At 37.6% G+C, this 57,671-nt stretch carries 37 protein-coding genes, 6 tRNA genes, 3 rRNA genes, 1 pseudogene and 2 riboswitches (1 of these 49 running past the window's edge); of the genes and pseudogenes, 9 read left to right on the plus strand and 38 right to left on the minus strand.

What is annotated here, in order from left to right:
- Positions 1-127: 127 nt before the first annotated feature.
- The 5 genes from MHH87_RS17030 to queF form a co-directional block, all read right to left on the minus strand.
- Positions 128-667 (minus strand): VUT family protein, encoded by a 540-nt coding sequence (locus MHH87_RS17030; protein WP_340750525.1) that lies wholly within the window; start codon positions 665-667, stop codon positions 128-130.
- A gap of 46 nt (positions 668-713) precedes the next feature.
- Complete coding sequence (gene queE, locus MHH87_RS17035) at positions 714-1,442, minus strand: 7-carboxy-7-deazaguanine synthase QueE (protein ID WP_340750527.1); 729 nt, start codon at positions 1,440-1,442, stop codon at positions 714-716.
- Positions 1,435-1,908, minus strand: coding sequence for a 6-carboxytetrahydropterin synthase QueD (gene queD, locus MHH87_RS17040; RefSeq protein WP_340750529.1), 474 nt, complete (start codon positions 1,906-1,908; stop codon positions 1,435-1,437). Before queD ends, queE begins: the two co-directional genes overlap by 8 nt.
- A gap of 3 nt (positions 1,909-1,911) precedes the next feature.
- A complete protein-coding gene (gene queC / locus MHH87_RS17045; RefSeq protein ID WP_340750531.1) occupies positions 1,912-2,571 on the minus strand; it encodes a 7-cyano-7-deazaguanine synthase QueC in 660 nt (219 codons plus the stop codon).
- 50 nt (positions 2,572-2,621) lie between these two features.
- Positions 2,622-2,665, minus strand: a riboswitch (PreQ1 riboswitch).
- Positions 2,666-2,681: 16 nt separating this feature from the next.
- Positions 2,682-3,182: a preQ(1) synthase gene (gene queF / locus MHH87_RS17050; protein ID WP_340750533.1), complete on the minus strand. Its 501-nt coding sequence runs from the start codon at positions 3,180-3,182 to the stop codon at positions 2,682-2,684.
- A gap of 121 nt (positions 3,183-3,303) precedes the next feature.
- Positions 3,304-3,350: riboswitch (PreQ1 riboswitch) on the minus strand.
- A gap of 231 nt (positions 3,351-3,581) precedes the next feature.
- On the opposite strand from queF, the gene MHH87_RS17055 reads away from it, so the two are divergent.
- Complete coding sequence (locus tag MHH87_RS17055) at positions 3,582-3,935, plus strand: YbgA family protein (protein ID WP_340750535.1); 354 nt, start codon at positions 3,582-3,584, stop codon at positions 3,933-3,935.
- Positions 3,936-4,054: 119 nt separating this feature from the next.
- Positions 4,055-4,372 (plus strand): BRCT domain-containing protein, encoded by a 318-nt coding sequence (locus tag MHH87_RS17060; RefSeq protein WP_340750537.1) that lies wholly within the window; start codon positions 4,055-4,057, stop codon positions 4,370-4,372.
- Positions 4,373-4,729: 357 nt separating this feature from the next.
- Here the strand turns inward: MHH87_RS17060 and MHH87_RS17065 are convergent, their stop codons facing one another.
- Positions 4,730-5,158: a PhoU family transcriptional regulator gene (locus tag MHH87_RS17065; protein ID WP_340750539.1), complete on the minus strand. Its 429-nt coding sequence runs from the start codon at positions 5,156-5,158 to the stop codon at positions 4,730-4,732.
- Positions 5,159-6,339: 1,181 nt separating this feature from the next.
- Here MHH87_RS17065 and MHH87_RS17070 point away from each other — a divergent pair.
- From MHH87_RS17070 to MHH87_RS17085, 4 genes are all read left to right on the plus strand, one after another.
- Positions 6,340-7,641: a polysaccharide deacetylase family protein gene (locus MHH87_RS17070; RefSeq protein WP_340750541.1), complete on the plus strand. Its 1,302-nt coding sequence runs from the start codon at positions 6,340-6,342 to the stop codon at positions 7,639-7,641.
- A gap of 66 nt (positions 7,642-7,707) precedes the next feature.
- Positions 7,708-8,214 carry a sigma-70 family RNA polymerase sigma factor gene (locus tag MHH87_RS17075; RefSeq protein ID WP_340750543.1) on the plus strand — a complete coding sequence of 169 codons (507 nt, stop codon included), beginning with the start codon at positions 7,708-7,710 and terminating at the stop codon, positions 8,212-8,214.
- Positions 8,207-9,301: a S26 family signal peptidase gene (locus tag MHH87_RS17080; protein WP_340750545.1), complete on the plus strand. Its 1,095-nt coding sequence runs from the start codon at positions 8,207-8,209 to the stop codon at positions 9,299-9,301. The genes MHH87_RS17075 and MHH87_RS17080 overlap by 8 nt, the downstream gene beginning before the upstream one ends.
- 771 nt (positions 9,302-10,072) lie before the next feature.
- Positions 10,073-10,783: a Dph6-related ATP pyrophosphatase gene (locus tag MHH87_RS17085; RefSeq protein WP_340750547.1), complete on the plus strand. Its 711-nt coding sequence runs from the start codon at positions 10,073-10,075 to the stop codon at positions 10,781-10,783.
- Between the two features lie 315 nt (positions 10,784-11,098).
- On the opposite strand, the gene MHH87_RS17090 is transcribed toward MHH87_RS17085, so the two are convergent.
- Positions 11,099-11,821 carry an amino acid ABC transporter ATP-binding protein gene (locus MHH87_RS17090; RefSeq protein WP_340750550.1) on the minus strand — a complete coding sequence of 241 codons (723 nt, stop codon included), beginning with the start codon at positions 11,819-11,821 and terminating at the stop codon, positions 11,099-11,101.
- 476 nt (positions 11,822-12,297) lie between these two features.
- The gene (locus MHH87_RS17100; protein ID WP_340750552.1) at positions 12,298-13,998 is read right to left on the minus strand and encodes a methyl-accepting chemotaxis protein; all 1,701 of its coding nucleotides are present in this window, start codon (positions 13,996-13,998) and stop codon (positions 12,298-12,300) included.
- A gap of 690 nt (positions 13,999-14,688) precedes the next feature.
- On the opposite strand from MHH87_RS17100, the pseudogene MHH87_RS17105 reads away from it, so the two are divergent.
- Both MHH87_RS17105 and MHH87_RS17110 read left to right on the plus strand, forming a co-directional pair.
- Positions 14,689-15,962, plus strand: a pseudogene (locus tag MHH87_RS17105) (IS3 family transposase).
- A gap of 399 nt (positions 15,963-16,361) precedes the next feature.
- The gene (locus MHH87_RS17110; protein WP_340750555.1) at positions 16,362-17,012 is read left to right on the plus strand and encodes a hypothetical protein; all 651 of its coding nucleotides are present in this window, start codon (positions 16,362-16,364) and stop codon (positions 17,010-17,012) included.
- A gap of 60 nt (positions 17,013-17,072) precedes the next feature.
- On the opposite strand, the gene MHH87_RS17115 is transcribed toward MHH87_RS17110, so the two are convergent.
- The 29 genes from MHH87_RS17115 to MHH87_RS17255 form a co-directional block, all read right to left on the minus strand.
- Positions 17,073-20,192, minus strand: coding sequence for an NACHT domain-containing protein (locus MHH87_RS17115; RefSeq protein ID WP_340750557.1), 3,120 nt, complete (start codon positions 20,190-20,192; stop codon positions 17,073-17,075).
- Between the two features lie 12 nt (positions 20,193-20,204).
- Positions 20,205-21,407, minus strand: a complete 1,203-nt coding sequence (locus tag MHH87_RS17120) for an MBL fold metallo-hydrolase (RefSeq protein WP_340750558.1) — start codon at positions 21,405-21,407, stop codon at positions 20,205-20,207.
- A 14-nt stretch (positions 21,408-21,421) separates the two neighbouring features.
- Positions 21,422-22,978: a Tn7-like element transposition protein TnsE gene (locus MHH87_RS17125; RefSeq protein WP_340750560.1), complete on the minus strand. Its 1,557-nt coding sequence runs from the start codon at positions 22,976-22,978 to the stop codon at positions 21,422-21,424.
- Positions 22,953-24,842, minus strand: coding sequence for a TnsD family transposase (locus tag MHH87_RS17130; protein ID WP_340750562.1), 1,890 nt, complete (start codon positions 24,840-24,842; stop codon positions 22,953-22,955). Before MHH87_RS17130 ends, MHH87_RS17125 begins: the two co-directional genes overlap by 26 nt.
- 11 nt (positions 24,843-24,853) lie before the next feature.
- Complete coding sequence (locus MHH87_RS17135; protein ID WP_340750564.1) at positions 24,854-26,425, minus strand: AAA family ATPase; 1,572 nt, start codon at positions 26,423-26,425, stop codon at positions 24,854-24,856.
- A complete protein-coding gene (locus MHH87_RS17140) occupies positions 26,418-28,556 on the minus strand; it encodes a Mu transposase C-terminal domain-containing protein (RefSeq protein ID WP_340750566.1) in 2,139 nt (712 codons plus the stop codon). The genes MHH87_RS17135 and MHH87_RS17140 overlap by 8 nt, the downstream gene beginning before the upstream one ends.
- The gene (locus MHH87_RS17145; protein ID WP_340750568.1) at positions 28,556-29,365 is read right to left on the minus strand and encodes a TnsA endonuclease N-terminal domain-containing protein; all 810 of its coding nucleotides are present in this window, start codon (positions 29,363-29,365) and stop codon (positions 28,556-28,558) included. Before MHH87_RS17145 ends, MHH87_RS17140 begins: the two co-directional genes overlap by 1 nt.
- Before the next feature lie 27 nt (positions 29,366-29,392).
- On the minus strand, positions 29,393-30,196 hold the full coding sequence (locus MHH87_RS17150; RefSeq protein WP_340750570.1) for a DUF5677 domain-containing protein: 804 nt from the start codon (positions 30,194-30,196) through the stop codon (positions 29,393-29,395).
- A 175-nt stretch (positions 30,197-30,371) separates the two neighbouring features.
- Complete coding sequence (glmS, locus tag MHH87_RS17155) at positions 30,372-32,174, minus strand: glutamine--fructose-6-phosphate transaminase (isomerizing) (RefSeq protein WP_340750572.1); 1,803 nt, start codon at positions 32,172-32,174, stop codon at positions 30,372-30,374.
- An 883-nt stretch (positions 32,175-33,057) separates the two neighbouring features.
- Positions 33,058-34,410 carry a phosphoglucosamine mutase gene (gene glmM / locus MHH87_RS17160; protein ID WP_340750574.1) on the minus strand — a complete coding sequence of 451 codons (1,353 nt, stop codon included), beginning with the start codon at positions 34,408-34,410 and terminating at the stop codon, positions 33,058-33,060.
- Positions 34,411-34,519: 109 nt separating this feature from the next.
- On the minus strand, positions 34,520-35,527 hold the full coding sequence (locus MHH87_RS17165; RefSeq protein ID WP_340750575.1) for a CdaR family protein: 1,008 nt from the start codon (positions 35,525-35,527) through the stop codon (positions 34,520-34,522).
- On the minus strand, positions 35,520-36,359 hold the full coding sequence (gene cdaA / locus MHH87_RS17170; protein ID WP_340750577.1) for a diadenylate cyclase CdaA: 840 nt from the start codon (positions 36,357-36,359) through the stop codon (positions 35,520-35,522). The genes MHH87_RS17165 and cdaA overlap by 8 nt, the downstream gene beginning before the upstream one ends.
- Positions 36,360-36,592: 233 nt before the next feature.
- Positions 36,593-37,204 carry a zf-HC2 domain-containing protein gene (locus MHH87_RS17175; RefSeq protein ID WP_340750579.1) on the minus strand — a complete coding sequence of 204 codons (612 nt, stop codon included), beginning with the start codon at positions 37,202-37,204 and terminating at the stop codon, positions 36,593-36,595.
- A gap of 13 nt (positions 37,205-37,217) precedes the next feature.
- Positions 37,218-37,781, minus strand: a complete 564-nt coding sequence (gene sigW / locus MHH87_RS17180; protein WP_340750580.1) for an RNA polymerase sigma factor SigW — start codon at positions 37,779-37,781, stop codon at positions 37,218-37,220.
- 123 nt (positions 37,782-37,904) lie between these two features.
- Positions 37,905-38,810 (minus strand): arginase, encoded by a 906-nt coding sequence (gene rocF, locus MHH87_RS17185; protein WP_340751041.1) that lies wholly within the window; start codon positions 38,808-38,810, stop codon positions 37,905-37,907.
- Positions 38,811-39,034: 224 nt separating this feature from the next.
- Positions 39,035-40,498 carry a hypothetical protein gene (locus tag MHH87_RS17190; RefSeq protein WP_340750582.1) on the minus strand — a complete coding sequence of 488 codons (1,464 nt, stop codon included), beginning with the start codon at positions 40,496-40,498 and terminating at the stop codon, positions 39,035-39,037.
- Positions 40,499-40,549: 51 nt separating this feature from the next.
- On the minus strand, positions 40,550-42,259 hold the full coding sequence (locus MHH87_RS17195; RefSeq protein ID WP_340750584.1) for a HEAT repeat domain-containing protein: 1,710 nt from the start codon (positions 42,257-42,259) through the stop codon (positions 40,550-40,552).
- A 1-nt stretch (position 42,260) separates the two neighbouring features.
- On the minus strand, positions 42,261-44,060 hold the full coding sequence (locus MHH87_RS17200) for an Hsp70 family protein (protein ID WP_340750586.1): 1,800 nt from the start codon (positions 44,058-44,060) through the stop codon (positions 42,261-42,263).
- Between the two features lies 1 nt (position 44,061).
- Positions 44,062-45,558 carry a hypothetical protein gene (locus MHH87_RS17205; RefSeq protein ID WP_340750588.1) on the minus strand — a complete coding sequence of 499 codons (1,497 nt, stop codon included), beginning with the start codon at positions 45,556-45,558 and terminating at the stop codon, positions 44,062-44,064.
- A gap of 16 nt (positions 45,559-45,574) precedes the next feature.
- The gene (locus tag MHH87_RS17210) at positions 45,575-47,977 is read right to left on the minus strand and encodes an MBL fold metallo-hydrolase (RefSeq protein ID WP_340750590.1); all 2,403 of its coding nucleotides are present in this window, start codon (positions 47,975-47,977) and stop codon (positions 45,575-45,577) included.
- A 751-nt stretch (positions 47,978-48,728) separates the two neighbouring features.
- Positions 48,729-48,801 (minus strand) — tRNA-Lys (locus tag MHH87_RS17215).
- Positions 48,802-48,817: 16 nt separating this feature from the next.
- Positions 48,818-48,892, minus strand: a tRNA-Gln gene (locus tag MHH87_RS17220).
- Positions 48,893-48,906: 14 nt separating this feature from the next.
- Positions 48,907-48,990: transfer RNA gene (locus MHH87_RS17225), tRNA-Tyr, on the minus strand.
- Between the two features lie 28 nt (positions 48,991-49,018).
- A tRNA-Val gene (locus tag MHH87_RS17230) sits at positions 49,019-49,094 on the minus strand.
- Positions 49,095-49,142: 48 nt separating this feature from the next.
- A tRNA-Glu gene (locus MHH87_RS17235) sits at positions 49,143-49,217 on the minus strand.
- Positions 49,218-49,443: 226 nt separating this feature from the next.
- Positions 49,444-49,518: transfer RNA gene (locus MHH87_RS17240), tRNA-Asn, on the minus strand.
- 1,655 nt (positions 49,519-51,173) lie between these two features.
- Positions 51,174-51,289: ribosomal RNA gene (rrf, locus tag MHH87_RS17245) — 5S ribosomal RNA — on the minus strand.
- 87 nt (positions 51,290-51,376) lie between these two features.
- Positions 51,377-54,306, minus strand: a 23S ribosomal RNA gene (locus MHH87_RS17250).
- Between the two features lie 212 nt (positions 54,307-54,518).
- Positions 54,519-56,071: ribosomal RNA gene (locus MHH87_RS17255) — 16S ribosomal RNA — on the minus strand.
- Together the 16S, 23S and 5S rRNA genes form the textbook arrangement of a ribosomal RNA operon.
- A 285-nt stretch (positions 56,072-56,356) precedes the next feature.
- Here MHH87_RS17255 and MHH87_RS17260 point away from each other — a divergent pair.
- Positions 56,357-57,007 (plus strand): hypothetical protein, encoded by a 651-nt coding sequence (locus tag MHH87_RS17260; protein WP_340750591.1) that lies wholly within the window; start codon positions 56,357-56,359, stop codon positions 57,005-57,007.
- 34 nt (positions 57,008-57,041) lie between these two features.
- On the opposite strand, the gene MHH87_RS17265 is transcribed toward MHH87_RS17260, so the two are convergent.
- Positions 57,042-57,671, minus strand: partial view of a KinB-signaling pathway activation protein gene (locus MHH87_RS17265; protein ID WP_340750593.1) — the 3' portion only. 57 nt of this gene lie beyond the right edge of the window; the window shows 630 of its 687 coding nt (coding positions 58-687); its start codon lies beyond the right edge, outside the window; its stop codon occupies positions 57,042-57,044.

Consider the following 57,671-nt stretch of genomic DNA (forward strand, 5'->3'; position numbering starts at 1 on the left):
TTTTAGCGATGTATTCTCCGTAGTCTTTTGATTTAGTACATACGAGAAGCACACCGATTATTCCTAACAAAGGGTAATATATCAAAAAAGACCTATTCACCAATGTGAATAGGTCTAATTAAAAGATTTATTCTGATATAGGACGTTTTTCTTTCATTACATGTACTTGATTCAAAATCAGTGCACCGAACATTTGAATAGTCGTCTTCACAATAATTTGCCCCAAAACGGCAGCCGGTACAGCTTCCCAAGGCAGTATGTTGGCGCCAAGTGGACTCAAGCCAATTACTACGAAAATAACCGAATCCAAAAATCCTCCAACAATTCCGCTGTAGAACACACGCCAAGCCATTGGAAGTTTTAATCGAGTATAAATCTCTGTATCAGCTGTTTCAGCGACAACAAATGAAATTGCCGATGCAACAACAATCAATAGTGTATCTCCGAGTAGGAAGGAAACCACAGCGGATAAGATTAACGCTATTAAAATAAATAAATACGTCTTTGCTCTACCATATTTATTTTGCACAAGGTCCCGGAAAATGAAGGTCGCCCCAATCATAAGAGTCCCCATTGGAACGATAAACATTCCAAACTGTAATGGCGCAAATCTTGCCGTTATTACATTAGCGATGACAATAGATAATAAATAAAATAATATTCTCATGATGTTACTCCTCTAGTAAATTTAGAGACAGTTTTATAACTGCTCCCTATACGCCTCTTTTATTTCCCCACACAAGGGCATGCAGCTGCGGCAGTACTTTGACATCTCTTAATTCCTCATCCAAAATCACTTTATTAATGAGCGCTTCATATTGCTCTAATAAATGGCTGATGAGACGTGAATTATCCATCGTCGTGATATCATCATTACCGACTTGGAGATAAAAAGGAATGGTTGGATATCGAAGGTGAATTTGTTTAGCATAATCATAATCCTCTTGGTTAAAAACGACTATTTTAAGGGATATATGCTGCGCGCTGTTTCGATTTTGAAGTTTTTCTAAGATATCAGTGAGCACCGAATAGTCTGTCGTCATTCCGGAACTAGGCGGCTTTGGTGAAAGTGTCAGTTCATCAACCTCATACAGCCACTCTTGCCATCTGCTTCCCTGCGTCTCCACTCCGACCTTGATCTCATTTTCTTTTAAAATACCAATGAGCGCGTCTAAATTTCGCAGGAGCGCAGGATTGCCGCCCGAAATCGTGACAAATGAAAAACCGCTGCCACCAAGGCGTTTCAATTCAGCCCAAATCTCTTGTGCTGTCATTTGCACAATAAGATGCTTGCCACTGCCATCCCACGTAAATGAGGAATCACACCATGAACAGGCATAATCACAACCAGCAGTCCGGACAAACATTGTCTTTTGACCCACGACCATTCCCTCACCTTGAATCGTCGGCCCAAAAATCTCTATAACGGGTACCTTACTCAACTTCCATCCACTCCCGTCTCGCTTCAGCATAGCTAGTCGGAGTTTCATACAGCCTGATAAATTCGACACGCGCCCCCGTATATCGCTGTTCCTCAAGCAAGGCTTCAGCTAACTTTTCGTACATCCATACAACAATGTTCTCTGCTGTCGTATTCATCAGGGGAAGCGTTTCATTTAAATAACGATGATCCAAATAAATCTCTATTTTTTGTTTCCAAATTTCTTTTATATCGCCAAAATCAATCATCAAGCCGCGCTCATCCGTGTACCCACTTAGTCCTAATACAGCACGATACGTATGGCCGTGCAGATTTTTACATTTCCCCTCATAATTATGTAAATGATGGGCAGCATCGAAGGTAAATTCCTTGCTCACAAGCACACGCTTTGCATGATAGTTCAATTGATCCCTATGAATATCTTCATCTATTTTTTGGAGCTTATCGACAATTCTAAAATTCGTCATGCCTTAAGACTCCTTTCTAGAACTTCTATACTCTTCAAGCCCTTTGTTTCGCAGTTTACACGCCGGGCATTCACCACAACCATCTGCAATTACACCGTTATAACAAGTTAACGTTCTTTCCCGAACAAACTCAAGCGCCCCAAGCTGATCCGCTAGCTCCCATGTCTGTGCCTTGTTCAGCCACATGAGTGGAGTATCAATCACAAAGGTATCGTCCATCGATAAATTTAACGTGACGTTCAAGGATTTAATAAAAATATCTCGGCAATCTGGATATCCGCTAAAATCCGTTTCACAAACTCCGGTCACGATATGCTTAGCTCCTACTTGGCTCGCTAAAACACCTGCAAAGGAAAGAAAGAGCAGATTCCTCCCAGGCACAAAAGTTGATGGAAGCTCGCCATCTTTTCCGTCTTCAACCTTTATGTCATCTCGTGTTAATGCATTCGGAGCGAGCTGGTTTAGGAGTGACATATCAAGAATATGATGTTTGACACCTAGCTCGGCTGCTATACTCTTCGCACATTCAATTTCAAGAACATGCCTTTGCCCATAATCAAATGTCACTGCCTCAACTTCTCTAAAACGTTCCTTTGCCCAAAACAGACAAGTCGTACTGTCCTGACCTCCACTAAACACAACGATTGCTTTTTCCTGCTTCATCTGTGAAAACTCCCTTATAACGAAAAAACAGCATTCTAAGAAAAATGCTGTTCTTCTTAGTTTTTTAAAGAGGGTAGCTAAAAACCTCTTTCTAGATTGACCTCTTTAATTTATCGATTATCTATCTTTTCTGGATTCAGATCGTGGTTCATTAAACGGTAATTCGCTATTTCTTCGTATTTCGTTCCCGGCTTCCCGTAATTGCACCAAGGATCAATCGAAATACCCCCGCGTGGAGTAAATTTCCCCCAAACCTCAATATATCTTGGATCAAGTAAGTTAATTAAATCGTTCATAATAATATTCACGCAATCTTCATGGAAATCCCCATGATTTCTAAAACTGAATAAATATAATTTCAGTGATTTACTCTCAACAATTTTTTGATTTGGAATATATGAAATGTACATCGTTGCAAAATCGGGTTGATTTGTAAGTGGGCATAAACTCGTGAACTCTGGACAATTAAACTTGACAAAATAATCCCGATTCGAATGTAGATTATCCACTGACTCCAATACCTCGGGTGCATAATCATATGAATATTTAGTACCTTGATTACCTAATAGTGTTAAATCTTTTAAACCTTCTTCATGGCTACGGCCAGACATAAAAAAACCTCCTTGTAAAATGTTTCCCAACACTTTTCAAGAGAGGCTTCACCAATCATTCTATAAAAAATATACAAAAACAGAAAAAGCCACGTCCGATATGGACATGGCGAATAGTCATGTTTCCATAGTTTTTTATAGAGGGTATCAGCTATGAACCTCTCCCGTTCTAGTCCGGGCATTCTTTTCTTCCATATAATATAGAATATGAAGGAAAACGTCAAATGAATCTTTTTAAATACAACCTTCCGACAAATGCTTCTCTAGAAAAAACCGCTGTTATACCGACATTTAGATACATTATAAAAAAATATATACTCGATTAATCCAAATTGATGTTTTATATTAAAATTAACTAGCAATAGATTTAAAATGGGTATTTTTTGAGAGGTGGATTGTATGAAACGTCAACTAACAGATAAATTTTGGCGTGAAGAAAAATACCGTGTTATGTTCCATAGCCAAAAGCATTATAACCTAATTCGGCAGGCAATGCGTGAACAGCTGGCCCATGAACAAATTGAACAATTGATCCATGCTGCGCTACAACAAACGCCAACAGAAGGCAGCATGCGCAATGCCTGCCAGCACATGTGGGGCTATTTCCGTAAAGTAGCCACACCCGAAGAAAAGCAAACATACGAACAACTGCTCAACACTTGTGATATGCCAACATTTCTTTGCTTTTTACAACAATTGGCCATTCAATATAACGTTACTTATTTACGAGAAAGTACGATTTTGCAGCCGTGAGTCTACGTCGTGAGGGATCTTCCTTTGTATACCACCTTCTGTTACTAAAATCCTCTCGAATCAATCAATCTCGCCTATAATTAGGTAGAAATCTTTCCATTCAATCAAGGAGAATCAATATGAACAAAAATAAAAACAACACAGACGTCATCTTGCTCTCTGACCCAACCGAACGCTTAATACACCCATTTAATAATAAACAACTCGTCTTTACTGGGGCCCTTTCCACTATGACACGTTCAGAAGCTGCGAAAAAAGTGCGGGCCTGTGGAGGGATTATGCAGGGGGCTGTTACAAAGGAGACCGATTTTCTTATTCTAGGAAAAAAACGTCCTAGTATAAGTACGAAACAATTAAAAGCTGAACAGTTAATTAACCTTGGCCAGGATATCCAAATGGTTGCTGAGGATGATTTTATTTGGCTCATTTCTATATAAAAGGATATTTAACATCATCTTTTAAAGTGGGGCTGCCTCTTAATTTAACAGCTTTGTGGAACCCCTCTCCTCTAAAAAGGTATGCAAAACAACTCTGTTCACATACCTTTTCTCCTATTAGTTTTTGGGAAAATCAGACTTACTTATGAGCTGGTTCTTGCTTGCTATCACAAATAGCAGCTAACCGATTTACCAAGCACGCTCTTTTAAAGCCATCCAAAAACAAAAAACTCCCTAAGTTAGAAATACCTCAAGGAGCGGGTTATTTCGATATATTATTCCTGCAGCCATTGAACAAAGTTTGATAAAAAGAACTTTTAAAGTCATATTTTATAACAAACGAAGGCACCCGTTAGTTTAATTACTGACAGGATTATTTAAAGTTTTATTATCAGGAGTTACTTGATATTGCCATACTTTTCCGTCTCCCCCTAAATAAAAGTAAGAGTACATAAAGGCTTCTTCTTCAATAAAGTTAATATATAATTGATATTCAAGATTACCAGATTTAATTTCTTCAGAAGCGATACTTTTTAAACTTTGATTATATTCAAAATCGCTATATTGCGTTGAATCGTATAGCCAAGTTTCCGCATTATCAACTTCATCGGCAAGTACCTCTGTTCCAAATCTCTCTCTTACTTCACTATAAGTTAAACCAACCTCTGCATTTTCTTCTACAAACGCTTTCGTAATATCAACTTCCTTTGTTGAGTTGTCTCCATTTTCGTTTGAACAAGCAACAAGAATAAACATAAAACTTAAGCAAACTAGTATTCTTTTCATTTAATACTCCAACCTCCAAAATTAAATATAATCCTCTTCTTCTTTCACTAACCTGCTTACGTTAATTGAACAAGAAAGATGCACAGTTTGTCCCTTATACATTTCGATATTAAACAGTTTACAATTACTCTTCACCATGCTTAATTCGAACAATTAAATAAAACCCCCGTTACTTTAATTGTAGTATTTCACGAACTTTCATCTTCAATTATCATTATCCTCTAATCTATTCAGAAGTTTGTTTAATTTTATTGAAATTCTTATAAGTAATATGAAGATATGAATAAAAAATCCAACTACTATTCCAACTAATGGTGCATAAAACTCAACGAAAAATTTCTATTATAGTTGGTACTATGTATCTAAAAGCTACCATAATATTTCAATCTATTTAATTGCTTTAACCTGTACCTTTAACTTGAGGAGTGACTGCTTTTAATTTCTTTTAAATATTCTTTTGATAGCTCTGTATGGGCTGTGTTTAATATTTCAATAGAAACCTTGGTACATAATTTTTGCAATATGAAGGAGTAAAGAATGTCTTCACTTTTAAACTCAATATTTCCAAGAACACTACGCATCAAAAGTCTTAAAGTTAATGCCGTCTACCGTAATCAAATTTCACTTCCGGAAACTCTCTATCGAACATCAATATTACTCCGTCATGTTTATTCTTGGATTTTGCATATCTTATTACTGAAATGCCGACGATGATTGATTCAATAATATTAATTTGCCTAAATTCTAATTTTTTTTCTTTACTCCACTCATGAAACTGTAGCATATTTTTGCTGTTGGTCATTAAGTTAATTCCCTTCCACTAACCCAAGCAGAAAAGGCAACCTCACTTCTCTACTTAAATTCTCTAATTGATTCACTCGTTCTAAGTCATGCATAATTCGTGGTAGAAATTCAGTGTAATAATTCATTTTTCACTTCTAAGTTTCCTTGTGAGTCATCCAACTTTTTTTAGGACAAAATACCTCCCAATGCTCCATAAATAAATGAAGTCTATTAGAAAGACACAACTCGCCCAAAATGAGGCGAGTTGATGCCCTTACTTATGTAGATGGGAAAGTTATACTTTCTTATCCACTAAAAAAATTAATAAATTTTGAAACTTATTTTGTAATTTTCCGTCGGTACGTTGCTTAAATTCAAGAAGCAATGTGGAGGACAAAATGAAAAAATACGTTTATATTACAATCTTAATCCTTTTTATAGGAAGTGTATTAATTGAAAGCTTAGGTTTACTAGATAATTTGGAAAGAGTAGAAGCAAATGAAAAAGAGTTCGAACAAGTTAAACATATGGAAATCGTGAAATCGATAAATATAATTCCTCAAACAAAGGAATTTGAACAAGTTGTGATTTTTAATGATCCTCAGCCGTTTTATATTAAAGAAGATTCACTCATAAAAATCGGACAACTTGAGCCGAATGTAGAATTTACGATTGTACAAGAAAAAGAGAATTTTTATGAACTACTATTTGGACATGTAACGGTCTATGTAGAAAAAATAGGCACAGTATTTCAAAAGAAATCACTAAAATCGATGATCAATACGGAAGTTAGTGGCGCAATTAAAACGACAGCTCAAACAATGGTCTATGAAGCACCAAACAACAAAAGTCCTCAACTATTACAACTTGATGTAGGCTTTCGTTATCCGATAGTGGGTCAAGTGGATGACTGGTTTCTTATAAAAGTGGGAGAACGATCGGGCTATATACATAAACAAACGGTTCAACTAGATGAAGGAATACCCGTGCTTGTGTACCATCACATTTTACCGAAAGCATTAATGAAGAAAACGACAAGTACGATATCTGCGGAATCTTTTGAACAGCAAATGGATTATTTAGCAGCCCATCAATTTAAGACGATTGGTTCACATGAAATGTATGAATACAAAGAAGGGCGAAAAATTTTACCTATCAATACGGTGTTAATTACATTTGACGACGGATTATTATCGACAAAAGAATATGCCTATCCGCTATTAAAAAAGCATCAATTTAGAGCAATTCAACATATTATTTCGTCCAGAACGCATCGCACAGAAGGCATTCAAACGTTTGATTCAGAAGGTAAATTACAATTTTTCACGGAAGAAGAGATGGCAATCATGTCAGATGTCTTTATTTATGAGGCGCATACATTTGATTTGCACATTTTAAATGAAGAAACAAAGGTCGGTAAGCTAATGGAAGTATCTGCGGAAGAGTTAGAAGTAGACTTACGCAAAAACCTTGAAGAAATCCCAAACGCTATTTCTTTAGCTTATCCTTTTGGGCATTATAAAGAAGAGACAATTGAAGTGATGAAAGACCTTGGTTTTTTACTCGGCTTTACTACGAAAACAGGATATGCGAATATGGAAGATCCCAACTATGAAATCAAACGCTTTGGTGTGACAGAGGTCGTAATGATGGAAGAATTCATTAATTATGTACAAGGTGAGATGCTGTTTCCTGAATGAAGAAAAAAAGAAAACACCTAAATGTTATACTAATCAAATCAATATGTAAGAAGGTGTTATAGGCAAATGAAACATTTAGACACCATAATGAATGAGCATAGTCGTTACCTTGTCAGAATTTCGTATCTGTATGTGAAAAATTGGGCGACCGCAGAGGATATTGTCCAAGAAGTGTTTGTGACCTATTTTCAAAAAAGCGAGCAGTTTAGACATGAATCATCGTTAAGAACCTATTTAACAACGATGACAGCCAATCGCTCGAAAGATTATTTGCGTTCATGGAAACATAAAAAAGATGTATTATTTGAAACGATTTTCGCCAATTCAAACGGTGTAGAGCAATCTATTTTAGAGAAAGAACAGCTTGCAGAGTTAGAAAAAAAGATATTCCAACTACCCTTGAAATATCGAGAACCATTAATTCTTTATTATTATGATGAACAATCAATTGCCGATATTGCATCCTATTTACAGCTCAATGAAAACACAGTGAAAACAAGGCTGCGTCGTGCAAAACACCAGATGAAGGAATTTTTCAATGAAGAGGAAATGGAGGGATGGCAGAGTGAATAAATTTAAAAATCAATTAGATAAAATGATGGGCGATACCGATTTGCAGGAAAAACAAATAAAACAACGTGTTCATGAAAGGATGGATTCATCTATTAAAAAGCGTTCATGGAGCATACCACTAGTGACGGCTGCTATGGTTGCACTGTCCTTCTTTCTCTTTATTACAATGAATCCATTCGAACAAGTTACATCAGATGAAGGACGATATATACCTTATGATCCACTTGATGATATGGTGGCTATTTCGACACTTCATAAGAAGAAGCTACTATCTATGATTGATTACGAGCAATTAGCAACACTACCATTGCTCGATTCATTATCAAGCTTGCAGTATGTTGACCCCGAGTCGTTCACAATTAATAATGCTGATTATCACACAGTTATTGAACGACAGCCGAATTTATTTGATGAGGTTGTATATGAGCCTGGCGATGTTGTTCGTACACTGACAAATACGAGTAGTCATCTTCCTATTTTTAACGATATTTATTATGAAGTCGCCGCTGTACCAGGAGACCGAGTCATGTTACGTGACGGAAAATTAACAGTTAATGGTAAACGGCTAAATTCATCATTAATTCAGCAATATAAACAAAATGGAAATACGATTTTAGGAAGCTACGAACAAACATTAAACGCCCGGGAATATTTTCTTCTAAATCATTTTCCAGCAGAGCAAACTCTGCAGGCAGGGACGATAACACCTGTGCATAAAATTTTCGGAGAAGTCGTCGCGCTTGCTAATGAAAATTATACAGATACGATTTATTTTGAGAAAAAGGAAATTGCAAACAATGGCCTAGTTGGTGATTATGCGCCTGAAGAATATTTTGACCTGTATTTATACGATGCTATTTTTGGTGAAGGTGAAATAGCACAGAACTTAACAGTAGAAAATGCGATCTTCCCTCATTCGAATAGACAAAGTGAATTATTCTTAGAGGCTGCTTATCGAACAGTAACGTATTTATCAAATGAGGAAGTCGAAATTCGTTATCAATATGGACGCGAGGGTGTAACCGAATATACATTCTATATGTATAAAATGCCTAATTCAACAACTTGGAAATGGGGACTTAATTAGGGAGGCTGCGACCATAGCAGGAGCAATTTTTTCTGTGATGTAAGCGAAGTGATAGAATACTACTCATTCGATTCTTAATATAAAAGAGAGGTTCTTTTCCCGAAAGTAAAAACGCATTATTTGGATCGAATCTAAATAATGCGTTTTTGCGTTGTGAGCAAGATTGATTTCCATTGCGGTTAAGCTGTTCGAGTAATAGTCAAAATTCAATTCATTTCAATCCATTCATAAATTATCAAATTTTTATTGAGCGTTTTGCCCCATCTAAAGTTTGTATCTACTTAAGGGACTTTCAACAATATTATAAATTAACCGAACTCATGAAACCGGACTTACTTATGGTATGGTTCACCCTATCACAAATAGCAGCTAACCGATGTACCAAGCACGCTCTTTTAAAACCACCCAAAACAAAAAACTCCCTAACTTAGAAATGCCGGATTAACATAATTTACCGATAAATAAAAAAATCCATTTTTAAAAAAGATTAATCACTTTCTTATTTCAGTAGTGATTTCAAGAAAATCCTCATTTAGCGAATGACTTATCTTTTTTCTGTCGGATGAAGAAATTTTTTTGAGATGAACTTCTTATTTCGTCATCATTAGAGTTTCAAGTTTTTTTGTATTGGGATACATTAATATCCTATGTGTCAGGTCCAATCGTGATAAAATCAAACAAATAGAACTATGAAACCTTATACATAAAAAATGAAATGGCTAATAACAGGGATCGTAATTAAAGTCATGAGAATAAAGGGGAAAGATATGAATGCCAGAATTAATAGATTGGAAAAATAGTGCTCACGGGCATAAATTTATAGCTTCCTTTAGCGGAGGCAAGGATAGTGTCTTAGCTCTATATAAAGCTGCTAAGGTTGGAGAAGCGATTGGACTGATCGTCATGATGGAGGAAGAAGGGAAATGTTCCAGATCCCATGGGATGCCTCCTGAACTCATACGTGCCCAGGCTAAATCTATAGGTTTGCCCGTATATACTGCCGCTTCAAGCTGGACAGATTATGAAAAAGTATTTATGCGCCTTTTAGAAAAAGCTAAAAATCAAGGTGCAGAAGTGTTAGTAACCGGAGACTTAGATATGCCTGCTCATGGTTGTTGGCATGAAAAAGTTACGAAAAATGCTGGATTAAAGCTTGGGATGCCTTTATGGGAAATGAACCATCGTGAAGCCGTCGAAGAGTTCATTAATCTAGGATTTGTAACGATTATTGTAACTGTTAATTTATCATTGGGAATGCGAGAGGACGATTTAGGGCGAACATTAACCCACGAATACGTGAAGGAACTTGAAGCTCGAGGGATTGATCCGTGCGGAGAAGGTGGAGAGTTCCATACCACAGTAATAGATGGGCCCATTTTTAATCATCCGATTCCAGTTCGTACATGTGAGATTATTAAAGACGGAGAGTATGCTTTTTTACCTTTGGAGCTAGATCAGACGGAGTGTATGGATATCGAATAAAATAGAGACAGTTTTCACCCAGGCTTACATGGTCGCGCCACTGAATTTTCAGGGTATGTCTGTCTGGGGTTTTCAGCCTATTGAATAAAACTGCTTTTGAAACCTAACTTTATCCCTATTTAAATAGAATTTTTGATCAACCTTTATTTTAATTAATTGACCCCTTAAGAATCGGACTTTTTTATTTCCTCCAAAAAGTTGAACAATACAATTGGGGCTTAAGGTTCAATAATTCCTCAAAAGTAAAAGGATGTCTAGTTAAGACATCCTAAGTTTTATTCACATAATATTATATTTAAGCCTAATTGATTATAGCTACAATACTTTCGCTAAAAAGCTTTGAGTGCGCTCTTCTTTAGGATTATTAAAAATTTCAGATGGCGTTCCCTCTTCTACTAAAAAACCTTCATCCATAAATAATACACGATGACCAACCTCGCGAGCGAAGCCCATCTCATGTGTGACAATAACCATCGTCATTCCTTCATGAGCTAGATCACTCATTACCTTTAACACTTCACCCACCATTTCAGGATCAAGGGCAGAGGTGGGTTCATCAAATAACATAACTTTCGGTTTCATCGCCAAGGCACGAGCAATGGCAACCCGTTGTTGTTGACCACCTGAAAGCTGATCTGGGTAACTTTTTTCCTTTTCTTGCAGCCCTACCTTTTCAAGCAATTCACGGGCAATTTGTTCACTTTCTTGCTTGCTTTTTTTCAAAACTTTCATGGGACCAATTGTAATATTATCCAAAATCGTAAAGTGGGTAAATAAGTTGAATTGTTGGAAGCACATACCGACGTTTTGTCTTAATTGAAAAATATTGGTGCTCCGGTTTGTCAATTCCATCCCAGCAATTTCAACCTTTCCGCTAGTTACGTTCTCTAGTCCGTTAAGGCAACGTAGAAATGTGCTTTTTCCGCTACCGGAAGGTCCAATAATTACTACAACTTCTTGATCTTTAATTTCAATGCTTATTCCCTTTAAAATTTCAATATTCCCGAATGATTTGCGAAGGTTTTCAACGTTTATCAAATAGAAGAAAACCACGCATTTTGAAAAAAGATTAATCAAAATGCGTGGTTAATAAAATACCTATAAATATTATTTTGTAAAAAAGATTGATTAAACACGTGTCATTTTAATATATGTTCATATTTTTCTATTTTATTATTCAAAAAACGTTTAGCTTTCTGAAGTATTTAATTCCCTAGCCATCTGACGGGCTTTAAGTATATCTCCTTCAATTAAGATGTATTTAGCTGAAACTCCAATGATAGACCTAGTTCTGTAAATACATCATAAGCCTACCAGCGAGCAGTCAAAAAAAGAGAATTACCAAGAGCATGTCTAATAAAGGCACGCCCACTGATAATTCCCCAATCGAAACGTTTCATTTCTCACTAAAGTCTGAAACCTTTTACCTCAATGAAAAGTTTGGTCAATTTGATTATTTTCTACTTGTGTTTCCCAACCATTGGAATCAAAGAAAAGGACAAGGTGTCTGTCCCTTATAATTTAAACTTATCTACTTTATTTTTAAGAACTTCCGATATCCCTTCAACTTTATGCACATTTTCGACTATGCGGCTAATTACGGTTGATTGATCTTTTGAAGCTGAAGCAACTTCCTCCGTAACCGCCGTATTTTCTTCAATGACAGCTGAGATTGTTTCTAAAGCTTCCAAAACTTTTTGAGAATCTTTTTGAAGATCATTAAAGATACCTTCCATCTGACTCGTATCCTTTTCCGTTTGCCCTACCATGTTAACAATCACATTTAAGGCTTCGTCTCCTTGGTCAATCAATTGCTCTTGCTTTTGAACAGCCTTCAAGTTTTGTTCCATCTTAACCACTGTTTCATTCGTCTCTTTTTGGATAGATCCAATCAAATCAATTATTTTATTGGCTGCTGATTGAGATTGCTCAGCCAGTTTTCGGACTTCATCTGCCACAACGGCAAATCCTTTTCCATTTTCCCCTGCTCTTGCCGCTTCAATTGCTGCATTTAAAGCAAGTAAATTTGTTTGATTTGCTATGTCAGAAATTACATTAATAATTTCTCCTACCTCATCGGAACGCTTGGCTAAACTTTGAACCGTTTCAGTTGCAGATTCTACAGTTTTAATTAACTCATGAAGTTGAACTGTGGCCTCACGCATTGATGCCTTGCCCTTTTCTGCTGTATCCGTTGAAATTTTGGCATTTTCAACAGTTCTTTTTACTTGGGCAACTCCTTCATGTAGAAAAGTCATCATATTTGACATCATTTCTAAAATAATATTCACTTCTTCGGATTGCTTTTCTATTCCTATAGCTGTTTCTTCCATCGATTGTGTAATATTACCCGAAGCTTCTTCAGTTGTTTTCACAAATTTGCTGAGCTCTTGTGTCGTATCATTCATTGTAACTGTTGTTGAATTGATATCTGCAATAATTTCTCTTAGGTCGACAACCATTTTTTCAAATGAACGTGACAATACACTTATTTCATCCTTGCCTTCCGTTCTTACATGTAAATTTAAGTCTCCTTCAGAAATTTTCCTTGCTTGCTTCGTTAAGCTTTCTAAAGGCTTGGTTAAAATTTTTGAAAAAACAAAAATAATAATAGTACTAATAATCAGAAAGATACCTATAAGTAGCGCCATTTTCAACTTATTCTTTTTCTCTAAGTTGAAAATATCCGTTGCATTGTAATCCACGCCGATTACACTAATAACTTCCCCGGAGTTATCCTTAATTGGTATGTAGATTGAAAGTAAATCCCCATATTCATCAGAGGTTAATTCTGGTTCACTTGTTTGTCCTGTCTCAAAAACTTGCACCATCTTGTCATACTCTGCACCGTTTTCCTCAATATCACCTAAAGCAACCGCATCCTCTGCTAAAACATAAAAATATTCATATCCACTGTCTGTTTTCTCTCTACTCATTGTATAAAGAAAACTCAAACCATTTGCTACGCTTATTTCCTTAAACTTGTCTTGTAATTGTTTAAAATAATCGTTTTCTTTTCTGTCTTTTAAAATCACACTATATTTTTCTACATCCACTTGACTAAGAGTATATTCTCCTATTTTAGTCGCTTGCTTACTTATGGATTGAATGACTAGCTTAGAAGAGGACTGGATAATCAGAAAACCAATAGAACCCCCCATTAGTAAAATTAACACAGAAAACAACGCTACCATTTTTGTTTTTAAGCTATTCATATCCTTACCACTTTCTTTAAAATTTCAATTTATTTGGTTCTTCACCAAAAGTAGAGGTTGCATATTGGTATTCGTGCTAGCCGCATTCGATGCACGATTACCAAGTGAAAATATAAGTAAAACAACTCCCTCTTAGAGTCTTGAGTGCTTCCTTACCCATTCGTCAACTCCTTGTTACAGTGATGGGGCATTTGTAGTTTTAATTTAATAGCATTTCATCAATAAACGCTAAAGAATCCAGAAATACTCAATATCTTATGATCAACAGTTTTTAGCTATCTAAAAAACTCATGCATACTCGCTTTTTTCTTTCTTATCTTACAGTGAGCCTACTTTCACCGTAACCGCTATTCTCTTGCTTCTTATCTAGATACGGTTGTTTAATCATACTAATTTATACCCACGGTTGATTATAAGCGAATTGATGAAGATACTCCATATTTATACAAATATTTTTTTAAATAATTTTACAATTTCTTAATAATTACTGTTCGTTCGAAATAAAATTTAATCAAAGAAAGTCTAGAAATCTTTATTTAGTTGCATATAAAAAGGGCTTATTTTGAACATGAACTGAGCCCCGAATAGTGGACACTTTAAAAAAAGTGGACTTATTCGGGGTTTTTGTGTTTTTTTAAAGGAAAAAATCCCGTTATACTATCATTTAAGAATCAGGAACGGGGATTAATCATGAGTAAAATTATCTTTAACGAACAACAGATTCGACAACTAGAATTGAACCCAAATGTGGCATCAGTATCTGATCGTGCCATTCAATATACAGCAGATTTTAAAATCAAAGCAGTCGAAGAAAATATAGCTGGGAAAGGCCCTGCACAAATCTTTCGTGAAAACGGATTTGATTTAGATTTCATTGGGTTAACGAAAGCGCAATCTTCATTATCGCGCTGGCGTAAAACGTATAAAATTTATGGTTAACAAGGATTTTTGGAGGAACGTCGAGGAAAAGGTAGTACAGGACGTCTCTCTTCTAAACAGCCTTCAGCTGATAAAAAGCTCGAAAAAGAAGAAGCCCGTATTAAATTTTTAGAGGCTGAATTAGAGCTGTTAAAAAAGTTGGAGGAACTCAAAAGGCAGGCGAAGAAACGGTTCTAGCACCGTATGAAAAGTACCAAGTAATTAATGAGGTCATTCGAAAATACTAATTAAAAAATATGACGCGTTACCTTTGTGAATTAACGGGCGTAAGCCGAAGTGGCTATTATTCGTGGGTTAAAAATACAAAAAAGCATGCGATTCGGGATAAGCGCGATTACAAGGATGATTTACTTATACGTTGTGTTTATGATTCGTTTAAAGGGAAACTAGGTTACCGTCAGCTCTAAATGAAGTTGACAGAATTAATGGTGGTCCCAATGAATCATAAGAAAATTCGTCGTTTAATGCATAAGTACAATTTCTTTGCGAAAATCTGACGTGCCAATCTGTATAAGAAAATAGCGAAAGCAACTCAAGAGCATCTCACAGTCCCGAACTATTTATCACGTGCTTTCCGACAAGAAGAACCAGGGAAAGTATTCTTAACTGATATTACCTACCTTCAATATCGAGGTGGACAAATCGCTTTTTTATCATGTATTAAAGATGTGGCAACACGCGAAATCGTTGCGTATGAACTCTCAACAAGTATAAAAATGCGGATCGTTTACCGTACATTAGAAAAGCTCGAAGAAGTTTTAGATGGCAACATCCATCCAGAAGCAATGATTCATTCAGATCAAGGAGTCCATTATACACACCCTGAATTCCAACAACGCGTAAAGAAAATCGGCTTACTACAATCCATGTCACGCCGCGGCAATTGTATTGATAACGCCCCGATGCAATCATTCTTTGGGCATTTTAAAGATGAAGTCGATTTCAAATCGGCGAATAACTTATTCGAATTAAAGCAAATGATTGATCATTATATGGCGTATTACAATACTTCACGCAAGCAATAGCATCTAAAAAAGATGGCTCCGGCTGAATACCGGAACCATCTCATCGCAGCTTAGACTGCCAAATCGCTTTTTATTAAACTGTCCGTTAAATGGGGCGCAGTTCAATCTAATTTCACATCATCTTTTTAAACAACTATTTAATTTTGTAAAGGACTTTATTATTCATGTACAAATTCTGAAAACGGATAATAAAGTTGTTTAATTTTTGTCTTATAAAATCAATAACAGCCTAACAGAAAAATTAATAGATGATTTGAAAGTTGTTTAATTTTTATTCTTGAACCTTCTTCATTTAGAAATTAACAGATAATAAAGTTGTTTAAAATCAAACTTCCATATAGCGGAACTTTTTGCTTATCATTTCGTAGATATAGTATAAAAAATTTGGAGGTGTAAGAAATGGATTATATTCAAGTGACAGTCCTAACGTTACTATTCCTATATGCTGTTTTATTCCTTATAGGTTTTTTTATCAAGAAACAAGGAATTGATAATGTTGATAAAGGTATTACAAAAGTTCTTTATATACTATTTATAATAATACTATATTCAACTTTAATAATCCCTTTAGCAATATTAAGTGTATTAGGAGTAGTTGCCCCTTTTATTCTTTTATCTGTTATTTTAAGTTCCATTATATTATCTTTGCTAAATATAGCATCTAATTTAATTGTCTACATACTACTTGTAATATTTTCTGTTTGTTTAGCATACTTTGCTTCTAAAACATATAACTCAATATTTTTTGTGGTCAATAAATTTAATAACACACAATTCACAGAAAATCTATGTAATAAATTTAAAATTGTGTTGGATAAAATAGACTACAGAATATTAACCTATTCAATTTTGCTAATATTATATTTATTAAAAAATTGTTTGACATTCAAATATGGCACTTTAGAAAAGGTTCCAAATAACTTATTGTTTGGATTGGACTTACCTTTTGAAAATCTAGTATTAGTGTCTACTGAAGCATTACTAACCTTCGTAATTGTAGACACGATTGTAACTAATTCAAGTAAATTAAAGAAAACGCTTTTAAAATAAATGCGCTATCTAATATTAGGGGGCAGAATAAATTTCTCTCCCCTAATAAGATGTATATTGTTAATCTAAGTTTCCTAAAACATATTCTAAGTCATTTTTTATTTTCCTATATACCTTATTTCTTAATTCCCTATCATCTCCAATGTAAATGTCTAACGCTGAATTTGAATAACTGTATCCCCCTAATCCCACTCTTCCTAATTTTTTTAAAGTAAGATCTAGTTCCACTCTGGCTCTCTCAAAAAAATCATCATCGTCAAAGTCTTTCTCTTTAACCATTTTTACAATTGTACTAGCATCGCTAATACTCTCTACAGGTATCCAACTATAACTAATTCCTCCGCCACCAAATCCATCATTAGCTCTTTCTAAGCCTATAGTATATCTAACCGGACCCATAGAATATAGTGGCATATATCTTTTAATAGGCCCAAAGCAATTCTCCACCATAGTTCTATATGAAGCCTGAAAAACATCAAAAAATTGAGACAGTCTTTTTATCAATTGTTCATCGCTCCATACTTCCCATACATAATAGCTATTACCTTGAGGTTCTAAATCACTTTGTAACAACAAATATTCTTTTAAATCGATTTTTTTACCATAAAATTCAAATAACATATAAATTAACGACGACACATATTCACGAGGCAAGTACCCATAATTATTAAGGTTTTGAATATATTTAAATATATTATCTCCATAGAGTAAAACATTTATGATTTCCCCATTAGTATGTTCATATAAACTAACTTGTTTATCTCCTACTGAGAAATATCTTTTAGGTAATCGTTTCAAAATATACTCAATACAAGGTACTAGCGTATTCAAAGATTCATATTCAAAAAGATTTTGTTTTTCAACCATTTCTTTTAACTGTTTTTTTATTAAGTAATATGCCACTTCTCGAGCTGAATCTAGTCCAAAGTCCGTTTGTTTAAGATTGAAATACCAATGATTTGATGAAGAAAAAGAAATAATAGGTGCGCTTATTATATTTCCTTCATTATCCCGCATTTCCATTGTCGCAGAACCGGCTTTTTCACTTACTATTATTTTGTTTTTGTCTTTATCATTTTTTATTATTTCTATACTTAGTGTTAATCCAACCCTATCTAAAGCTCCTATAAAAGTAACTTTTTCATCATTACATATCTCTTCATCTTCACACCAAGGATAAAATTCACGTTTTATATCTTTAAAAAAGGTATTTATAATAGTCAGATAACTTTTTCGCATCTGTACAAAATATTCTTCTAGATAATCTTTACTCCAAATTTCATCTGAATTATTACTAAAGTTAAACCTTGATTCTAAACATTGACGATATAAATAAAGATCTGTCTTTTCTAACTCATCTAAGATTAAATTTTGCTGCTTATAGTTCCTTAGAAGACCCGATGTAAATTTAAATACCTCATAATAATTTTCATTCATATAATAATCCCTAATGAATTCTAAAGTTTCAATTTCAGGAAGCCTCGAAATTTTAAGAGCTACAAAATATTCTTCTATAGAAGGATGAAAGAACTCAAGTCTATTCCGTTCCTCTAAAAGAACCCCTGTTTCCAATATTTCTTTTTTTATTAAATTAAAATCATCTAATCCCTGAATCCCACTTACAACTAAATCTCTAAAATTTACGGAGTTATTTTTTTCTCTAAAATTCAAATAAGCGTATTCCATCAATATTTCTACTTTAATATCTAGTTCAAAAATCATTTCTTTTTCTGAGCCATCTTTTAATAGTCTTTCTTGCATAATATAATTCACAAAGACCTCATATAATTCAGATTTATTTTTAGGTATTATCTTATTCGTCATTTCTTTCATAATATGAGTAGTCATATAAAGGAATAGTGGGTTTTCAATTAAGTCTTTTAATTGATTTTTTAATTCTCTAATATAGCCGTAATGTACTTTTTCCTCAAATACATTTCCGATATATTCTTGAATTTGTTTTTCAGACAAAGCTTTTAACTTATACTCCGTTAATATTTTATAAAACTCATTGTGGTAGTTTTGCTGTCGACAAGTCATTATAATCTTAGTTTTTTCAAACTGAGCTATCCGTCGTATTTCTCTAATAAATAGATCCTTATTATTTGTTACCTCATCTAACCCATCTATGAGTAAAATATATTTCCCTTCTTTTAAATGCCCTATTATTTGATCTTCTGTTATATCTGGTGAAAAATAACCCAATTCACTTCTTATAGCTTCTATAACATTTTTGTATCCTCTAAACCATTCTTTACCTTTTAAATAGATTGGTATTTTACCAATAGACACCTGTGGATTTTCTATGATTTCTAACATAAGCATATGTAATAAATAAGTTTTACCACCGCCTGGATTTGACAGAATCATTATAGATTTATCGTTTTCTAAAATTTTGTTAAAACTAATTACTTCTCTACTAGCTTCTTGAGATTGCACAGATATAGAAAACCCTAAAGGAGTTATACTATTTTTTTCTATATTTCTCTGCAAAGTGTTTTCCAAGTGATTCTGTAATCTATTTTTTAAAGCAGAAATATATTCTTCATATCTGGGTTCATGTGACTTAGTGATAAGAGATATTCCTATAGAATCTAGATAATCTTCGTAAATATAAAGACTTACCGCACAAAGTCTACTAGCTTCAGGACCTTCACTTATTTGTTCTAGCATAACAGCCACCGCTTGATTGTTGTATAAGAGTGGTCCACCTGAACAACCTCTATAATCTTTAATAGAATCAGATTTAACCTTTATATCTAGGTTTGAACCATAATTGATGTTTACAGCTTTAAACTCATTTCGAATTTCCAAATCTATTGATGTACCTTTTTCTTTTGCGACAGCAGGATATCCATAAGTAACGCATTCAGTTGTAGAATAAAATCTGTAATTGATGCACTTAATAATTTCAATTCCTTCAATTTGCTCATTTAATTGCAAACAAATAATTTCGTATTCTTCCCACCCCTCTATATTCAATAGAGGTTCAGCATTGATAGTGGTTTCTAATCCCTGTTCATTAATAAAAGTTACTTCTATAACTTCAACTTCTTTTTGTAAATATGATTTTATAGCATGTAATGCTGTAAGAACCTTATCATTTGAAACTAAAAATCCGCTAGAAGTTAAATTGCCACATTTGATTCTGGGTATTGATGCTCTATATAAAAAATCCATCAACTTCACTTCCTAATCTATAGCTATATTTATAGGTGAGGAACCATTTCCTATAACTACATCTAAATTAAAACTCTTTTTCATTTCTTCTACGCAAACCCATTTAGAAGCTTTTGTTTCATAATTGAAATAAAAATCCTTCTTCATGTCCTTATGCATATAAATCAGTTTTGCTATACTCTCTAAATCTGGATGTGTGTGATTTTTACCATTTGTAGAAATTAAAAACTTATCACTTTTTAACACCCTTGATAAATCTAGTGTCATATTTTTCTTACTCCCATGATGAGGAACTTTTATTAAATCAAATTTTTCAATTCCTAAATTATATATATTCCTTTCCAAAATATCTGGATGCCCATCACCCAAAAATAAAAGGTTTCTTTTTTGATAACTAATACAAATGGCTATGGAGGAACCATTGGTTGAAGAATTATCTAAATTTACTTTCTCTTCAATTAGTTTTTCTACAGATTCAGTGATATTTTTTTCCTCTAAAGAAACCTCTGTTTTTTCAATTTGTGGTTCTTCTTGCATTAACATCATAAATTCAAAAGCATCATCAAATAAATTATCTTCTGTGATATTAAAATTCCACTTCTTATCCATAAGTTCTTTTAGCCATTTTTTCTTCAACTTCTCTAACTTTTCTTTATTAGGGGATAGAATAGTAATATTTATATCACCAATATTAATTTTCTCTAGATTATCTCGCGAAACAGCTTTACCTCCGAAACTATTATTCCATTTATATCCACCAGAAAAAATTAAGGCGCCTAGAGTAGAACCTTGTTTAACACTTATTTCAGATTTACTGATTCCCCCTATTGACTCTCTTTTCACATAGGATTCTCCTAAATCAATTGCTCTTTGCAATATTCTTTTTTCTTTCTCACTTAAAACCGCATGTTTTTTTTCAAATTGTAAATGACGGTAACAGTTATACCAAATCTCTTCTACTTCTATAAATCGAGAATTATTATTATCCTCAAGAAATGCGATAGCCCCCAAGATATGATCTTCATCAATATGAGTCACAATAAATAGATTAATTTTTTCTCCTTTTTCTTTTAATTCTAAGAGATCATTTTTCAAATAATTACGATAAGTCTCAGCATATCCGCAATCTATTAAAATATGTTTACGATTTTCTTTTCCAAAAGAAATTAAAAAGCTATCACCATTTTCAGCAGGATACATTTTTATATTAATCAAATTCTTTATTCTCCCTATCTCAATTTCATTATCAGCTTATTTTTCCATTCATATATAGTGTTACTTGTATGTTTCATCTTTTCACAATCTAAATTTTTTATAATCTCTTTATTCCAAGATCCACTATTTAATACTAGATTTAATAGTATTCTTTTCAGGAATTTTTCATGAAAGTCATATTGATAGATAATCAATGTTGATAATGACTTACCATCAGCTGTTGCTATCTCAATAATATATTGGGTTTTATTTGTTAATTGATTTTTCACCTTAACAATACACGCACACCGTCTTATATTTTCATTTATAAATGAAAATTTCCTACCTAATGGCAAGTAAACTATATTCATTTCAATTTGATATTTATGAATATCTTTAGATAACAATTGAATCATCTTTATAAATTTTTCTAACCCTTGTCCATTAATATTCTTAACAACCTGTAAGGTCTTAAATTCAATCGGTTGGATTTTCCCTCCATAAACCGATTCATCCAGCCCTACTATTTGCTGCTGTTGCTTTTGAATACCGCCACCTTGGCCTTGATTGGAGATATAAATATCGCCCTGATTTACTTCTTGCGTATCTCCAAAAATTTTATGTATATTAGCTGGATTTCCAAAATCAAATTGTGTACCTATTAATTCTTCAACAGGTTGATTAGCATTCTGTTTGGAACGTTCAGCCATATTATCATTTAGTATTTCTTCAAGTGCATTTTGCTGATATGAATTTCTATGCTTTCGCTTACCATGTGCTGCAACTCTTTTCTTGAATGCTTTATGTTTTATTTCGATATCACTAAAAGTAGTTCCTTCTAAATTCGAGCCTAGCCATTGCAAAATCAAAAACTTATCACCATTTTGTATTCCTCGAAATCTTATTTGAGTATCGTTACTACTAGGAAGCTCAACTTCTAATTTCAAGAATTCCCCGCTATTTTGCTTCACCATAATTTTTGTGTGAATACACTCAAAAGAAGCTTTTATCCCAGGGCTAAAATATAACCAAGCAAAATACCGTAAAAAATTTTCATCCTTTGCAATCTCATTAGGAATATCATCTGCAAGTTCTAAATATGCTCTAGAATTATTACAATATGAATTTTTCACCAAAAACTCTACCCCATTAGGACGCATCATAGCGTTTGTCATTTGTTTATTAACCGCAAATACCGCGCGAATAAATTCAAATTGTGGAAGGTAATATGCGTTACCTTCCACCGCAAATTCAAAAACATCTTGAAACATAAGCTCAGGTATCTTATGCAAATAATAACCAAACTCCTTACAAGCATCTAAAGAACTCGCAACTTTATATTGATTCAGCTGAGGTATATTTACGTCATAAATAATGCCTGTAGTATTAGCATCCATTAGCTGACCATCTTTATAAAATGCTCCTATTCTTAACAAAGGTAATACCGCAATCGGAAAATCTAGCATTTTAATTTGATTATTTTCTTCAAATGCAGCTCTAATTCGCCATTGTTTATTTACAACATCAACATTACCAATCCACTTCAAAACTACTTCTTTATCCTTATCAAAAGTCCATGGTCTTAATTTCATTTTGCATTTCCCCTTGCTGATAAAGTCTTATTTCATTTTCTAAGGATGTTTCCACAACATTACTTAGTTTCTCTCTTAATCCTGCTAATCGGCGAACTTTCCATGCTACTACATCGTTTTCATCTTCCCTGTAAAGCTTTCTACATGCCCATTTAATACGGCGAATTTGAAATTGCTCGCGTGTTTCTAAATATTTATCAAGATAAGCCTTTGTTTTTGAGAGCTTATCCAAGTGTTTTTCAAGCAATGATAATTGCCCAATTTCTTTTGCAACTTTACTTTTATTGACGTATACAGGCTTTTCGATAACATATAAATTTTGAATTGCTTTCTTCACTAAACGAAGAATTTCTAAGTCCCGTTTCTTCCAATCAACTCGGTTATTAGTTGTAACTTTTTCTTTCATTCTAGGATAGTTTTCTTTTAACCAATCGCGGTTATTACGGTAATGCCAAGCATATAAAGCTGGATTTATTTCTCTTAATTGTGTAACAGTAAAATCAGAAGATGTTTCTACTAAATTAATCCATTCTATTTCTTTCTGAATACGTAAATCTATCAATTGCTCGTTATGATTTGACGGTTTACCTTTTGACATGGACATATATTTTTTTACCGTTGCATAATCACATTCTAAAACTTGTGCAATGCGATAATAATTTAATCCACTTGTTGTTAATTGGTTTAACTTAGCTTGCCATACAGAACCAAAATTCTTTATTCTGCCTACTTTTAGAGCATCTGACTTGTCCACATCTGGGCCACGTCTTGAATAAACAAATCCACAGTCACAGCTAAATGTACCAACAGGCTTTCTAGTATCTGTACACGTTGTTATAGCAACTTTTGATATAACACGTTTTTTATAATGATCCGCTGCTGGATTTAAACAATAATACGGTGCTTTTCCAAACGGTTCATATTTCTTACCGACATATTTTCCTAAGTCTTCAAATGAAATATTTAAGAATTGTAGTAACAATAAATGCTGTACGGGATGAAATGCCTTCCGATGCTTTCTAACAATATTTCTTAACCACGATGTATCGGAATGTTTATCGAAGTTACAGTCCACTAATGTTAAAAATTCTTCTCCATAGAATTTTTTAAATTGCTGCGTAAAATATTGCTGATGCACTTTCCCGAAATGATTGGCGTAGCCATTTACTTGCATTAAATATTTATAAATTTGGGTGAGGTCTTTTATTCGTGAGTCTTGTGCATAATGGATTAAATTAATACTTTCATCAGAAAGCTTTTTTAACTCTTGCTCAAGCTTTGGTGAAAATACAGTAACTAAATGTGGTGCTGATAACTCTGCTTTTTCAGCTGAAATAAATTCATGTTTGTGTGGGTTGCGAAATTCAATAGTTGAATCATGAAGTAATTCTTGATGTAAGTGACAATAAAATACTTTCGGCAATTGATGACTCATGTGCCAATAAGCTTCTCCGTATTGCTCTCTATCTTGCTGTACACAGCTAGAACAAAAACGAAGATAGTGCCAATTTTTTATTGTGGAAGCAGCAATGCCAAGAAACATGTGAATAGCTCCAGGCTTGCCACCGTTAGTAATATAGTTTAAGGCTCGACTTTTCATCATATCTGATTGAAAAGCTGTGTAGTAATTATACATTGTATGATTAGTTATCAAGTCTGCTATACTTGGTGGATTAAAATGTGCGATGTTTTTATAGAAACTCTCTAAATTATTAGGGAAATCCACTACGGCTACCGAACTCATATTTCCAAACAATTCTTTCATCGTTTGCTTTGAGCTTATATTGCCAGAGTGATCATGATAGCGTGCAAATCCGCTATACAACAATTCGTCCGGATAAAGATTAGGAAAATAACTAAGCATGGTTTTTCCTCCTACATTGCAAATTCATCCAAAGGCGATTTAATATATCCTGCTTCCTTCAATAATTCATAATTTGATTGTTTATTTTTCTTTGCTTGTTCTACGATTTTTAACAATGTGCCTGTACTTTCTTTAGATACTTTTTGCTTCGGCTTGTTTAATTGTTCTGCTAAAGTAATAGCTGATTTCATTAATGTTGGTAAGTCTGCATTCTCTGTTTCATTCAATACCTTAGTAGCCGCTTTTTGTGCTATCTCGACATCTATTCCTAACGCTATTAAAGAACTCATAATGGTTTCTAAATGCGTAACTTGTTTGTCCTGACGTTTTTGAGCTTGAAGTTCCTTTTTCTTTTGAATCGTTGCCCTTAAATCGATTTTCGATTCTCGCATAACTAAATATTCTTCAATATCCATTGGCATAATATCGGCATATTTCTCTAGTTCAGATGTTCGCCCATCCTTCAGTGCTTTGAGCATTGGCTGTACTAACTTTAAATCATCTTTTGCTACTTGTTTAATTGCTGCTGACGTAATCATCTCGGCACCTGTTTCTATAGCTCTACCTTGTGCTAATGCAAACAATTTTACAGCTATATCTACAATACCTTGGCTTTCTTCGTATAAAGTTTGATTTAGCTCTTCAGTTAAGCTTGTGTGTTTTTGAATCCATTGGTATTCCCATAGACTCTCAATAAGTAAATCCCAATCATCGTCTTTCTTCATTTGCTGCCAAACCATATCTCCTTGACCACTACCTCTACGTGCCTGTCTAAAATCTTGTTGCAACACCGCTTTTGCTCTCATCGTCCCAATTAGTATTACAGGTACACCAACTTCATTAATCAACGTCACAAAGAAATTCATCATCTTCTCTGAATTATTATCTCTTGTCGCTAACAGATGCTGAATTTCATCAATAATGATAGCCCCAATACAATGTAAACGAGCAATTTTCCCCATTTGCGTAACCATGGAGCTGATTGAGTTTCTCCTACTCCCAAACTTCTCATAATAATTTGTGCCAAGTAGCGAATCCATTTTTAAAAAGAAATCTAAACATAAAGATTTTAACGATCCATCATGTGGACAATTTAATTTGAGCCACACAACTTGTATTAAATTTAGTGGATGCTCATGTAAAATCACTTGCGGATAAAGCGACAACACCCTTTCAATTGCTGTTGTTTTACCGATTCCCGAAAATCCCATTAACGTCATACTAGATGCTGTAGAACGTATATCTTGTGAGCCATTTAACGCACGATTATAATCTGGCAGTCTAGGATTTCGACTAACATAGCCATGACGTAGCAATCTAGAAAATCGTTGTTCTAAATCTAAATGCTGCATTACCGGCTGAAAGAATTTATTAATGCGAGGAATCTCATGATAGCGTATATGTGTTGGTAAATTTGCTTCCTGTACATCGTAAGGCGGATAGTAACTTAATTTTTCATATGCCTCTTCAGGTGAAAGAATCGGCGGCAATGCTTCGATTAAAGGATTGCCTTTAAAATCAATAATTTCTTGCTCGTTGTATACAACTGGCATAATCCCTCGAAAACTTGCTTGCTCATTCATCTTTATCACCCTTTCTACGTTTTAAAAAGTCTCGTACATTAGGTCTTTTAAAATCAGTTTCGGCGACTGTTTGTGGAAACGCTATAACCTCTGTATCTGCTACTTGCTTTTCAATTATTGGCTTTGATTCCGCTTTGCGCTGTCTTTCTTTTTCTTCCTTACGATTATCTCGAATCGCACTAACTTGCTCCAATTTACTTAGCGTTAGATCTTGCTGTTCCTTTTTCGCTTTCTCTGCTTTCTTAATAATTGCTTCCACATCAGCAATATAATCAACATCTTTTTGAAGCTGTTTATGATTTTGTCCCTTTTCTAGTAGGGTCTCTTGCTGTTTCCAATATGTTATTTCATCTAAACTTAAACCTTCATATCTTTTAGATACTTCTAGCATATAACAAGCTTCAAACGAACCATCTAAATCGTTTAATACATAAACATAGCTCATATTTCTAGGGTCATACGCTATTTCAATTTTCCAAGAGCCTTTCATTCGAGCATTTTCAAACCAGCTTTCTTGGATGGCTCTATCACAGCTATAAGATATGCCTTTAAATTGAATCCCTTTATAATTCACAGTAGCAGTACCTCTAGGAAGCAATTGAAGCTTCACTAAATCCTCAGCGAAGGCTCGTAACTTTCCGGTGCGATTTTTAATACCCCAATTCCACAATTCAAGAGGAATTGGCTGTACATCATCTGCTACTAAATCTCGGTCACGTACATACGTTTTTAAATAATGCTTTGTATTGTGTTGTAAAACTTGCTTAATTAAAATTTGCTTAAATTCCTTCAATGTCAATTTTGCATCTAATCTATAATCTTTTGCTCCGCGCTCTTGAAAATCTACGTCAATATAACCTGGCAGCAAAGGCTTTACTTTCTTTTGAATTAAATCAAATTGTTTCTCTACTATGCCTTTCCAATCAGCACGGTATGAAGCTGCATTCTCAACATGTAAATTAAATGCTTTTACCAGTCGTTCAACATTGTATCCTTCAAATTCACCTTTATCTGCCAACAAAATTTCTGGTAGGTGGCAACTTGGCCACTCCTCTTCATTTATTTCAATGTCATATTGCGCACAATACTTCTTTTTATCAGCAACAACATTAGTCATTGCCATCATAGCACCTGCCCATGAAGGACCTTCTAAACCTACATACATACCAACTACCATTCGGCTAAATACATCCATCACTAAATACACAACTGGGCGTCCTATGATCCAATTACGATTAATTTCCGAAACTAGGTAAACATCTGCAATTGTTGCATCAATTTGAAAGCGAGAGCCTGGACCAAATACTTCTGATTGAGATGTATTTAACACCGCACGATGATCTTTATTGAATCGTTTTTCACCTTTTCTTGCGACCAGTACTTCTGGTGCATTATATTCTTTTTGATACCAATATTTAAATTGTGTAAACGTAGGGATAGTTTCTTCATCTTTCAAAAGCACTTTTTCAATACCATTTTCATAATAAATATTCTCTATAAAAAATTCTCTAAGCATAAACTTATATGCCGTTGTTAAACTATTTTGTTTTGAAGTTAAGTAGTATTTTTCAATAGCTAACCTGAAAATTCGTTTGGTATCTTCATCAACATTTATTCCCGTTATGCCATTTAAAGACGGTCTACCACGCTTAATTTTTCCAACCTTTTTCTCTTTTCCTTTTCCACCAGAGTTTTTATAATCCGGGAACAAGGCATCTAATGTTTTACCTCTCGACCAGTATTTATATAAATATTTACGTACCGTTGGATAAGTTACTTGATGCTTGTCTTGTGTTTCTTTTATAAGCTTTGTACGAAAAGATTTTTCATAAATTGCGGGTTCTTCCTTTACGATTGCTTCAATAATTGCCCAAGCAGCATCTCGTAATTCATAATGCTTCTTTTCATATTCACTCGATACAATTACATCATAAGAAGTATCAATAACTTTTTTCCACTCACAAATAACAATCAGTTCACTTATTTCAGAGACCAATTTCTTTTCCGGAAAAGCTTTAGCATTATCAAGCTCTAAAATGTACATAATGACAGAGCCTGAATCGATCCAAAGAATTCTATATGTTTTATCCTGCTGGTAGTCTTGTAAAATTTCATTAATATAAAAATTCATTAAGCCCACCTCTTTTTAACGTCAGATGAACTCGCTACTACTACATTTGAAACATCATCATTTAAGTTTATTTTTTCATGCATATTCACTTTCAGTAATTTCTTTGCTAAAGCGTGCTTATATAGGCTAATAGCTGTTCCTATCTCAAAATTATATTTCATGTCGAATGCTTGTAGGTTTGCAAGGATAGAACCCGTAAAGCTACTCCATTCCTCAATTAGCAAAGCTACAGTCTCAGGGTCATCAATAAAATAAGCATCACGTAAAAATTTTAAATTGCTAATGAAAGTTACAGGTAACTCTTTTTCAGTCACAATTGCCCAATCGATTCCTTGCCGCTCCCAATAGTACTTCTCTATTTCGAATTTTTCGATAATTCTTCCGTCATTAAGGTCTTTTTCAAATTTCATGGTACGCGCTTTGTAGACAATCGAGGAGCCTTCTCGCATAGTTAAAAAGCAATCTGTAGTCATTACAATCGGGGTGTTGGTTTTACTATCAATCGGATGTTTAATACCTAGGTCCTCAGCTATTTTTAATGTCAGCTCTCGCTCTAAAGGGTATTGTTCACGAATATCAATTACATTTTCTGCCCAGTCACAAAAGCAATGATAATTGAACTCTAAATCCGAAAATAAATGATGCTCACGCGTTGTTTTCCATCCCATGAAGCGATGCACCCGTCCACGTGATGGAACGTCTTGAATCGTTAGCCAAGGCTTGTAAAAGGCAAGTTCACCTTGCCCTCTACCTTCCTTGATATACCGAGAGATTTTTACTTCAGTCCAACCGGTTTGACGTTTTGGCAAATACAATCATCTCCTTTTAAATTGAGATTAATTAACACTCAAATATGGTTTGATTTTTATAAAGAAGTTTTGTAAGCTACAAAGATATTCGGGATGTTTAGCTCGAGTAAACCTAAGTATTGCAGAAGTTAATAAACTTCTAGTTGCTACAAAGTTATATTCATCTAAGTTTGAATTAAACGTAGCTTTAACCGGTTTAATCGTAATCGCTTCTCCTGATTTTCTAATACTATTTAGTGCCATGTACATGTGTGCTCCTGTTGATAAAAGGCCATATAAATTTGACACTAAAGTTTCAGGTTCATCTTCTTCCGCTAAATATATTGCTAACTGGTTAATACTTTTAGGTCCACCATCTAAAGAATACCATTTGGGAATAAACCTTCTACGGTCTTGATTTTGTAACTCATCAAATTTTATTAAAACTTCTTGTAACTCTTCTAATGCCAACTCTTGTTGATGGTAGCTCAACCCTCTACTAAGGAGCGCTCTTTCTTGTTCATTCAAACTCCCTTGTTCTACAGCATTAATCTGCTGCTTATGATATCCAATTTTATATGCTTTGGCTCTATCATCTGTTTTTGTTGAATCTTGAAGTATATACTCCAATGACAAAGCTGCTTCAAGAAGACCTCGATAATTTAGCTCTGCTGGACCAGCAAGACCATTTGCTGCTGATACTCTAACACCTTCACTTAGTTCAATAATCTTTCTATATAAAGCGGTGATTACCATTGTTGAGACATCATCTAAACTTTTTGTTGCTTTAAAAACTTCTAATTGTTTAGAAGCAAATTGAATTGACTCTTTCAAAAGATCATACGGTTTCATTAGTATTCCAACTCCCTTTTCATAATAAAAACACCCGTTTGCTTATTTTGATTATAAGCGAACGGGTGTAAATAGTTCAAATATTTAAATAACTATTTTATATTTTAAACGACTTTATTATTTTTTAAACAACTTTATTATCCAAACACAAATTCCAATTGATTCAAAACTACTTTTATTCCACAGTTACAGACTTAGCCAAATTACGTGGTTTATCCACATCACAACGACGGTGAAGCGCTGCATAGTAGCTAATTAATTGTAGCGGTACTACAGATACTAATGGTGTTAATAATGGATGTACGTTCGGGATGACTAAGCGGTCGCCTTCTTCCTCCATGCCTTCCATTGCAATGATACATGCATTTGCGCCACGTGCAACTACTTCTTTTACGTTGCCGCGGATGTTTAGGGCTACGGCTTCTTGTGTTACTAGTGCGAATACTGGTGTGCCGTCTTCGATTAGAGCGATTGTGCCGTGTTTTAGTTCGCCACCAGCAAAACCTTCTGCTTGGATGTACGAAATTTCTTTTAGTTTTAGTGCGCCTTCAAGTGCTACGCAGAAATCCACGTTTCGGCCGATGAAGAAAGCGTTGCGTGCGATTTTTAGGTAGTCTTCAGCGATTTGCTCCATGACGTCTTTTGAATCGATTACTGTTTGGATCGCGTTTGCTGCGATTGCTAATTCTGTTTTAAGATCGAAGTCGATTGCTTTACCCGCTGCTTTACCTGTTACGTAAGCCGCTACTGCAAGCACTGCGATTTGTGCAACGTAAGCTTTAGTTGATGCTACTGCGATTTCTGGACCAGCGTGTAATAGTAATGTGTAGTCTGACTCACGAGAAAGCGTTGAGCCTTGTACGTTTGTTACTGTTAGCGCTTTATGACCCATTTCTTTAATTTTCACAAGTACTTGGCGGCTATCTGCAGTTTCACCTGATTGTGAAATGAAGATGAATAATGGCTTCTTAGAAAGAAGTGGCATGTTGTAGCCGAACTCACTTGAGATGTGTACCTCTACCGGAATGCCTGCCATTTTTTCGAAGTATTGTTTGCCGATTAAGCCTGCATGGTAACTTGTTCCTGCTGCGATAATATATAGACGGTCTGCTTCTGTTAATGCTTGCTCGATGTCAGCATCAATTGTTAGCTCGCCTGCTTCATTTTCATAAGCTTGAATGATTTTACGTACAACAGTTGGCTGCTCATCCATTTCTTTCAACATATAGTGAGGATATGTGCCCTTTTCGATATCGCTCATGTCTAGTTCTGCTGTATAGGGTGCGCGCTCAATAACACGGCCATCTAATGTAGTAATTTGTACACGGTCTTTGCGCACGATGACAACTTCTTTATCGTGTAATTCAATAAATTGATCCGTTACTTGTAGCATAGCCATTGCATCAGAAGCAACAACGTTAAATGTTTCACCTACACCAACTAATAATGGAGATTTATTTTTCGCCACGTAAATTGTTTCACTGTCTTCATTGTCTAGTAATGCTAGTGCATATGATCCGTGCAGTAATGATAATGTTTTACGGAATGCTTCCACAGTTGATAGACCTTCTCTAGAGAATAAGTCTACTAATTGTACGATAACTTCTGTATCTGTATCCGACTGCATCGGGATGCCTTTAAGATACGCTTTTTGTAATAAATGATAGTTTTCGATAACGCCGTTGTGTACTAATGTGAAGCGACCCGATGCACTAGTGTGCGGGTGCGCGTTTAGGCGATTTGGTACGCCGTGAGTTGCCCAGCGTGTGTGTCCGATGCCGATTGCTGCTTCTACGTCTTCGTCTACTGCTTTACGTAGGTCAGCAATACGTCCTTTTTCCTTAAAAACCGTTACGCCTTCTTCATTGTGTACTGCAATACCGGCTGAATCATAGCCGCGGTATTCTAGTTTTTCTAAGCCTTTAAGTAAAATTTCTTTAGCGTCAAATGCGCCATTATATCCAACTATTCCACACATAATTTAATTTCCTCCGATGAATGCTACGGGCCACTTACGATGCATCTTTTTTGACAATGCGAAAGTAGGCTACAGATTTGCGCCTTTTTCGCGGTGTCGTTCTGTCTAACGAGCGGATGCGAATTCGGGCTTTGTAGCTTAAGTATTTGTATTAAGTTTGATGCCTTTTCGTTCTTCTATGCAGTAAATCACTTTACTGTTTTAAAACGAAATTAACAACCGGGCATTCGCGATCGGGAGGTATCCGCCGAAATTTCGATAATCCTCCACCTCGTCAACTAAGGATAGTTACTGTCCGTCCGATTTCCTTAGCTCAGGCGCTATAATTGGTTTCCTTTTTCATTTATATTGCGCTGTTCTTTCCTCCTTATTTCAGCGCACGCTTACATCCAAATTATTGGTAATTTTTAGGGGTGTAAATGCAAACAAGTATATCATACATAATTCAATAGTATCCGTCAAATAATCCATAAAAAAAGGAAACGGCTAGCATGAAATCCATACTAACCGAGAGTAATTAAAGTCCTACTTCTTCAAGTAATTTAATGATCTCTCTATTAAATGCAGAGAGGTCTTCCGGTGTGTGGGTGTACAACTACTAACTTGTTTTATGAATGCACTAATTTTCGCTGCGAACGGGATTACTTGTCTCCTGAACGAACCGACTCATACCTCGAACGCACTAACTTGCCGCCTGAACGAACTAACTTCGCGCAAGCGCACCAACTTGCACTGCGCACGCACTAACTTACCTCCTGAACGAACTAACTCTTGCTCCAAACGCACCAACTTACACCCCAAACGCACCAACCTCCCCCCAACACACCACAAAAACATAAAAACACACCGAAAAATTACTTTTCGGTGTGTCCTCAATATAAGATTATTCAGCTAAACCCATTTCAGCACGTACTACGTCTGCGATGCGGTTTACGTATGTTTCACATGCTTCCTCAGAAGACGCTTCAACCATTACGCGAACTAGTGGCTCTGTACCTGAAGGGCGAACTAACACACGGCCATTGCCTGCCATGTCGGCTTCTACTTCACTAATAACAGTAGCAACCTTTTCGTTTTGAGTTACGGCATACTTGTCTGTCACGCGTACGTTTACTAAACGTTGCGGGAAGATCATCATGTCCGATGCAAGCTCAGATAATTTCATACCTGTCGCTTTCATAATGTTAACAAGCTGGATACCTGTTAGTAAGCCATCACCTGTTGTGTTGAAGTCTAGGAAGACGATATGGCCTGATTGCTCGCCGCCAACATTATAATCATTTTTGCGCATTTCTTCGACTACGTAACGATCGCCAACTGCTGTTTGTACGCTTGTCATGCCATTTTGTTCAAGTGCTTTGTAAAAGCCCATGTTGCTCATGACTGTAGAGACAACGGTATTTTTGTTTAAGCGGCCTTTAGCACTTAAATATTTGCCAATAATGAACATAATTTGGTCGCCGTCTACGATTGCACCATTTTCATCGACAGCGATTAAACGGTCGCCATCACCATCAAAGGCAAGTCCTACATCAGCGCCACGCTCAATTAAGAAAGCAGCTAATTTTTCAGGATGTGTGGAACCAACGCCTTCGTTAATGTTTAAACCGTCTGGTGAAGAACCCATCGTTGAAATATCCGCCTCTAAATCGGCAAATAAATGTGTAGCTAATGAAGACGTTGCTCCGTGTGCACAATCTAGTGCAACATGGATGTTTTCGAAATCTTCTTCTACTGTTTGTTTTAAGTAAGAAATATATTTTTGTCCACCCTCGAAGTAGTCTGTCACCGAACCGATGTCAGCACCTACTGGACGCGGTAATGTATCTTCGTCTGCATCAATTAGCGCTTCGATCTCTGCTTCTTGTGCATCTGTTAATTTAAAGCCATCTGGGCCGAAAAATTTAATGCCATTATCTTCAACTGGGTTGTGTGATGCTGAAATCATGACACCTGCTTCTGCATTCATCACACGTGAAAGATACGCAACTCCTGGTGTACTAATGACGCCTAAACGCATTACTTCTGCGCCAATCGATAAAAGGCCTGCAACAAGTGCGCCTTCTAACATCTCTCCAGAAATACGTGTGTCACGTCCAATTAAAACTTTCGGGCGATCCTTTGCATCCTTCGTTAATACGTATCCACCAATACGTCCAAGCTTAAATGCAAACTCTGGCGTCAACTCACTATTAGCGACTCCGCGGACGCCATCTGTTCCGAAATATTTACCCATTACTTTTTCTCTCCTTCAATGCTAGACATTCCTTGCTTTTGTTTGACACATTCGTTCAATACAAATCATAGGAACGAATTAATTTGCATATGTGACCCGCTAAGGTTTATCAGTTTTCTTCATTAACTGTCTCTTCTGCATTTACTGCTTCTGATTCTCTTGCCTCAACTTCTGTAGTTGTCTTGGTCACATCTGCTTGTACAGTAATCTTTTCTTGTGATAACTTTGCCGCACCCGCTGGCAAAGTAATACCCATCTCATATGAACCAGATTCCTTAATTTTAGATACATCTACGTCTACTACTACTTCTGTCAATGCATCAATCTTAGACTTTGGCCCATAAACAATAATCGTTGAAGGTTTTGTCGATAATTCATTAATCGTGACACCTTCTGCCAGCTCACCCGTTTGTTTAATTGTAATCGGGAGCTCTCGACCATACTCATTAATCTCTACTTTTACGTTAACTTTTTCAGGATAAATCGTGACACCTAGTTTATTTAAGTCACGGTCTAGTACCTTCACATTTGCCTCTTGCTGGAATGAGGCATTAATACCGGCATCAGCTTTTACTGTAGCTTTCACATAACTGATGCTCTCAATTACACTTTTTGCACCTGTAATTAATACTTTGCTCGGCTCTATTGTCATGCCTCTTAAAATATAGTCATCTCCGATTAGGAGGTGGTTCATTTCAGGATCGACACGGAACTCCTTTGCCACCTTCTCTTCAATCACTACATTAACCGTTTCCGGGTCAATCACGACATCGAGTTTTCCTGAAAAGTTTTCCTGCTGTATTGTAACTCTATGTTCCCCAATTAACAATGAGTTTAAATCAACAAACACTTTATAGTCTTCTAATAATTTCGTTTGAACCACGATTTGCATCGGTCCAGAAATCTTCACATCCACTGTTTCTGGGAGGCCGGTTACAAGAAGATTCTCATCATCATAATACACCTCAAGCGGTACATTCGTAATAATATCTGTTTCAGTAGACGATGGTGTATCTTTACCAGTATTATTTTCAGACTGCACATAGAAAAATAGGAGTACCGATAATACAAGTGCTGTAATGCGTAGCACCCAGTAGCTATCAAATAATTTATCCATTCTTTTTCCCCCCCCAAGTCCACTTAGAGGCTAAGTTTGAATCTTGCTCAGGGCCGAACCACATTTTCCGAAGCATTCCTTCAAATTCAGTAATCGATAGGTTGCGATGCAGATTGCCATTTGCTGTAATACTGATTGCTCCTGTTTCCTCTGAAACAACAACAGTAATTGCATCCGTTACCTCACTTAAACCCAGTGCGGCGCGGTGACGGGTCCCTAGTTCTTTTGAAATAAAAGCACTTTCTGATAACGGTAAATAACATGCAGCCGCTGTAACTTTATCCTTTTGTACAATAACTGCCCCGTCATGTAGTGGCGTGTTTGGAATAAAGATATTAATGAGCAGTTCAGATGAAATATCTGCATTCATTTTTATGCCCGTTTCAATGTACTCATTTAATCCAGTTTCGCGTTCGATGGAAATTAACGCACCAATTCGACGCTTTGCCATATAGCTGACCGATTTTTTCATCGCTTCCACAAGGCGCGTTTGCTCCTCGTCTTGCTGGCTAATCGTACGTTGGAAAAGTAACTTTCCACGCCCTAGTTGCTCAAGTGCTCGTCGAATTTCCGGTTGGAAAATGATAATAATCGCTAAAAAGCCCCAATCAATAACTTCCTGCAATAGCCAATCCAACGTATCCAAACCAAAGATATTTGTAGCGATTTTGGCTAAAACAATGACAAATAGCCCTTTTAGTAATTGAACAGCTTTCGTTCCTTTAATAAGGGTTAACACTTTATATATTACGTACCATACAAGAAATACGTCTAATAGCCTAAATACGACACTTACAGGCGCTAGGTCTGTAAATTGCTCAATCATTTGCATGTGGCATCCCCCACTTTTTATCGCTAATCCATATAAAACCTAGTATATCATATTTCTTTTGAATACAACTTTATTTTAGAAGTACGCACCTCGTACAAATTAGGACGAGATGCGGTGATTTTTGATGTGGTGAAGACATTTTTCCTCTCTTCACCGCTTAGAAAAAAGTCTACTCGTTCGAGTAGACTTTTTCATTATCCAATGGACGCAAAATCAATAAAAAAATTTCCTATCTATTCGAATAAAGCTAGAAAATTTAACGTTCCCTCTTTAATTTTGTACCATAACCACTGGAACATTTGGTCGATTTCCTCGATTTGCCCAGTCACTACTGCTGTAGATGCCATATAACTGCCGTTAATAACAGTAATATTGCCGTCTACTTCACCTTCTACAACAATATCCCCGTTTTTCACGACAATATCTCCCTTCACAACCTCACCTTTAGGGACGATAACCGTTTGCCCATCTACAATTAAATTCGGCTGCTTTGTTACGGAGAACTGATTGTCATTTGGGTAGCTACCAAGAAGTGTAGCACTCATGAATAAGAAAAACACCGCGACTGCGACAATGATTGGATGCCTACGTAACCATTTTTGGACACCGACCGTATTTTTGCGTTTTGGCAGGCGCTTCATTACATGATCCTCAAAATGCGGAGGTGCTGTAATATGTGCCGCGCTTTTCACAAATGCAATCGTGTCACTTAATTCATGCATATGCTGTTGACAGACCGTACAGCCTTGCAAATGCTTTTTCAGCAATTGCTCATGCTCACGACTAATATCGCCATCTAAATATTCGTGCATATAATCCACAAATTGTGATGAACACGTACTCATGCGAATCCTCCTCCTACAAATTGTTTAATTGTTTTCGCAGTGCTTCACGCCCACGATGAATTCGAGTTTTCACAGTACCCAATGGCATATTTAAAATTTCACTAATCTCTTGTAACGATAATTCTTCAATATACTTTAGGACGATGACAGAACGGTATTTATCCGGCAAACGGCTGATTTCGTATTGAATGCGGTCCTGGAGTTCCATTTGCTCGACCGCTTCCTCTGGCAATTGATCATCTGCTGCAATTTGAGAGTACATATCTAATCCATCCGTACCCGCGACTTGCGCATCTAAATAATAATCCGGCTTCTTCTTTCGAATTCGGTCAATACAAAGATTCGTCGCGATTCGGTATAACCACGTTGAAAATTTTCGTTTTTGATCGTATGAATGAAGATTTATATAAGCGCGCACAAATGCTTCCTGCGCGATATCTTCTGCTTCTTGCTTGTTACCGAGCATCCGATAACAAATCTGGTACAGCTTGTGCTGGTAGAGGTTCACAATATCGGTGTATGCGTTTTGGTCACCTTTGAGCACTTGCTTTATTCTTTTATTCACTAACGCATCCATTGTGTCTTTCCTCTCCACCTTTTCGGCTGTTCTATATTTACGGATTGATTCTTAAAAGGTTTCATTTATTTAAACTTATTATAACAAAATATCGCCATAATAATTGTAAGAAAATAGCACTAGTTACACAAGCGTCTCACCGAATAGCGAGCCAATGAGCGCCACTGCTACGTCTGCTGTTTTATTACGTTCGTCTAAAATCGGATTCACCTCAACAAATTCAGCAGAGGTAATCAACTTTGCTTCCTGTAGCATTTCCATAGCAAGATGACTTTCACGATACGTAATTCCGCCCGGCACAGGTGTACCAACGCCCGGTGTATACAGCGGATCAAGCGCATCAAGATCTAACGATAAATGCACTCCGTCTACTTGTTGCTGTTTTAAATAGTGAATCGCTTCCGCCATAACATGCGCCATGCCGAGGCGATCGATTTCATGCATTGTATAAATTTTTATATTTAATTGTTGAATAAGTGCGCTCTCCCCTTCATCAATCGAACGACCACCAATAATAATAATATTTTCTTTTTTTATTTTTGGTAAGTTCGTGCGAATTGATGTTAGACGCTCATGCCCAAGACCTAAACTCACCGCTAATGGCATTCCGTGAATATTGCCTGAAGGTGTTGTATCGGGAGTATTTAAATCTGCATGCGCATCGAACCAAATTACGCCTAAGTTCGAATAATGCACACTTAGCCCAGCAAGCGTACCAATGGCAATGCTATGATCGCCGCCTAATACGAGAGGTATATGTTGATGCGCTACTACTGCATCCACCTTAAGGGCAAGCTCTTTATTGATTTTAATAACTTCCTCTAAATTAAGAAGCTTCTCCTGATCCGTTAGCTCCTGCTGTGCCGTCCCACCACGAATATCGCCCTCATCAACTACGTTAAAATTGAGCGCTTGTAAACGCTCCTGCACCCCTGCATAACGAAGTGCACTAGGACCCATATCTACGCCGCGTCGCTGCTGTCCGTAATCACATGGTACACCGATAATTGAAATTGTTTTGCCTTGCATCATGTTATCCCCCTTTGTTCCATACCCTGCTATTCTAAGGTGAAGTGACTATCCTGCACAACTAAGTAAATTCCGGGCTTTTTATACATTGGCATAAAAAGCCGCGCCGAAATTAGAAAGACACAACTCGCCCAAATTAGGGCGAGTTGATGTCCTTACTTATGTGGATGGGAAGGGTATCTTTTCTTATCCACCAAAAGGTCCTCCTTTCGGCACAGCTTTTGTTATTCTGGTTTGTTTTCTACTAATGCGAATAAGTCGAATTCGTCTTCATCGTATTGAGAAGTTACACTGGCAATTTCTCCAACAGTTGAAGACTCCGTTTGCGCATGCTCAACCGGTTTATTGACAAGAAGCAAGTCATCGAACACATCATCAGCAATTTTAATTGTATCTACTGCACTTTGCTGCACTGGCTGCGTAATTGATGTCGCTGCTGCCGCGTGCTGCAATTGTTTATTTTGCATTAGTAGCTCCTCGTTTTGTTGCTGTAGCTTTTCAACTTTTTGCTGCAATAACAAGGTTTTATTTGTTAATTGTATTTTGAAGGCTTCATAATTCGTCACTAATTGTTCCGCTTCCATTGCTTGTTCGCGTTCTTTTTTCAGTTCACTCGTTAAACGAAGATTTACCTCTGTTAATGCATCAATTTCACTAGATAAATTATCTTGTAGCTTTGATATTTCAGATTTATGCGCATTTACAAGCTCTCGTTCTACACGTCCCGCAATTTTACTTTGCTCATCTTGTAAGCTCTCTACTTTACGCATTGCATAACTTTCCGAACTTTTTGATGCTTCAAGCTCCTTGCGTAGTTCGCCTACTTCCGCACTTTTTTGCCCTTGTAGCTTTTTCGCTTCGTCAACTTTTTGTTGCAAGTTTTTCTCACTTTTTTGAAGCTCAGCTAAATCTTTTTGAAGTTTTTTAATTTGTGTGTCTTTACTTTTCACTTGCTTTTCAAGTGCCGTCTTTTCTTCTTTCTCAAGCGCTACTTGATTCGTTAGCTCTGTAATGTGTGCAGAGTCCGTATTTTTACACGCTTCCTCGAACTCATTCAGTAAGGCCGCAAACTTTTCTTTATAATGCTCAGGCGTTATTTGTTCTTCCATTTCTTCCTCCGCCTTTTCTGCAAATGTTTTAAAAGCCTCCACTGCTTTTTCGTACCAATCATCACCATTTTTAGTGAGGATCTCGTAAAAAAGATCGGATGCTTTTTCTAATTGGTCTGTCTCTACGCCTTCTTTAAGAAGCGCTGGTATATACTTTTCTGCATACTTACCTTTCTTATGAAGGCGTAATATAGCAATGACTTCATCAAAAGTAAAACTGCTAAAGGCGATTATAGATGCTTCATGTATGGACTTGCTTTTTTCCAACTTTGGTAAAAAATCTTCAATATCTACCGTTAATAGCATCAGTACTTCTTTTGCCAAAGCATTATAGAAATTAAAATGATTTTTCATTTCAAAAGCCAGTTCTACATTCAACAACTCAACACTATAGGAGTCAACTAATTTCGCTTTCATTTTACGGTATAGTTTCGTATCCGCCATAACTGCTGTTTTAATCGTTGAAGTCGTCACTGAGTTGAGCATTGCCCAGTTCAAATATGCCTCTGGTACATCACCTGCTAAAATATATGGTATTGTCAGATCTTTCGAGAGTTTCATACCTTTTATTTGACTCATTCAAATGCCTCCTATTCTATTGCTTCCTACTAGAATTTATCCAAAAATCAATTAATCTCTCGCTACAATTTCACCACGGTGATTTTTCATGCCACGGATTAATGAAGCTAATTCACGTTCTAAGCGTTCAGACTTAGCACTTTCCTTCGCGTCGTATAAAACACTTGCTGGTAGTAATTCAGATTTCGTATTAACATGCTTCGCAATTAAGCGGTAAATTTCGATTTCTAAATACTGTGGCAAGTCCTGCTTTAATTTTTCAACTAAAATGTGACCCACATCTTTTGATAAAGTGTGAACACGTTGTAATAACGTAATGATTTGTAGCGCATTGTCGTCTGATACAGTGAGTAATTTTTGAGCACTACGCGCAAGGATTGGAACCGGCAGACGAGCAACTACCGTTTCAGCAAGCTGACGGTCCGAAGCATCACCTGACAGTAATACTTTCATCATCTCGTCGAACCATTTTTCTTCACCAGAACGAACTAAGCAGCCCATCGCAGTGAGGCGTAAAAACGTATCTTGTGATTTTGTATAAACGCGGACAGCATCCATCATGCGTTTATCTTTATAACCAATGTAAGACAATGCATTAATACATTCCGATTTAATTGGGTTTACATCTGTTAATTCTAACTCTTCTAAAATCGTATCCATGCTCGCTGGTTCACCTGCATACCCAAGACCACGAATGACCGCTTTCTTTCTAAACTCATCCGATGTTTGTAATGCATCTGTTAAAACGGTTACCGCGGATAGTGTCTTTAAGCCACCCAGTGTCATACAAATTTGCATGAAGCGATTTGCATCACGTTCTTCGTTAATAGACTGCGCTAAGCTTGGCACTGCATTTTCCCCGAATGAGCGGAAGCCTTTAATATAAACCGGACGTACTGCGCGATTTTCACAATCTGCATACGCGTTAAATACCGTTTTAATAGCATTTGGACCGAACTTTGCAAAATGCTGTGATAATTGAATCGATGCATCAATTAAGTCTTTACGTGTTGGATCCACTTTGTTAATCGCATCAATCATAATCGGAAGACTTGAAATATCACGGATTTTAAAGAGTGCTTCTAAGCATATTAAATACAGTTCTTTATCATGAATGTGACGTTCAATACTATGTACCATTTCACGGTCACGTAGTACACCCGCCGTTGCAATTGCAAGGCGCAAATGTGAATAGCTTGTCGAATGTTCTAATATCCCTTTCGTCATGAGACGGCCTTTTAAACTACGATACGCTAGGCGCCCTACAAGCTGCACCATTTCCTTCATCGCGGCTTCGCTCACTAAATCAAACTGACGGCATTCGCGTAAAATAATTTCGATTGCATCCTCACCGTAGCTTTCGATTGCTTGTAATGCGTTTGTTCGTGCTGCTTGGTTTGTTGCACGAGCAAATTGACGTAGAAGATCACGTACATCTGTATACCCTGCATCCGATAACGTCCCTGTAAAAGTTTCAAAGGAAATGTTTACAACGGCTTTAACTACACCGTCATAATATTCAATTTCCACAGCCTCATCTTGAATCGGGCCACCTAAATCATCTAGAATATCTAAATTTTCCTCGCTTTGTTCCTGCAACTGTTTATGCTGTTCTAATAACAACCGTTTAATATCATCCTGCTCAAATTCGTTGTAGACTACATCTCGTTCCTCTTCCATAAAGACCGCTGTTCCGGTTGGATCTAATTGATTTTTTAATGCATTCAGTTTTTCAAATGCAGACTGTTTAATCGATGACATACTAAATCAATTCTCCTTTCAATACTTTTCCGATCACATTTCCCGCTTCATGCATTTCTTTTAGGCGATGTTTTTCTTCTTGAGAATATTCATTAGCCCCAACATATACTTCTAACATCTCGCTCGGATCATCTTCTAGCCAAGCACGTAATTTCACGTCACGCTCTTCGTCACATGTTACTTTTAATACAAGTTTCGAATTTTTCTTCACCGGCTTTTTGAATTCAATTCGCGCCTCTTTCAGCTTTTTCGTACGAATTGCTTTGGCATTCGGTGCAGTAAACAGTGCTAAACGCATCGTTGTAATTTCGGCAATACCATTATCAATACCCGATACGTAGAATTGATCTTTAAACGTTTTTTCAAACGGTAATGATTGGCCCTTTTCAAGCAGTGCAATTGGGTCGCCCCCTGCAACATCGATGTAAATATTGCTTGGTACAGTTGCTGCGATAATTGTCCCCTTTGGCACTGTAACAAATTTTGATTCATCTAATTGATCCACTGTGTTGTAACGAATAGCACCTAGTTGTTGATGATAAATTGCTGCTCCACGACTCACTGAAAGCATTGGGTTAATCGATTGAATTGGCTTAATACGCTTATTAAAGATTTCATAAATGCGTGATTGAATCGTTGGGTAGTACGTCATCCCACCAACTAAAAATACGCCGTCGATTTCATCTAAAGACATCTCTCCTAAACGGGCATCTTTAAGCGCGTGTAAAATCGGTGTCTCAATGTTTTTATCTTGTGTATCAAACTGTTTGTACAGTAATGCTTTAATCGCTGCATCATATTCCGCTTTTGTAATTGTCACCATACGCACTAGTTCTGCTGGTAGGTGCGCAGCCGGTAATAATTCGCGGTATACTAATGCATCAAAGTCATCTGCATGCTCATAGTAATCTTTTTGAGATGCCAACACTTGCGAGCTAAAGCGTTTTTTCGCGCGTTCAGCAATATCTACAAAACATTCCCCTAAGTTCAGTACTGCAGATCTTCCATATTGCTCAACTAATGATTTTTGTGTCGCATTCATTTCCGTTAAATATTTTCGGAAAAGCATTTTCATAATTTCACGGTCAAAATCACGGCCACCTAACTCCATATATTGAGAAATCGAAAGCTCTTGGATATCGATTCCACCTGCAATATCTTCTTCTACTCGTAGAATCGATACGTCACATGTACCACCACCTAAGTCAAACACCATTAAATTTTTTGCACCGTTTGCTAAATTAATTCGACGTGCTGCTGGAACCATTTTTCGCTCTTCGTTTAAATAATCTAAAAGAGCAGCAGTCGGTTCCGGAATCATATGAATTTTGTCTTTATCAAACCCTGCTAAAACCCCTGCATTGCGTGTTGCTTGTTGTTGTTGAAAGTGGAAGTTCGCTGGAATCGTAATAACCGCACCGTCTACTTTTTCCCCGTTATAGTACTTCTCTACTTGCTTCTTTAATGTATCTAAGAAGAAAGAAGCGACTTTATCCGCATAATAATTTTCACCATCAATGACCCATTTCAGATCCTCACCAATATAGCGCTTTGATTCTTTCACAACGCGCTCTGTGTAAACACTATTCATGCGCTTCGCATAGCGACCAACATAGCTTGGGCCATTTTCTTCAATGTAAAGAACAGATGGCAACGACTCATCTTCAATAATGTTGTAGCCGTCCTCATCGATTTGTGTAATACGCAGTGTTGTTGCTTCGATATCGCCATGAATCGTTAAATTTGAAATACTTACTGTTGAATTTGTTGTCCCTAAGTCAATTCCGATATAACGTGCCATCTTAATATGCCCCCTTCAATTCTTGAATAAGTGGTTGAACGATTACTTTACCGTTTAGTGTCCAGCCGTATTGCACAAGTTTTACTAAAATTTCATCGCCCGCCGTTTGCACTTCCCCGATAAAACGATAGTCATGTGCTAACTCGTAACGCGTTAAGTTAAATTCATCACCGATTTGACGACCATTTGTAAAGTAATCGAGCCCAATTGCCATATTCAGCTGGTTGAAGAAGTTCATTAGCTGCCCTTGCACAATTTCACGTGTATATGTGCTTTCGCCTAAACTTTCACGATATAGCTCAGATAATAAATAATTACTACGTCCACCCGCAATCGCATCAATCAGCTTTCGGTAGCTGTTTTCTTCTATAGAAGCCGCTTTTTCACGTTCTTCCTCTACCATACGGCGCAGACGCTCAATCTCTTCCTCTGCAATGGCAAAACGAGAGTCCTCCTGTGGTGCAGTAGCTTGCGTCTGTTCAGCTAATAGTTGGGCTGCTACTTCACGTGATGCTTGAAGAGAGGCAATCGTTGCATCAATGTCCGCTAATAATGTATTCGCAGTAGCTGAGGCCTGTTGTGGTGCTACTTCAGGTTGTTCTACTTGTTGTATCGATGCCAGTGTTGATGTTTCGCGCACTTCTGCAACCGGTGCATTATTTTCAAGCTCTAAAATTAAAAAATCATCCGCTTCTTCTACAGGTGCTGCTTGAGCTAGCGCTACAGATTTAGTATCAACCTCTTCTTTTTTCACAAGCTGCTTAAAGAAAAAGCTACATTTTTTATCCGATAGTACTTTTGGATTGCGTTCAATTACTTCTTTAAATAATCGATCCATTCCTTTTACAAATGGTAAATCAAGCTGTTCCATTATACGTCCGTATGCTTTTGCTTTATTACCTTGTAGTGTATTGTACGACTGGGTTGGATCTTCACTTTCTACTTTTTTCATAACACCAAGGCGCTTTAAGCTTTTTTCATATTCCTGTTCGGCATTGCCATCAAAGTATGTAGAATAAATTTTCATCGAAACAGCACGAATGACCTTTGTAAATAGGTTGTCCTGAATAAATAACATCCGTAGTACATAATCGAAAAACTCATCTGATGAATGCGCAAATGCCTTATAGCTCACGATGTCCCCTTCACACAGTTCCACAAACGCACGACGAGAATTCGTCGATTTAAATAAGTACATTAAGAAGGCTTCTACCGCTTCATAAGAAAGCTTAAACTCATTTTCAGCATTCCATTTTTCAATTACAGGCTTTACAATATTAGCAAAGTTGTCATATGTTCCATGCTTATAAATCGCCTTTTCAAGTAAGCCTTGTACTTGCCAAGCGATGATTTCACGGCTGCGCATATCATTAAGACTGTATTGTTTCAAATAAGCAACTACCTCATCTGTCTGTTTGCCGATTGCCTTAAGAAATTCTTTTTCTGGTGTGTTAATTGATTTTAAAACTGCTTTTTGAATTTCAATTTCATGGATCATTTTATCTGCTCCTCATCTACTTTAGTTCATAATGTGTTCCATTTTTTGCGCAAATCACTTGTAAATCAGTCCACTGTAATAACTCTACAACGGAAGGGTAAATCGTTCTTCCTGAAGCGGTTGTATGGAGTGGCTGGTAGCGTTTTTCATGCTCACCATGCATTAGGAAAATTTGCTGTGGCTGTAGTTGTAATAACACATCAAATAAATCTTCTCGACTTACATGGGCAGATAAACGATAAGATGTTATTGCTGCATTGATCTGCTTCTGTTGGTTATTTAATGTGATTACTTGGCCCGTTTCATGACGTTTTTGCAATAACTGATAACCTGGGCTTTCGCTACCGACATAGCCAGTAAAAGCAATCGTATTTTGCGGCCCCTCAATTAATCGTTCAGCATAACGTGCAGAGGCACTCCCTTCGTTTAACATGCCGGAGCTAGCAATAATACAAGACGGACGGTTGTGCACATAAAAGGACATAAACTCATCAAAAGACATCTCACCCTTAAAGCCATGCATTTCCTTTCCAATAAGGACATCATCTAATAAATGCATTGGTTCCTCCGCATATTGCTCATATACGTGGCACACATCAATCACTTTGCCATCGACAATGACATTAAACGGATAAAATGCTTCATCCTTATACGCCTCTTTTAATAAAAATAGCACTTCCTGCGCACGACCTACCGCAAATACCGGAATGATAAAACAACCATTTTGCTCCGTCACCTGTTGTAAATGACTGAGTAGCTGTTTTTCTTGTGCCAGACGGTTTACGCGCGCATTTACTGGTGTATAGCCATACGTAGATTCTGTAATAACAATATCCGCGTATAAATTAACTGGTAACGTAAATTTCCCACAGCTTCGTTGGGCGTCAACTGAGAAATCACCCGTAAATAAAATGCTAATGTCTCCAAGCTGCACATGTACACTTGCCGCCCCTAAAATATGTCCAGCCTCATAGAACGTCACTTGCCAATTCGTATCTCCAGCAGGAATTTCAAACATTTTGTTATAGCTATGACGACGTGCAAAGGTAAAGACACCATCTACATGCTGTTGCTCATACTGTAAATTCGGCTGCGCATGCTTTACACTATCCGAAAGCAAAATATGCAGAAGCTTTGCTGTTTGATCCGTCATATACATAGGGGTTTTTGGCGACTGCTTATAAATATACGGCAAGGAACCTGTATGATCGACATGTGCGTGCGATACAATGACTGCATCTAAATCCTCAAATGTCAGCCCATGTTCTGCTAGTACAGAAAAATTCGTAAGTGGTTGCTCTTCATTTAAAAACATACCGGCATCGAGTAAAACGTGGTGCCCATTAATCGAAAGTAAAATCGATGTGCCACCAATCTTTTCTCCACCACCTAAAAATGTAATGTGGCAATTTTCAAGGTTTTTAGGCTGTTTCTTTTTCTGGTGATAACGCCAATACCAACGAACGGCATCCTCTAAATCCGTATGATCATGCAAAAATTTATGCCAAAACGACTCCGACAAATCTGGCTCAGTTAAGCTATACATTTTTGAAATGAAAAAATCTTCTGGAAATTCGGCATACAAAGCGGCAATTCTTTCTCGGTTTATACCCTTTCCTGAAAAACGGCGAATCATTTCTGCAATGGCGATCCCCTTTGCCTGTAAATGTGGATGTTCTACTAATTGTTGCTCCAGTTGCAATTGAATATCTAATGACGTCTGTTGCTCTCGTCGCAGCTCAAAGAAACTTAAGTAGGGTAAATACGTGGGCGAAACAACCTCACAAATTACGTCATAATCTGAACGATCAATTAAAGGATCCACTAAATCTAATAAAATTGCATAATGCACAAGTGGTTCCGCATATTCCGTTAATCTATTTTTCGCGTATAGTAATTTGCGTAAATGAAAACGCGCTTGATTTAATTTTTTTTCGGCCATTTCTAAATTTATAAGTAAAAATAGTAATGTGACATAGTGCTCTTCATATAACTGCTGTATACGATAGGTCACTTCAATTTTCTCTAACGTTTCAAGCGCTAAATAGTAACTCTCCTCAGCCAACCCTAATTGTTGATAGCGTTGAGCAATTTGAGTAGTTACAGTAAACTCCGACATAATATCAGGCATTGACAGTAAATAATGTAACTCATGGATTTCTGTTTCTATTCCTTGCATCGTTGCTAAAAAAATTAATGCCAATTGCTCATCAGTTTTTTTATTTAATGCTGCTTTACTACATATTTGAGCATGCTCCATTGACTTTTGCTCATAGTAAAACAAAGACAAGATTTTTAGCGTATCGAAGTCCAGAAAATCGCGCTCATCATACAAAATCGCAAACGACGAAATCGCCTCCTGCATTCGCCCTTCATGCCACGAAGTAACTGCCTGCCTTTTTAGTTGTTCAATCTCCATTATTTATTCCTTTCATTAACAATGAAATTGTATTTTGTATCAACTTTAAAATACATGTGAATCATAAATCATGCTTATTAATCCTCTATTTTTTTACTAAATCATTTTCTATCCACAATCAATTTCCACCACTCCTTTAAAAATTTTCTTTTCTCTATTAAAGTATTTTTTCTCTTGTTACTTAAAGTTTATTAACCTAAACATTTAAACAGAATTTCCAATCTAGACCTAATTATAACACTATTAAGGTAATATTTTGAAAAAACGAGTTATAGTACTAAATATGTGTATTTTTAAACAAAAAGAAAGCAGTTTTGTATAAATTTATTTATTTAAAGTGAATTTTAACAAGATAAAATTAGGAAAACAGAGGAGAAGTGGGGAGTGCATTGAAAAGGTTGATTTCTACTGAAAATTCTACTAAGTAGATGCTAAATAGTGATAGGTCATTGGTGCTCTGGCACTCGCTTTCTCGCGGGCGGTGGAGAGACTCCTCGTCGCTACGCTCCTGCGGGGTTCATCTGTACCGCTCTTATTCGCAGGAGTCTCACACCGCCGCACCAATGCTTTTTGAATAAAATAAAGCAGAAGCAAAAAAATACTATGAAAAAATTCTGTTTCGGGGTTTTTTAGTGTACTCGTAGTGAGAAGAAGGACTATGAAAACGCAAAAAATCCTTTACCCAGAATTGGATAAAGGATTGGATATTTTATATTAAGAAACACTTTATACTTCGTTTAAAAAATAAAAGTGAGCCATGAAGGACTCGAACCTTCGACCCTCTGATTAAAAGTCAGATGCTCTACCAACTGAGCTAATGGCTCATAAAAAAGAAAAAAATGGCTGGGGAACCTGGATTCGAACCAGGGCATGACGGAATCAAAATCCGTTGCCTTACCGCTTGGCTATACCCCAAACATTTTATAAGATGGTGGAGGGGGACGGATTCGAACCGCCGAACCCTAAGGAGCGGATTTACAGTCCGCCGCGTTTAGCCACTTCGCTACCCCTCCGACACAATACATAACACTTAAAAATAAATGGTGGAGGATGACGGGCTCGAACCGCCGACCCCCTGCTTGTAAGGCAGGTGCTCTCCCAGCTGAGCTAATCCTCCATTATAAACAAGTGTTATATCTATTCTTTTATAAAGCCTTAATAAAAATGGTGACCCGTACGGGATTCGAACCCGTGTTACCGCCGTGAAAGGGCGGTGTCTTAACCGCTTGACCAACGGGCCATTTAAATAATCTCTTAAACAAGACAAGATTTATATTAACATCATTTTCGGACTAGCGCAAGTACTTTTAAAAACTTTTTTGAAAAAAAGTTTATTTTTTATCATCTTACTAAAATCCAAACAGATTATGTCTTTAAATGCAAAATTTTATTTACAAGTTTAAATATTAATATAATAGTTTTGCTGATAAGACAATAGATTATTATCACATAAAAAGGCAAAAAAATGGCTCCGAAGGTAGGGCTCGAACCTACGACCTACCGGTTAACAGCCGGTTGCTCTACCACTGAGCTACTTCGGAACGCTACTATATAGGTTTGTACTGTTAAGTGCTTACCTTAGTACATTAATTATTATAGCAACGATTTCAATTTATTCAAGTGCTTTTTTGAAATAATCTAAAAATTACACTTAATATTTAATTTTCATTACATAAACGAGCAATTTCATACACTAGAAACATTGGTATATATACGTTTCTATTGTGTTACTTCGCTTATTCTTTTATAAATGACGTTTTTTGTAGTAGTCCACCTGCTAGTGACAAGTTAGGATTTACTTCTGACTAGCAACATTTTCTTCTATATTCGCTTGGGCTGTTTTGAACACAGAATTCACTTGACCAATATATGTGAGCGAAGCACCTTTTTCGTTAATTTGTAAATCAGTCACACCTTAAATTAACAGTGTAGGTACGTTAACACTCGCCATTCTAGTTGGCGGATATATACTTTAGTCTAGACATAATATAGGGCTGTACAGATGGTCTAAATAAGCTTGCACGTACGTTTGATACATTCACTACCATTTGACCTGATTTTAATGCTACGCGTATCATTGTTTGATTGCTGAAGCAGATTTAGGTTTAGCTAAGATATTATCTGTTTGATCAGTTATTCATCTGCGCTACGTCATACCCTCGCTAACGAAATAAAGCATGCCACATCCTCATTTTGGGTACCAACATGCCAAGTAGTGATCCTTTGCTATGTCCGATTAATTAATTTGTTCCAAAGCATTCGTCTTGCTGCATCGCGACAATATTGGTTTTTACCTTGTCCACATTACTGATCACTCATCATGTCCTCTACCTTCATGATGAGTGTGTTATTGTCGCCAACTCCACGTTTTTCAAAGCGGATAGAAGCACTCCCTTCCCTTACAAGCCCTTTAGCCAGCATTTTAAGGCTATTACTTTGTCCTGTGCCTATGATTAAGCCCATAACCAACAAAAAGAAGTGCTAGTGCTGTTATCGTCGCTTCTTTTGCTAGTACAATTACTACCTTTAAGTCTCCATCCGTTACTGGAGTTGTGATCAGCTCATATATTACCGCTTGCTCGGTGTATTTAGTAAAGGTGAATGGTAATATTTACTCATTTTATTTGAATGCATCGATTACGTATTCGCCCTGTAAACTTAAAAATAGTACTACTAAAATTAAACGAAATTATCATTTTATCACCGACATATGGAACTGATTCAAACAGATTATCATAAACTCTCCTTCACGGGAACTGGAAACAAGCTTCCTCCAGCGCAATACGAATTCCTAGTGGCCACTGTGGAACTTCACTATCTCTCTGCCTTGTTTGAGTAAAACTTTCGCTCATAGCCGTCTTTATGTCGTGCATTATTATTGTGTTTTCTCTTACTGCTTAGTTACTGATACATGCGCTCAGTACTCACAATATTAATAGGAAGTAGATGCCTTTTTTCATGATAATGCTCCTTAATCAATTTTATAAAAGGAGCATTACAAATAAAAAAATAAATCTGCCTATTGCGGAAATTTAAGTTGATCAGTGAGATAATATATTCACTATTGTAAGGTTAGTAAAAATGTTCGGATGTTGAATACGGGTGGATGATTCATGGAGGGGTTAAATGGGATGATATATTAATTTCCGAAAACAAAAAAAAGCCACTACTGACTAAATCAGCAGCGACTCTTTGAGCCTAGCGACGTCCTACTCTCACAGGGGGAAGCCCCCAACTACCATCGGCGCTAAAGAGCTTAACTTCCGTGTTCGGTATGGGAACGGGTGTGACCTCTTTGCCATCATCACTAGACTTGCACATAGATGTGCTTATGTAGAAAGATTGTTCTTTCAAAACTGGATAAACGGTTCATTGAAAGTTGAAATATTCGGTAATAATGTGGTTAAGTCCTCGATCGATTAGTATTCGTCAGCTCCATGTGTCGCCACACTTCCACCTCGAACCTATCTACCTCATCGTCTTTGAGGGATCTTACTTACTTGCGTAATGGGAAATCTCATCTTGAGGGGGGCTTCATGCTTAGATGCTTTCAGCACTTATCCCGTCCATACATAGCTACCCAGCGATGCCTTTGGCAAGACAACTGGTACACCAGCGGTATGTCCATCCCGGTCCTCTCGTACTAAGGACAGCTCCTCTCAAATTTCCTACGCCCACGACGGATAGGGACCGAACTGTCTCACGACGTTCTGAACCCAGCTCGCGTACCGCTTTAATGGGCGAACAGCCCAACCCTTGGGACCGACTACAGCCCCAGGATGCGATGAGCCGACATCGAGGTGCCAAACCTCCCCGTCGATGTGGACTCTTGGGGGAGATAAGCCTGTTATCCCCGGGGTAGCTTTTATCCGTTGAGCGATGGCCCTTCCATGCGGAACCACCGGATCACTAAGCCCGTCTTTCGACCCTGCTCGACTTGTAGGTCTCGCAGTCAAGCTCCCTTATGCCTTTACACTCTACGAATGATTTCCAACCATTCTGAGGGAACCTTTGGGCGCCTCCGTTACTCTTTAGGAGGCGACCGCCCCAGTCAAACTGTCCGCCTGACACTGTCTCCTACCCCGCTAAGGGGCATGGGTTAGAAGTTCAATACAACCAGGGTAGTATCCCACCGACGCCTCCTCCGAAGCTGGCGCTCCGGGATCTCTGGCTCCTACCTATCCTGTACAAGTTGTACCAAAATTCAATATCAGGCTACAGTAAAGCTCCACGGGGTCTTTCCGTCCTGTCGCGGGTAACCTGCATCTTCACAGGTACTATAATTTCACCGAGTCTCTCGTTGAGACAGTGCCCAGATCGTTACGCCTTTCGTGCGGGTCGGAACTTACCCGACAAGGAATTTCGCTACCTTAGGACCGTTATAGTTACGGCCGCCGTTTACTGGGGCTTCAATTCGCAGCTTCGCTTGCGCTAACCACTCCTCTTAACCTTCCAGCACCGGGCAGGCGTCAGCCCCTATACGTCACCTTACGGTTTTGCAGAGACCTGTGTTTTTGCTAAACAGTCGCCTGGGCCTATTCACTGCGGCTCTCATGCGCTTTAACACGCTCAAGAGCACCCCTTCTCCCGAAGTTACGGGGTCATTTTGCCGAGTTCCTTAACGAGAGTTCTCTCGCACACCTTAGGATTCTCTCCTCGACTACCTGTGTCGGTTTGCGGTACGGGCACCTCTCACCTCGATAGAGGCTTTTCTTGGCAGTGTGAAATCAGGAACTTCGTCCATACGGACTCGCCATCACAGCTCAATGTTAAAGTATGCGGATTTGCCTACATACACACCTTACTGCTTGGACGCGCACAACCAACGGCGCGCTTACCCTATCCTACTGCGTCCCCCCATTTCTCAAACGGTGAGGAGGTGGTACAGGAATATCAACCTGTTGTCCATCGCCTACGCCTATCGGCCTCGGCTTAGGTCCCGACTAACCCTGAGCGGACGAGCCTTCCTCAGGAAACCTTAGTCATACGGTGGACGGGATTCTCACCCGTCTTTCGCTACTCATACCGGCATTCTCACTTCTAAGCGCTCCACCAGTCCTTCCGGTCTGACTTCAGCGCACTTAGAACGCTCTCCTACCACGCATACTCAAAGTATGCATCCACAGCTTCGGTGAATCGTTTAGCCCCGATACATTTTCGGCGCAGCGTCACTCGACCAGTGAGCTATTACGCACTCTTTAAATGATGGCTGCTTCTAAGCCAACATCCTGGTTGTCTAAGCAACGCCACATCCTTTTCCACTTAACGATTACTTTGGGACCTTAGCTGGTGGTCTGGGCTGTTTCCCTTTTGACTACGGATCTTATCACTCGCAGTCTGACTCCCGTGTATAAATATCTGGCATTCGGAGTTTGTCTGAATTCGGTAAAGCGAGATGCCCCCCTAGTCCAAACAGTGCTCTACCTCCAGTATTCTCAATCACGAGGCTAGCCCTAAAGCTATTTCGGAGAGAACCAGCTATCTCCAGGTTCGATTGGAATTTCTCCGCTACCCACACCTCATCCCCGCACTTTTCAACGTGCGTGGGTTCGGGCCTCCAGTAAGTGTTACCTCACCTTCACCCTGGACATGGGTAGATCACCTGGTTTCGGGTCTACGACCACGTACTAATTCGCCCTATTCAGACTCGCTTTCGCTGCGGCTCCGTCTTATCAACTTAACCTCGCACGTAATCGTAACTCGCCGGTTCATTCTACAAAAGGCACGCTATCACCCATTAACGGGCTCTAACTACTTGTAGGCACACGGTTTCAGGATCTATTTCACTCCCCTTCCGGGGTGCTTTTCACCTTTCCCTCACGGTACTGGTTCACTATCGGTCACTAGGTAGTATTTAGCCTTGGGAGATGGTCCTCCCGGATTCCGACGGAATTTCACGTGTTCCGCCGTACTCAGGATACATTCAAGAGGGAATGAACTTTTGACTACAGGGCTATTACCTGCTATGGCAGACCTTTCCAAGTCGCTTCGTCTAGCTCATTCTTTTGTAACTCCGTATAGAATGTCCTACAACCCCAAAGAGCAAGCTCTTTGGTTTGGGCTATTCCCGTTTCGCTCGCCGCTACTCAGGGAATCGAATTTTCTTTCTCTTCCTGCAGGTACTTAGATGTTTCAGTTCCCTGCGTCTGTCCTCATCGCGCTATGTATTCACGCGTAGATACTATGCTATTAAACATAGTGGGTTCCCCCATTCGGAAATCCCCGGATCAAAGCTCACTTACAGCTCCCCGAGGCATATCGGTGTTAGTGCCGTCCTTCATCGACTCCTAGTGCCAAGGCATCCACCGTGCGCCCTTAATAACTTAACCATAAAGATTAGTTACTGCTTACCCGAAGGTAAGACTTAAGAACTTACAGTTTATTACTTGATTTATTTCATTGCTTTCAATGTCGTTTTATCCAGTTTTCAAAGAACAAGTTTTGAAGTATATCATTCATTTAAGAATGAACCTTCAAAACTGAACAGCAAAACGTTAATTGTGATTTCATCCAAGATGAAATCTTCCGTAATTATCCTTAGAAAGGAGGTGATCCAGCCGCACCTTCCGATACGGCTACCTTGTTACGACTTCACCCCAATCATCTATCCCACCTTCGGCGGCTGGCTCCATAAAGGTTACCTCACCGACTTCGGGTGTTACAAACTCTCGTGGTGTGACGGGCGGTGTGTACAAGGCCCGGGAACGTATTCACCGCGGCATGCTGATCCGCGATTACTAGCGATTCCGGCTTCATGTAGGCGAGTTGCAGCCTACAATCCGAACTGAGAACGGTTTTATCGGATTAGCTCCCCCTCGCGGGTTGGCAACCGTTTGTACCGTCCATTGTAGCACGTGTGTAGCCCAGGTCATAAGGGGCATGATGATTTGACGTCATCCCCACCTTCCTCCGGTTTGTCACCGGCAGTCTCCTTAGAGTGCCCAACTAAATGATGGCAACTAAGAATAAGGGTTGCGCTCGTTGCGGGACTTAACCCAACATCTCACGACACGAGCTGACGACAACCATGCACCACCTGTCACCATTGTCCCCGAAGGGAAAACTATGTCTCCATAATGGTCAATGGGATGTCAAGACCTGGTAAGGTTCTTCGCGTTGCTTCGAATTAAACCACATGCTCCACCGCTTGTGCGGGCCCCCGTCAATTCCTTTGAGTTTCAGTCTTGCGACCGTACTCCCCAGGCGGAGTGCTTAATGCGTTAGCTGCAGCACTGAGGGGCGGAAACCCCCCAACACTTAGCACTCATCGTTTACGGCGTGGACTACCAGGGTATCTAATCCTGTTTGCTCCCCACGCTTTCGCGCCTCAGTGTCAGTTACAGACCAGATAGTCGCCTTCGCCACTGGTGTTCCTCCAAATCTCTACGCATTTCACCGCTACACTTGGAATTCCACTATCCTCTTCTGCACTCAAGTTCCCCAGTTTCCAATGACCCTCCACGGTTGAGCCGTGGGCTTTCACATCAGACTTAAGGAACCACCTGCGCGCGCTTTACGCCCAATAATTCCGGACAACGCTTGCCACCTACGTATTACCGCGGCTGCTGGCACGTAGTTAGCCGTGGCTTTCTAATAAGGTACCGTCAAGGTAACGCCAGTTACTACGCTACTTGTTCTTCCCTTACAACAGAGTTTTACGAACCGAAATCCTTCTTCACTCACGCGGCATTGCTCCATCAGGCTTTCGCCCATTGTGGAAGATTCCCTACTGCTGCCTCCCGTAGGAGTCTGGGCCGTGTCTCAGTCCCAGTGTGGCCGATCACCCTCTCAGGTCGGCTACGCATCGTTGCCTTGGTGAGCCGTTACCTCACCAACTAGCTAATGCGCCGCGGGCCCATCCTATAGTGATAGCCGAAACCATCTTTTAACATCTCCTCATGAAAGGAAATGTATTATTCGGTATTAGCCCAGGTTTCCCTGAGTTATCCCAATCTATAGGGTAGGTTACCCACGTGTTACTCACCCGTCCGCCGCTAAATCAGAAGAAGCAAGCTTCTTCATCATTCGCTCGACTTGCATGTATTAGGCATGCCGCCAGCGTTCGTCCTGAGCCAGGATCAAACTCTCCATAAAAGTTAGTTTGAAAGCTCATTTGCTTTGCTAGCGTATCAACTAAAAGTTGATATCTATGTTTTTGTTCCGATCTCCACTAACAGGTGTCAGTGCGTCGAAACGTTGTTTTAATTAACGTTTTGCTTGTTCAGTTTTCAAGGTTCATTTTATTACATTGTCGCGTCATCTCTTGGCGACTTAACTATAATAACATCGCTTAGTTATATCCGTCAATACTATTTCATAACTTTTTTAAAGATAATCATTTTTCTATGTTTAATCTTTACGGAAAAGGGGGATAATAATTTGTTTAAAGTGTTAGTATCATTGGCTTTGTCACTATTTCTTGTATTATTCTATTTTGATTCAAAAAATGTCGATTTACCTGTTTTTCAGATGACAAACTCACCGAATGTCATTTCAAAGGGTCATTATGGGCATACTTTAATTCTAGAAGTGAGCTATACACATGCCGGATTTGAAGATTGGTTAAAAACGCTTTCACCTCCATACCCTTTACTTTTATTAGATGCTGATTGGATAGCGCGCTCCGATTCAACTGCGAAACTTATAAAGGAAAAGCAATTTCCGACAGGTTTATATGGCAGTGTCGGTGCAGATTATGTTGAATCTGATTTACTGTCTAAACAACTAGCCATTTATGAAAATGCATTCGAGCGGCTACCACTTTGGTTTACGACCGCTGATTATGTATTTGACGATGCGTTACGTGAAACTTTGTTTGCGAAAGAGATCAATGCGTTGTCACCTTCTGCTACCTTTTCTTTTTCAAAACAGAACACACCATTAGCTGACGGAGAATTAATCGCCATTCCTCTGCATCGTAACCAACATATACAATTTGATTTGCTTACTCAGTTTAAAAATTCGAATCCATTTATCTCTATAGAAGAGAATTTATTTGGCTATACGATTTCAACGAAGCGTTTTCCATAAAAAAGAGCTGTCCATTACGGACAGCTCTTCGTTATTATGCATTTGCTTGCTTTTGCTTCTCCGCTTCTTTACGCGCTTTGCGACGCACTTCAAGTTTTTTACGGTCTTGTTCTGATTTTGCATTGAATTTTGGGAGCATTAATACTTGGAAGGCATTCACTGCAACAATCGGGAATAGTAATAGCGCTACATACGTATCAATATTCCCTTGACGTCCCATTAATGCAATAATCCATTCAAGTGATGTCACAACAATCATAAAGAATATTGTCGGTACTAATACATGTGGCTTTTGCGTCATTTTAATTTTTTTAATCCCAGTCGCAATAGCTGCACCAATTAAGAATAGAAGTAACCCAATATAAAATAACCAATCCCCTGCTGACTCAGCGCCTGGTGCAAAACGGAACACCACTAAGTCGATCAGTACGATGAGAATTAATAACATTTGAACCCAGTTCCAAAGTGTCAGCGTGCGAAAAATATTCATACCTACTTGATGTAATGTTAAATAGGCAAAAAAGCCTGCTTGTGCGATTACGCTCATTGTAAACCCTAAAAGAATCATCCAAGCAAATGCAGCAAGGAACTCGCCAAACTCACCAGCTACTAAATATGGTTGGAAGAAATCCCAACGAACGATGATACCTACCACACCTGTGAC

The sequence above is a fragment of the Solibacillus sp. FSL H8-0538 genome (assembly GCF_038003525.1).
Taxonomy (GTDB): domain Bacteria; phylum Bacillota; class Bacilli; order Bacillales_A; family Planococcaceae; genus JBBOPI01.

What these genes read in the sequence shown, in the direction of transcription:
- MHH87_RS17150 (WP_340750570.1), bottom strand. Translation starts at nt 30,196, where the DNA reads ATGAAACCGTATGATCTTTTGAAAGAGTCAATTCAATTTGCTTCTAAA.
- MHH87_RS17190 (WP_340750582.1), bottom strand. Translation starts at nt 40,498, where the DNA reads ATGAGTCAAATAAAAGGTATGAAACTCTCGAAAGATCTGACAATACCA.
- glmS (WP_340750572.1), bottom strand. Translation starts at nt 32,174, where the DNA reads ATGTGTGGAATAGTTGGATATAATGGCGCATTTGACGCTAAAGAAATT.
- MHH87_RS17130 (WP_340750562.1), bottom strand. Translation starts at nt 24,842, where the DNA reads ATGCTTAGTTATTTTCCTAATCTTTATCCGGACGAATTGTTGTATAGC.
- sigW (WP_340750580.1), bottom strand. Translation starts at nt 37,781, where the DNA reads ATGGATGCGTTAGTGAATAAAAGAATAAAGCAAGTGCTCAAAGGTGAC.
- cdaA (WP_340750577.1), bottom strand. Translation starts at nt 36,359, where the DNA reads ATGCAAATGATTGAGCAATTTACAGACCTAGCGCCTGTAAGTGTCGTA.
- MHH87_RS17165 (WP_340750575.1), bottom strand. Translation starts at nt 35,527, where the DNA reads ATGGATAAATTATTTGATAGCTACTGGGTGCTACGCATTACAGCACTT.
- MHH87_RS17175 (WP_340750579.1), bottom strand. Translation starts at nt 37,204, where the DNA reads ATGAGTACGTGTTCATCACAATTTGTGGATTATATGCACGAATATTTA.
- MHH87_RS17055 (WP_340750535.1), top strand. Translation starts at nt 3,582, where the DNA reads ATGAAACGTCAACTAACAGATAAATTTTGGCGTGAAGAAAAATACCGT.
- MHH87_RS17210 (WP_340750590.1), bottom strand. Translation starts at nt 47,977, where the DNA reads ATGGAGATTGAACAACTAAAAAGGCAGGCAGTTACTTCGTGGCATGAA.
- glmM (WP_340750574.1), bottom strand. Translation starts at nt 34,410, where the DNA reads ATGGGTAAATATTTCGGAACAGATGGCGTCCGCGGAGTCGCTAATAGT.
- queD (WP_340750529.1), bottom strand. Translation starts at nt 1,908, where the DNA reads ATGACGAATTTTAGAATTGTCGATAAGCTCCAAAAAATAGATGAAGAT.
- MHH87_RS17135 (WP_340750564.1), bottom strand. Translation starts at nt 26,425, where the DNA reads ATGAATGAGCAAGCAAGTTTTCGAGGGATTATGCCAGTTGTATACAAC.
- MHH87_RS17110 (WP_340750555.1), top strand. Translation starts at nt 16,362, where the DNA reads ATGGATTATATTCAAGTGACAGTCCTAACGTTACTATTCCTATATGCT.
- MHH87_RS17060 (WP_340750537.1), top strand. Translation starts at nt 4,055, where the DNA reads ATGAACAAAAATAAAAACAACACAGACGTCATCTTGCTCTCTGACCCA.
- MHH87_RS17100 (WP_340750552.1), bottom strand. Translation starts at nt 13,998, where the DNA reads ATGAATAGCTTAAAAACAAAAATGGTAGCGTTGTTTTCTGTGTTAATT.
- MHH87_RS17205 (WP_340750588.1), bottom strand. Translation starts at nt 45,558, where the DNA reads ATGATCCATGAAATTGAAATTCAAAAAGCAGTTTTAAAATCAATTAAC.
- MHH87_RS17200 (WP_340750586.1), bottom strand. Translation starts at nt 44,060, where the DNA reads ATGGCACGTTATATCGGAATTGACTTAGGGACAACAAATTCAACAGTA.
- rocF (WP_340751041.1), bottom strand. Translation starts at nt 38,810, where the DNA reads ATGCAAGGCAAAACAATTTCAATTATCGGTGTACCATGTGATTACGGA.
- MHH87_RS17195 (WP_340750584.1), bottom strand. Translation starts at nt 42,259, where the DNA reads ATGTCATCGATTAAACAGTCTGCATTTGAAAAACTGAATGCATTAAAA.
- MHH87_RS17065 (WP_340750539.1), bottom strand. Translation starts at nt 5,158, where the DNA reads ATGAAAAGAATACTAGTTTGCTTAAGTTTTATGTTTATTCTTGTTGCT.
- MHH87_RS17140 (WP_340750566.1), bottom strand. Translation starts at nt 28,556, where the DNA reads ATGAATTTTTATATTAATGAAATTTTACAAGACTACCAGCAGGATAAA.
- MHH87_RS17070 (WP_340750541.1), top strand. Translation starts at nt 6,340, where the DNA reads ATGAAAAAATACGTTTATATTACAATCTTAATCCTTTTTATAGGAAGT.
- MHH87_RS17125 (WP_340750560.1), bottom strand. Translation starts at nt 22,978, where the DNA reads ATGAAATTAAGACCATGGACTTTTGATAAGGATAAAGAAGTAGTTTTG.
- MHH87_RS17085 (WP_340750547.1), top strand. Translation starts at nt 10,073, where the DNA reads ATGCCAGAATTAATAGATTGGAAAAATAGTGCTCACGGGCATAAATTT.
- MHH87_RS17075 (WP_340750543.1), top strand. Translation starts at nt 7,708, where the DNA reads ATGAAACATTTAGACACCATAATGAATGAGCATAGTCGTTACCTTGTC.
- MHH87_RS17115 (WP_340750557.1), bottom strand. Translation starts at nt 20,192, where the DNA reads ATGGATTTTTTATATAGAGCATCAATACCCAGAATCAAATGTGGCAAT.
- queF (WP_340750533.1), bottom strand. Translation starts at nt 3,182, where the DNA reads ATGTCTGGCCGTAGCCATGAAGAAGGTTTAAAAGATTTAACACTATTA.
- queC (WP_340750531.1), bottom strand. Translation starts at nt 2,571, where the DNA reads ATGAAGCAGGAAAAAGCAATCGTTGTGTTTAGTGGAGGTCAGGACAGT.
- MHH87_RS17030 (WP_340750525.1), bottom strand. Translation starts at nt 667, where the DNA reads ATGAGAATATTATTTTATTTATTATCTATTGTCATCGCTAATGTAATA.